Below are 55807 nucleotides of genomic sequence, written 5' to 3' on the forward strand. Positions count from 1 at the left end.
TCATGCGCTCATGCATGGCGATGATGTCATGCCACCTCTGCCCCGCTTCGCCGCCCCTGGCCGTAAAGGGCTCCACGATGCGTGCACCGCCATAGGTTGCCAACAGCTGGTACGGCTGCGGCGTCACGACACCACCTTTCTGCCCATCCCCGCCTGGCCGGGCAGGTCCGCCATCCTGCGCGAGGGGCCTGGGATCAATCAGCGTGAGCTGGAATGCATCGCTGAAGATCGAGAAATCTGACGGGCCCGGAAGCGGCGCCGGCACCACCGTCGCCGGCAGGGGCGCCGGCAGTTGTGCGGCCTGAGGCCGCAGCAACGCGGCCGGCCTTTCGACGAGGCTGCGCCGGCCCCGGCTGTCGGGGAGCGTCACCGAGGGATCGATCTCTGGCAATCCGTGTGGAGCTCCCGCCAGCGCCTGAAGCAGGAAGCTGGCGGTCTCGGCGCGGGCGAAGAAGTTCAGATGATGCACCGGCGGCAGATTCGAGGGAAAGTTTCCGCCCGCGCCGAAGCAGCCGATCCGGTCTCCGGGGACCGACCCGTCGGTGCGATCAATCAGCCATCCACCGGCGCTCGGCACGACGAGGTCATTGGCGCCGGCGAAGAACGTGTCGACGCCGACGTCGACCATTCGCTCGAGGATATTGCCGGACGGAGTGAAGTTCGAGACCAGCGCGGCGTAAGCCGCAGCAGGCGGCGCGGGGGGCCCCTGCAAATCGGCCACCATCTCGCCACCCGTGTCCATGGCCGCGATGCCCGGCAAGGCACCACCCGCGCGCTGCGCAAGCCAGACCAGCGCGTCGGCAACGAATCCGGCGCCGAAGGTGAACGGATTCTCGGGAAACAGTTCGAGCAGATTGGCCAGCCAGCCGACGGTGGCTTCCCACCGTGCCGGCGTTGCCAGCGGCGTGCCATCATTGGGCGAGGCGACCAGCGCGGCGCGGTTCAGCTTGAACCGGCTTGCCGTCGGACCGAGCGCGCTCGCGCGTTCCACCAGATTGCGCAGCACGAGACCGCCGCGCGAATAGGTGATGACGTCGAATTCGGTCTCCTGATCGGGCAAGCCGGCAAGCAGGTCTTTCGCATTCTCTTCCGGCGTCTTGCTGACGCTGAAATGATCGAACGCATATATTCGATCGCCATACGCCGCCTGCAGCGGCGTGAAGAATTGCGGTGTGGCGAGCTCTTTGAACGACGAGGTGGTGTGTGAGAACGTCCCATGAAGGAACAGCAGTGCGCGTCCAGCCTGACCGCCGGCCGGCGCACCCGGCCGCAACGTGCCCGACGCCAGCGAATTCTGGTCGAGAATGAACCATCCTTCGGAGAGACCCGCCCTCCTCCATAGCGCCGCCTCGACCGTGGCGGCGAGCGAGGGCAACAACGCATCGGCGATCTTGCCAGCCACTTTCAGGACGACCGCTTTGATGGCCGAGCTCACGATGCCGCGCCGCTCGGCCGCGATCGAGGCACCTCGCAGCGGGACGCGAAAGCGGAAGCTGGCCAACGCAGCCGATCGCCCTCTGCGCGCTCCGATTTCGATCTCGGGCGCATGGAACGTGAGCGCGCCGGAGGCGTGCCTGATCGCCAGCAGGTAGGATTCGTTCGCCGACGGGACCACCGACATGTCGACCATCGGCACGCCGGCCGCCCGACGCGTGGTCGTCGGGGCGAGCTCCATGGTGCGATCGATCGTCACCTGCGGCGCAATGAACTCGGCCGGGATCACCGGAACGGTGACCGCCGCTGTCGCAGCCGCGCGCCGGCCGCCTCGGCGGAGAGCCGCCGTGCCCTCGGAGACGACGGTCCATTCGCTGGCATTGTTCAGAGTAATCGATCGCGCCATGGAGACCTGCCTTTTCGGCAAATGCGGTCGGGGCGAACCGGCCTGGCGACAAGTGCCAGCCCGGGGCGAAAAAAATTGGTCAGCTCAATATGCTACCTTTAGTTTAGCGCGAGATGCGCGCTACGTAAAGGAGATGCGCGGTTTCGCCGCGTGAAGCCTGCCCTTGCCCTGTCACTTGCCCTGCCCCGAGCTACGCCGGCGCGCCGGCGGGGACGCGCTAGGCGCGCGCCAGCGTGCAGTTCAGCATCCATTGCACACCGAAGCGATCGGTGAGCTTGCCGTAATAGTCGCCCCAGGGCTGGATCCCGAGCGGCGTGGTGATCGTGCCGCCTTCGGCAGGGCGGGCGAACAGGTCCGTCGTTTCCTGCGCGTCGTCCATCATCAGGTGGTGCGCCGAGCCGCGCATCGGCTCCGCATCGTCGTTGTCGGATGCATAGAATTGGATACCTGGTCCTTCGAACCTTGCATGCAGGATCTTTCCCTGCATCGGTCCGGCTGCGCCGTGACGCATGACCTCGGTCACCTTGCCGAGGCCACAGGCGGCGTAGAAAGCGAGAGCCGCCTCGCAATGCGTCGTGAAGAAGAGATAGTTCGACATCTGCATCCGTGGGTCTCCTCTCAGGTCTCGGAACAGGCCTTGAGTGCAGCCGCGCGACACGCGGACGCGATCGCAGCGCTGACATCCTTGTCGGCGACGGCCCGTGCCATCGTGACACCGCCGGACAGGATCGAGAGCAACGCCCAGGCACGCGCGCGTCTGTCCTTGGGCGAGCGGCCCGGCAAACCGCCCGCAACGGCGTTCACGACGCCCTCGATCTCGGCCTCGAACACGGTCTTGATTGCAGCATCGGCGCGCTGCACCTCCGAGGTCAGGCTCTGCAAGGCGCAGCTCGAACCGAGCTCGCAGACCCGCTTTTGCCCGAGATAGAAATCGACGAATGCCGCGACCCATTTGGCGCCGTGCTCGGCACGCAGGCTTTCGACGCCTTGGCGCAGCTCCTGCAGGCCCGCCACCAGCGCGGCCTTGAATGCCTCACCCTTGGACGAGAAGTGCCCGTAGAACGCGCCGGAGGTGACCTCGGCCTCCTTGGCGAGGCCGTCGACACCGATGCCGCCATAGCCCTGGCGGCGAAAGCCGCGGCCGGCGGCCGCGACCATGCGCGCGCGAGCTTCTTCCTTGTGTCCGGACTTGTATCGCACCACCGCACCTCTAGATATAACGATCGCTATTTTAATATTGACGGCATCGCCCTCTCCGTGCGAATGCAGTCACGATCGTTATATAACGATCGCAATATTATTGCAAGCCGCGATCGCATCCGGCGCTCGCGACGCTCGTATCATGAAGGGAGATCCAATCATGCCGATCACCGTCGTTGCCACGGATGGCATCTTCAGTGCAGCCGCCGAGAAGACCATGTTCGCCGAGCTGACCGCCTCGTTTCTCAGGCATCACGATCTCGCGGGCAATGCGTTCATCACGCCGAACGTGATCGGCGAGATCAGCACCGTCCCGAAAGGCCGGTCCTTCGCCGGCGGGTCGTCAAACGACATCGTCGTGGTCGAATTGAAAGTCCCGTCTTTCGCGCTGGCGGCGCCTGCGCAAAAGGCGGGCTTCATCGAAGAGGCCACCGAGATCGTGTTCAACGCAGCGGAAGGCCGCCATCCGCGCGAGCGGATTTTCGTCAACATGGTCTATGCGGTAGACGGCCTGTGGGGCATCGGCGGCAGGGCCTACACCAATGCAGAACTCGGCGACGCCGTCAGCCGGGCCAGCGCTGCCTAGGGACAGCGATCAGAGACGGCTGCGCCGGCGCATGCAAGACGGCGCCGGCGCATCGTCTGTTCAGTAGCAGCATGTTCAGTAGCAGTATCTTGGATCGACCGGGACGTAGCGGCCGTCCGGGCGCTGCACGTAGCAGCCGCGCTGATAGGCGTAATAGCCGGACCGGCGACGCTCGCCTTCGGAGGCGATCGCAGCCCCCGTGCCGGCGCCGACGACGGCACCGATGGCGGCGCCGCGGCCACCGCCGATCGCTCCGCCCAGGATCGCTCCGCCCACGCCGCCAATGATGGCGCCACCGACAGCGTCCTGCGCCACCGCGTCATGGACCGGGACGGCCATCGCGACTGCGAAACACGCTGCAACTCCAAGACGTCGAAGCATCCCGAATCCTCCCATCTGATGCGCCAGTCATAGCGTTTGGGACGATCCCGGGCCAGAATAATCGCGCGAATCCGGCTCGCTTCCCGCCCTTTACGTCACGGGCCAGCCTGTCGCGACAACGGCCGATCCTGATCAGCCTCGGACTAAGGGTAGGCTTGCCCGCGGCTACGGCTCGACCCAGCGCTGCACGGCTTCCGCCGTGTCGGCAGGCGTCGTGTTGAAGCAGATCGCGGCCTGCGGCGCCAGGTGGTGGACGAGGTTGAGCACCTTCTCGAACAGCAGCAGCCGTTCCTTCGGCTCACGCAGGCCGGCACCGATGACGATGCAATCGAAGCGCTCATCGCGCAACGCGGCCGTTACGGCCGCCTCCGCGGCAACGTCGAGATCGATCAGGCAGCTCGTGACCTCGTAGCCGAGGCCGCGCAGGCGCAGCAGCTGCGCTTCGATATAGTTGCGGACGAGCGCCGGCGTGAGCTGCGGAAACGCTCTGTAATCCGCACTGCCGGGTTCGATGCCGATCGCGAGAACACGCTTGGCCATCGCAGGATTCCCTGAGCAGACCGTCTCCGGTGCTAACGGACGGCCGCCCGGCCGGTTCCCGGAGTGCGCGTGGCGACCGCGCGTTCGCGCGTACGGCGCTGATGTTGCGTCCTTTGACCGCAACCTTTCGCGCTGCACGTGTAAGCCATTTCACATGCACTGCGGCGAGGGCCTGCCACATTTGCCAAACCACGCCCAGAGCTCGCGCCCACCGGCGGTGGCACGCGGCTCACGCCTGATTTGCACAACCGACCGATAATTTAACAATTCGCGGGAGCGGGAGATGGTGTCATACGAGAATCTGAAGAGCGGGTATGAGAGGAACTGGGCCAATCTCCAGATCCGGCCCGCACGCCTTGGCGAGGCCAGCGCGACGGCACGCAAGGCCATCAACGGCAAGGCGACCTATCAGCAGGTCGAGCGGCTGTCCGGTGTGCCCTGGTATTTCGTCGCGCTCTGCCATTATCGCGAATCCAATTTCGATTTCGACACCTACCTCGGTAACGGCGAGACATTGAAGCGCGTGACGTGCCTCGTCCCGAAAGGCCGCGGCCCGTTCGCCTCGTTCGTCGACGGCGCCGTGGATGCGCTGCGGATCCAGCACTTCGTCGGAACGCAGGACTGGTGCATCGCGCGCACCCTGTACCGGCTCGAATGCTTCAACGGCCTCGGCTATCACGCCAAGGGCGTCAACTCGCCCTATCTCTACGGCGGCTCGACCCTGTACGGACCGACCGAGGCAAACGCCGGCAAGTTCGTCGCGGACCACGTCTTCGATCCGAACCATGTCGATTCCCAGCTCGGCACCGCCGTTATCCTGCATGCGATGATGTCGCAGGATTCCTCGATCGCGATCGACGACGGCCCGTCCATTGCCTCCCATTCCGAGCCCGACGAGGACGTGGCCTCGTCGGTCCTGCTCATGCAGCAGACGCTCAACAAGCTCGGCGCCAATCCGCCGCTCGACGAAGACGGCATCAGCGGACCGAAGACCAAGGCCGCGGTCTCGCAATTTCAGCAACAACACGCCCTCGCGGATACCGGCCTGCTCGACGGCACCACGATCGCCGCCATCACGCGCGCGGGAATGCAGCCGATCCGGACGGCGAATGTCGATCTTTTCCAGATCCTCAAGCGACTGGATGATATCTCACAGGTCGTGCAGTCAGGAGGCACAACACCTGCATTGGCAGGCGCGACGTCAGGCGGACAGTCGGTCGATCTGTCTCAAATCCTGAGCCGATTGGAAAATCTCGCACAGCTCATACAGTCGGGAGCAACGACGCCAACGCCGATAGCGACCCCATCGACAGGAACGGCACCCCTAGCGCAGACTATTCAGCTACCCCAGATCCTGAGCCAGCTGCAGAGCCTCACGCAGGCCTTGCAGTCGGGAGCGACAAATCCGGCGAACCCGACAACGGCGGCCAGCACGACAGTCAGCGTACTCGGGCAGCTCCTCTCTCTCATCACCAGGACAGTGCCGGGGACGGCGGCGGCAAATCCCGCTCCGGCCGATCAGCTCAAGCAGCTCGTCGACCTGCTGGGCACACTGCTCGGCAACAAGCCCGTGCTCGGCCAGGTCAACGGCGCGCTCGGCGAAACCATCGGCAAGCTGCTGGACGGCAAGAAGACGGCACTCGGCATCGGCGGCGCGCTCATCACCGCGCTGCTCTCTGCCGTGAGCGCGAGCCCAGGTGCCGGCGGTCTTGCCGGGCTGCTCGGGACGATCGCGTCCGCGGTGCCAGGGCTTGGCCAGTTCGCCCTCCCGATCTCGCTGGCGCTGACGGCCTGGGGTGTGCTTGGCAAGCTGGAGAAATGGGCCCAGGGCACCGCGCCGCCGCCCAAGCCGACGACCTAGATATTTTTAGACGCCTTGGGCGTGGAGCGCCGCGGCGCGGCGCTCCATCAGCGCGCGCTCTCGCCCGTTGGTCGCAAGATGCGCCGCGGCCTCGAACGCCTGCCGCGCCTCTGCGAGCCGTCCGAGCTTTTGCAGCAAATCACCCCGAACCGCCGACAGATGATGATAGGCCGACAGCGCCGGCGTGCCGGCGATCTTGTCGAGCACGTCGAGTCCGGCCTGCGGTCCTTCGGCCATGCCGACCGCGACCGCGCGATTGAGCTCGATGACCGGCGAGCGCACCAGAAGCGCCAGCTCGGCGTAAAGCTGCGCGATGCGCCGCCAGTCGGTGTCCACGGCTGTTCCCGCCGTGGCGTGACACGCCGCAATCGCGGCCTGAAGCGCGTAGAACCTTCCCGAGCCGCCGAGCTCGCGGGCACGTTCGAGCGCGCGCAGGCCGCGACGGATCTGCGAGCGATCCCAGAGCGTGCGATCCTGGTCCATCAGCAGGATGGGATCGCCGTTCGCGTCGGTCCGCGCGCCAGCCCGTGCCGCATTCAAATCCATCAGGGCGACGAGGCCGTGAACCTCGGGCTCGTCCGGGGCGAGGCCGGCGAGCACACGGCCCATGCGCAGCGCCTCGTCGCAGAGCTGCGGCCGCAGCCATTCCTCGCCGCGCGCCGCGAGGTAGCCCTCGTTGAAGATCAGATAGACGACCTCCAGCACCGAGGCGAGACGCTCCGACAGAGCCTCGCCGGCCGGCGTCTCGTAGGCGAGGCCGGACCCGGACAGTGTTCGCTTGGCGCGGACAATGCGCTGGGAGATGGTTGCTTCCGGAACGAGATAGGCGCGCGCGATCTCGGACGTGGTCAAGCCGCAGATCATCCGCAGCGCCAGTGCCGCGCGCGCCTCGCGCGACAGGATCGGATGACAGGCGGTGAAGACCAGCCGCAACAATTCATCGCCGATATCATCGTCGAGCGCAGCATCGAAATCGGGCACGATCTCCTGCTCCTGCAACATGTCGCGCGCCAGCATGTCGTGCTTGTCCGCAAGCATCCTGCCGCGACGCAGGACATCAAGCGCGCGGCGCCTCGCGGTGGTCATGAGCCAGGCGCCGGGATTCTCGGGCACGCCGATGATCGGCCAGGCTTCCAGCGCCGCAACCAGCGCATCCTGGGTCAGCTCTTCCGCAAGCGGCACGTCGCGCAGCATCCGCGCCAGCGTCGCGATCAGCCGTGGCTGCACGACGCGCCAGGTGGCGTGAATCGTGGCACGGATCTGATCGATGTCGGCGGCCGTCATCGCCGCCGACCGTAACGAGCGATGCTGTCCATCAGGCGTGCGCAGCTACCCCTGACCGCGCGTCGACCTCGCAGGCCCCATCCTCGCCCGGCGTGGCGAAGGCCCGCAACTCGCAGGTGCCGTCCCAGCCCGGCATGTGATCGAGGTGCAGCTGCATGAACTCCTTGGCCATGGCCAGGGCTTCCGCCTTGTCGCGCAACTCGAAAATGGCGTAGCCGCCGACCACTTCCTTGGCCTCGATGAAGGGACCGTCGATGACGCTGAGCTCGCCGTCGACGATCCGCACGCGCGCGCCGGTCGCAAGCGGCATCAAGCCGCCATTGTCGATCATCCGGCCGGCCTTGATCTCCCGCTCGGAAATCTTCTGCATGGCCTCCATCAGCGCCGGGGTCGGGCCGGTCATCGGCCGGCTGGAAGTGACGATGTACATGAAGCGCATGCAAAACTCCTGTTGAGGCGAGACGCGGCCGGCTCGGCCGCGCGATCAGCTCGCTATTGGGATGACGATCTGACCGGGGCCGGATCGACATGACCGCAGGAAAAATTGCGAGGGGAAAACCGGAACGGCGCCTATTGGCGCAGCATGATCAGGGGATCGGCCGTATCGGGAACCCGACGCCATTGTGCGTTGTCGTCGGCCTCGAACTGCCAGACGTCGCCCGATTTCGACATCAGGATGATCTGGCCGCGCTCGAGCCGCCATTGCGTCGGGTTAAATTGGGCGATCGCCGCATCGCATTTCGGCTTGAGGAAGACCTGGAAATTGTCCTGATCGGCTTCAGTGTTGGTCAGCGTCAATCCGCAGACCGGCTGGCCGTTGCTGCGCACCATGGCCCAGTCACCGATCATCTGGTCCATCGACTTGGCCATCGAGCGGGCGGCGGCGAGGTCCTGCAGGATGTAGACGCCCTCGCCCTGCCGCAGGCCTTCGAAGATGCCGGCCTCGACCTCGGTGAAGTCGATCACGGATTCACCGGTCGCATCCTGCAAGCGGACGATGTCGAACCCCTTGACGCTCCAGGCGACGATGTCCTTGGTGAACGGAAGCGCGGTCTTGCAGGCCGGCTCGAGCTCGAGCTTGAAACCCTGCGCCCCGGCGTCGCTCTTCATCGTGATGACACAGGTCTTGCTGCGTTCGGTGGTCGAGAGCTCCCATTGTCCGGGCATTTCCTTCTTCAGGGTCGTCGCATCCTGCGCACGCGCAGGGCCGATCGCGGCGGCACAGGCCGCAATCAGCAAAGCAACGGCCCGAAGAACTCTCATCAGCGCCCCTTGAACGGCGTTTCCGCAACCGGCGTCAGCGGCGCCTTGCCGGCGAACCAGGACTTGAGGTTGTCGACCACGAGCTGGTCCATGGCGTTGCGCGTCACCACGGAGGCCGAGCCGATATGCGGCAGCAGCACGACGTTCTGCATGGCCTTGAGCTCCTCCGGCACGCTGGGCTCGGCCGCGAACACGTCGAGGCCGGCGGCGAGGATGGTGCCGGACTTCAGCGCCTGGACCAAGGCCCGCTCGTCGACCACCGAGCCGCGCGCCACGTTGACCAGCACGCCGCGCGGGCCGAGCGCCTTGAACACCTCGGCATTGATCATCTTGTCGGTCGAGGCGCCGCCCGGCACGATCACCATCAGCGTGTCGACCGCCTTCGCCATCTCGATCAGGTCGGGGTAGTGCTTGTAGGAAACGTCCTTGGACGGACTGCGCGAGTGATAGACCACCGGCACCAGCGAGGCATCGAGCCGGCGCGCGATCGCCTGGCCGATCCGGCCCATGCCGACGATGCCGACCTTGCGGTCGCGCAGCGAGCCGACGCTGAGCGGATAGTTCTGGGTCTGCCAGAGGCCGGAGCGGACGTAGCGGTCCGCCTTGATGAACTCGCGCACCGTGGAGATCAGCAGGCCCATCGCGACGTCGGCGACCTCCTCGGTCAGCACATCAGGCGTGTTGGTGACGATGATGTTGTGCTCGGCGGCGTATTTGGCGTCGATGTGGTCGTAGCCGACGCCGAAGCTCGCCACCATCTCGATCCCGGGCAATTGCGACAGCGAATCCTTGTCGGCACGGACGGTGTGATAGGTCACCGCGACGCCGCGGATCTTTTCGCGGATCGCCGGCGTCAGCCGCTCGAGGTCGCCTCGCGTCTCGGCCTTGTGCACGACGAAATGATCGGAAAACCCGTTCTCTAGGATCGGCCGCACCGGCCCATAGATCAGAAGGTCGATCTTGTCGGACGAAATCGAACCGGTAGACATCAGTTTTCCTTTCCAAGCGCGCTCTCGTGCCAGCGCCGTAAAACGAGGTGGGAAACTAGCGCCAGCACCCCATAGATGACAATCCCGGCCAGCGACAACAAAAGCAGCGCTGCGAACATGCGGGGTATGTTCAATCGATAGCCGGATTCGGCGATTCTGTAGGCGAGACCTGAGCCGGCGCCCGCCGTTCCCGCCGCGATCTCGGCGACGACCGCGCCAATCAGCGACAGGCCGCCGGCGATGCGCAGGCCGCCCAGAATATAGGGCAGCGCCGCAGGCAGCTTCAGGAAGCGCAGGGTTTGCGGCGGCGAGGCGCCATAGAGCTGGAACAGGCCGGCGAGGTTGCGGTCGACCGAATTCAGCCCGAGCGTGGTGTTCGACAGCACCGGGAAAAAGGCAACGATGAAGGCGCAGACGACGACCGCGGTCTGCTGCTCCAGATAGATCAGGAGCAGCGGCGCGATCGCGATCACCGGCGTCACCTGCAGCACGACGGCATAGGGGAACAGCGAATATTCCACCCATTTCGACTGGTTGAACAGCAGCGCCAGCGCGATGCCGCCGATGCTCGCAGCGACAAAACCTTCCAGCGTCGTCAGCAGCGTGGTGGCGAGCGATTGTGACAGCACCGCCCAGTCCTTGATCAGCGTCAGGAAGATGACCGACGGCGCCGGCAGCACATAGGGCGGGATCTCCCGGATGCGCACCACGAGCTCCCAGGCGGCAAGGCAGGCCGCGAACACGACGACGGGCAGCACGAAGCGCACCGCGCTTTGCGCGCCGGACGGCTTTGCGATGACGGGGGCTTGCGCGTTCATAGCATCGACTGTCCCGAGTAGGACGGCGCCAGCGCGGCCGATACTTTCCGGCAATAATCCGAATAAGCCGCCGAGGTGCGAAACTCCTCACCGCGCGGCTCGACGGTCTCGATGCGGATGTCGGCCTGGATGCGGCCGGGCCGCGCCGTCATGACGACGACGCGCTGCGACAGATAGACGGATTCGAACACCGAATGGGTGACGAAGATGACGGTCTTGCCAAGGCTGCGCCACAGTGCGAGCAGATCGTTGTTGAGGCGGAAGCGCGTGATCTCATCGAGCGCCGCGAACGGCTCATCCATTAAAAGGATATCAGGATCGGTGACGAGCGCGCGCGCCAGCGACACCCGCATCTTCATGCCGCCGGACAATTCGCGTGGAAAAGCGTTGGCGAAATCGGCGAGACCGACGCTCGCCAGCGCCGCGTCGGCCCGCGCCCGCCCTTCGGCTTTCGGGATGCCGCCAAGCTTCAAGGGCAGCCGCACGTTTTCGCGCACACTGGTCCAGGGCATCAGGGTCGGCTCCTGGAACACGAAGCCGATACCATGGCCGATCTGCGCCGGGCCTTCATGACGCGACATCCGCACCGTGCCTGATGATGCCGCGCTGAGCCCCGCAATCAGCCTTAGCGCCGTCGACTTGCCGCAGCCGGAGGGCCCGAGCAGCGAGATGAACTCGCCCTTGCGCACCGCGAGGTCGAAGGGACCGAGCGCCATGACGCCATTGTCATAGGTCTTCGTCACGCCGCGCAGGCTAACGGCGAGCGCCGTCAGGCTGGCCTCGACCGTGGGCGTAGTTTTGGCGTCTGACATCAACGCTTGCGTTACGGCTTGGCGGGGCGCAGCTCGACACCGACGCCCTTGTTGACGAAGCGCAACGTGTAGGACTTGCGGAAGTCGAGATCGCCCTTCACGACGCCGGCCTTCACCATCTTGTTGAAGAAGGAGGTGTAGCGATCGTCGCTCATCGCGCCGATGCCGTTCTTCAAGGATTCGCCGGAATCGACGATGCCGTATTCCTTCATCTTGGCGACGGAATAGGCGAGCAGATCGTCGGTCATCTCCGGATTGAGCTTCTTGATCATGGCATTGCCGGCGGAATTGTCGCCGTAGATGTAATTGTACCAGCCGATCATGGAGGCATCGACGAAGCGCTGCACCAGGTCCGCCTTCTTCTCGACCAGGTCGCGGCGGGTCTCGATCAAGGTCGAATAGGTGTTGAATCCGGCATCGGCGAGCAGGATGACGTTGGGCTTGAAACCGGCGGCTTTCTCGACGGCGAAAGGCTCGGAGGTGACGTAGCCCTGCATCGCGCTCTTGGGGTTGGCGATGAAGGGCTGCGGATTGAAATTATAGGGCCGGACGTTCTTCTCGCTGAAGCCGTATTCGGACTTCAGCCACTGGAAGTAGCTGCCCATGCCCTCCTTGGAGACGAACAGCGTCAGCGGCTTGAGGTCCTCGATCTTGGTGACCTTCGCATCCGGCTGCGTCAGCATCACCTGCGGGTCTTTCTGGAAGACCGCGGCGATGGTCACCACGGGGACGTTGTTAGCGACCGCGTCGAACGACATCAGCGTGTTCGCGGCCATGAAGAAATCGATCTTGCCGGCGATCAGCAGCATCCGGTTGTTCTCGTTGGGCCCGCCCGGAACGATGGTGACGTCGAGCCCATATTTCTTGTAGGTGCCGTCGGCGACCGCCTGGAAGAAGCCGCCGTGCTCGGCCTCGGCGACCCAGTTGGTGCCGAAGCTGACCTTGTCCAGGGTTTCCGCGCGCGCCGGCAGGATCGACACGACCGTGGCCAGCAAGCCTGCCGTTAACGCTCGCCGCAGATGAGGAGGGCTCATGATGGGACTCCGTCGATCGTTTCTGGCCCAATCGCTTCTGGCTCATGCCAGACCAACGCGATAAAACCGCAAGACATTCGGGGACGCGAACCGGCCAGGCCCGCGTCCCCTCCATAACACCAAACTACGTGACAAATTCGGGCAAAGAAACCTTGATGACGCCTTCGCGCGACTGGACCGAGATCCGCTGGGCCGATGCGAACCCTGAGGACGTATCGCGCTGGATCGCGGTGCTGCCGCTGGCCGCGACCGAGCAGCACGGCCCGCATCTGCCGCTCGAGACCGACGTGCTGATTGCGGAGGCCTATCTTGCGCGGGTGCAGGAAGTGCTGCCCGCGACCATTCCGGCGACCTTCCTGCCTGTTGAGCCCATCGGCATCTCCACCGAGCATATCGACTATCCGGGCACGCAGACGCTGCCGACCGAGGTGGCGCTGAAGCGCTGGACCGCAATCGGCGGGGATATCGCGCGACGCGGCGTGAAGAAGCTCGTCATCATCACCAGCCATGGCGGCAACAGCGCGGCGATGCTGCTGGTGGCGCAGGATCTTCGCGCGCATCAGAAGCTGCTCGTGGTGACGACATCATGGTCGCGCCTGTCGGCTGCAGAAAAACTGTTCCCGGCCGATGAAGTGCGTCACGGCATCCATGGCGGCGCGGTCGAGACCTCGATCATGCTGGCGCGCTATCCCGATCAGGTGCGCGTGGATGCGATCGCGGATTTTCCTGCGAGCAGCATCGCGATCGAGAAACAATGTCGCTGGCTTTCGACGCAGCGGCCCGCGCCCTTTGCCTGGCAGGCCCAGGATCTCAACGCCAGCGGCGCCGTCGGCAATGCGACACTGGCCGTCCTCGAGAAGGGCGAGCAGCTCATCGACCAAGGCGCGCGCGCCTTTTGCGAGCTGCTGGCCGAGGTCGATAACTTCGACGTGAACAGGCTCGCCAAAGGCCCCCTTGGTTAGCTCGCATCTATCTGAAATCCTTCGGGAAAGAGCTGCATTCCCAGACCACCTGAGGCGCCTTCGAACCGGTTTCGGCAAGCCTCCGTCCAATTGAGCACGCGGACCACAACGGACCGCCTCAACCCGGATGGAGTTTCACATGTCGATCAAGACCAGGATTGCCGCCGTCGCTCTCGCCGCCCTCACCGTCACCGCTGGCGTCGCATCCACCACGTCGACCGCTCAGGCCAAGCCGCTCGGCTGGGGCTGGGGTGTCGGCGCCGGCATCGCCACCGCCGCCATCGTCGGCACCGCGGTCGCCGCCAGCAGCCAGCCCTATTACTACGGCTATCACCGCTGCGGCTGGGTCGCCCAGTACAACGCTTACGGCCAGTTCGTCGGCAACGTTCGTACTTGCTACTGATTTGAGGTTCTGAGGCCGATCTTACGTGGATCCCGCGTCCGACACGGGCGCCTCATCCACCCCGTGTCGTGCCCCGACCCCGCCCGGCTGTCCCCCCGGGCGGGGTCATTCGTTTTTTTGAGACCGGGAACTTGTTGCAGTCCCGTCACATAGCGGTGCGAACCATCTCCTGCGACATTCTGAATTAGTTGCTATTGCGAATTATTAGCAATAAGGTTCGCAGCGAGCGCAGGGGCTTGGCAAGACCTTGGGGCGAAACGCATCGAAACGAGCTGGTCTCGTCCGGTCGCGCAAACAGCCAAGACCCTGATGACAGGAGCACCGCGAATCGGCAGGGATGTCGGGCGCGGTTGGGGCACGGTCGCGTCTGGGGGCGTAGTTTTGACGTTGAGAGGTCACCGTTACAGGTATTTGCGGACGGCTGCGGCGCTTGCCTCGGGCGTGCTCGCGCTGCCGGGCGCGAGCTTTGCCGCCGATCTGCCGCTGAAGGCGCGCGCCGCGAAAACAATCTATGAGTGGACCGGCTTCTATGTCGGCGGCCATTTCGGCTATGGCGACGCGAGCTTCGGACCCGGCACCAATCCCATGCCTGAGCAGGGCGTCGTCCTGCCGCACAGCGCGACCGGGCTCACCGGCGGTTATCAGCTCGGTTACAACCGGCAACTTTCCAACCGCGTCGTGCTCGGCATCGAGGCGGATTCGACCTTCACGAGTCCATCTGACGGTCCGGCACTCGCACGTTCGCCGGCGCCGTTCCACACCACGATTGATTATGTCGGCACCGTGCGCGGCCGCATCGGTTATGCGTTCGACCGATTCATGCCCTATGTCACTGGCGGCTTGGCCTGGGGCCATACCCACATCAACGTCAATGACGGTGATGGCGTCACCGGATTATTTCCGGTCGGCCACTACCAGGCCGGATGGACTGCGGGCCTCGGTCTCGAATACGCCGTCAGCGGCAATTGGACCGCGAAGGCCGAATACGAATATGTCGACCTCTCCCGCAAGACTTACGATCTCAGCGGCTTTGGCCTCGGCGGCGTCAACGTCGATCCACGCATTCATCTGTTCAAGCTCGGCCTGAACTACCAGTTCGGCGACACGCCGTGGATACCGGCGGCCGGCGGCAAGGCCAAGCTGCCTGAATCCGACGACTGGAACGTCCACGCCCAGACCACCGTGCTGCCGCAAGGCTATGGGCCGATCCATTCGCCCTATGCGAGCCCGCAGAGCCTGCCCGGTCGCGGCCAGTTCCAGGCTACGTGGACGACGACGGCGTTTCTGGGCGCGCGACTCTGGGACGGCGGCGAGTTCTATTTCAACCCCGAGCTGGCGCAGGGCTTTGGCCTCAACGGCACGCTCGGGCTTGCCGGCTTCTCCAACGGCGAAGCGCAGAAGGCCGGCGCGGCCTTCCCGAAAATCCGGGCGCAGCGCTACTATCTCAAGCAGACATTTGGACTCGGCGGCGAGCAGGAGACGGTCGATGACAGTCCGAACCAGCTCGCGGGAAAACGCGACATTGATCGCGTCACGCTGGTCGTCGGTCGGTTCGCAGTCGGCGACTTCTTCGACGGCAATTCATACGCAAAAGACCCGCGTGCCGACTTCATGAACTGGGCGATGTGGGCGTCGGCCGCCTATGACTTCCCCGCCGACCTGCCCGGCTATACCCGCGGCGCCGTAGTCGAGCTCAACCGCAAGGACTGGGCGATCCGTGCCGGCCTATTCCAGGTGCCGGCCGCGCCCAACAGCGACGTGCTCACCTTCAAGACCGGCGGCACCGTCGTCGAGTTCGAGGAGCGTCATTCGATCTTCGAGCAGCCCGGCAAATTGCGCGTCGGCGTCTTCGCCAATAGCGGCAACACCGCGAACTATCAGCAGGTGGTGGACCTGGCCGCTGCCAATCCGGCCCTCGACATCAATGACATCGCCGCCGTGACCCAGCGTAATCGTCTCAAATACGGCTTCTACGTCAATCTCGAGCAGCAGATCGTCAAGGACGTCGGACTGTTCGCGCGGGCAAGCTGGAACGACGGCCAGAACCAGATCCTGAACTTCACCGATATCGACCGCAGCCTTTCGGGCGGCCTGTCGATCAAGGGCAGTCGCTGGGGGCGTCCGGACGATACGGTCGGCATCGGCGGCGCCATCAACGGCCTGTCGGCCGCGCATCGCGACTTCCTCGCCGCCGGCGGCACCGGTCTCCTGATCGGCGACGGCCAGCTCAACTATCGTACCGAACGCATCCTCGAGGCCTACTACGCCTATTCGGTGATCAAGGGCGTGACGCTGACCGCCGACTATCAGCTCATCGTCAACCCTGCCTACAACGCCGATCGCGGGCCGGTCTCGATCTTCTCGGGCCGCCTGCACGCCGAATTCTGAGGCTCCGGGAACACATGTCCGGCGGGCGGTGCGACAATTTGGTCGGAACCGGGCAAGGTGCGCATCGCGTTCATATATAACCGGCTTGGTCCGGCGTCCGCCGGGCTGATTTTCCCCTTCGCTCGCGCACAATGTTGTCTGTCGAACTCATCATCGTCGTCGTCCTGATCGTCATCAACGGCCTGCTGTCCATGTCGGAGCTCGCCGTGGTCTCATCGCGCCCGGCGCGGCTGTCGCTGCTGGCCGCCAAGGGCGTGCGCGGCGCCGAGCGCGCGCTGACACTGGCCGCCGATCCCGGAAAGTTTCTCTCGACGGTGCAGATCGGCATCACGCTGGTCGGCGTGCTGTCGGGCGCGTTCTCCGGCGCGACGCTCGGGCAACGGCTGACGCAATGGCTGGTCGAGCTCGGCCTGTCCTCGGGCATTGCCGACATCGTCGGCGTCGGCATCGTCGTCACCATCATCACCTATGCGACCCTGATCATCGGCGAGCTGGTGCCGAAGCAGGTGGCGCTGCGCAACCCTGAAAGCATCGCGGTGAAGGTCGCGCCCGCAATGCACGTGCTGGCGCGGGTCTCGCTGCCGCTCGTATTTCTGCTCGATCTCTCCGGCAAGCTGATCCTCACGCTGCTCGGCCGCGGCGGCAAAGCCGAGGAGAAGGTGTCGGAGGACGAGATTCATCATCTTGTCAACGAGGCCGAAAGCGCGGGCGTTCTGGAGTCGGGCGAAAAGGAGATGATCGCCGGCGTGATGCGGCTCGGCGACCGGCCGGTCGGCGCGATCATGACGCCGCGCACGGAGGTCGACGAAATCGACCTGAGCGATGACCAAGCCACGATCCAGACGCTGATCGCGAAGAGCCCGCACTCGCGCTTTCCGGTCTCCGACGGCGATCGCGACAAGCCGATCGGCGTGCTCCAGGCGAAGGACCTCCTGGTCGCGTATATGAACGAACGCACGCCGGATCTGCGGGCGCTTATCCGCGAAGCGCCAAGCATTCCCGCGTCAGCCGATGCCCGCGATGTGCTGGCAATCCTGAGGGCTGCGCCGGTTCATGTCGGTTTCGTCTATGACGAGTACGGCGCGTTCGAGGGCGTGGTAACGGCAGCCGATATTCTGGAGTCGATCGTCGGCGCCTTCCATTCCGAGGAAGGGCCTCCGGAGCCGGCTTACGTCAGGCGCGCGGACTCGTCGCTCCTCGTCGCAGGCTGGATGCCGGTCGACGAGTTCGGCGAGCTGCTGGGCATCGAGCTGCCGCCGCATCACCGCTACAACACCGTGGCCGGCCTCGTGCTGCAGCAATTCACTGTGCTGCCCAATGTCGGCGATGCCTTCGACTTTGCCGGCTGGCACATCGAGGTGGTCGATCTCGACGGCAGGCGGATCGACAAGATTTTGGCGAGCCGGCTGGGTGAGGTCGAGACGGGGTGAGCGAGCGCTCGTGCGACACCCTCACCCGAACCTTACCCCGATCCGCTTTTCCTTGCGCCACACCACCGTGCAGGCGAGATGCGCGCCATCGGCCTTGATCGATAGGGTGAAATGCTCGGGAATGCCGACCGGGCTGGTGACGTCGAGGGCTGCGCCGGTGGCGGAGAAATTGCGGACGGTGCAGTCGATCGCGCCGCCGCCGAACTCGATGGTTCCGGCTTTCAACACACGATGCCTGGCCTTGTTGCGTCGTTCTTCGTCCATTGGGCCAATTTACACCCGAAGCTGACACAGAGGTTAAAATGCAACCGGCGTGCGATGAATTTACGCCCCGCAGCAGGGTGCGGCGGTATCATGTGGTGGAGCGGAACCTCACAGCGCCGGCTGAAACGAATCTGCCCGCGCCATCCGCCAGGCGTCGCCGAACCGCGGATCTTCCGTCCCTTCGAGCAGCTCGCCCGGGCGCAGCGCCGGATAGAGCTGTGCGAAGGACTGCACACGGGTCGTCGAGGTCCGCTGGCTGAAATGAACCGGGCGCAGCTCCTGCGGATGGGTGAGACCGGCCGCCGCGATCAGCTCGGTCAGCGAGTGCAGCGTGGCGCGATGATAATTGTGCACGCGGTCGATCTTGAGCGGCACGTAGAGCGCACGTGCCCGCGTCGGGTCCTGGGTCGCGACTCCGGTCGGACAGCGGTCGGTGTGGCAGCTCAGCGACTGGATGCAGCCGAGCGAGAACATGAAGCCACGCGCGGAATTGCACCAGTCGGCGCCGATCGCCATCGCGCGCGCCAAGTCGAAGGCGGTGGCGATCTTGCCGGACGCGCCGATCTTGATGCGGTCGCGGGCATTGATCCCGACCAGCGCGTTATGGACGAAATTGACGCCCTCGCGCATCGGCATGCCCAGATGATCCATGAACTCCAGCGGCGCAGCACCGGTGCCGCCCTCGTTGCCGTCGACGACGATGAAATCGGGATAGATGCCGGTCTCCAGCATCGCCTTGCAGATCGCCAGAAACTCCCAGGGATGGCCGATGCAGAGCTTGAAGCCAGCCGGCTTGCCGCCGGAGAGCTTTCGCATCTCGGCGATGAACTGCATCATGCCAACAGGCGTCGAGAAGGCGCGATGCGAGGCTGGCGAGATGCAGTCCTCGCCCATGGTGACGCCGCGGATCTTGGAAATCTCCTCGGAGACCTTCGCCGCCGGCAGCACGCCGCCATGGCCGGGCTTGGCGCCCTGGCTGATCTTGAGCTCGACCATCTTGATCTGGTCCTGGCTCGCGACGCGCGCGAACGCCTCTGGATCGAAGCTGCCGTCGAGATGACGGCAGCCGAAATAGCCGGAGCCGATCTCCCAGATGATGTCGCCGCCCATCTCGGCGTGATAGGGGCTGAAGCCGCCTTCGCCGGTATCATGGGCGAAGCCGCCCTTCTTGGCGCCGGCATTGAGCGCGCGCACCGCATTGGGGCTGAGCGCGCCAAAGCTCATCGCCGAGATGTTGAACACTGAGGCCGAATAGGGTTTTGCGCAGTCCGGCCCGCCGATGGTGACACGAAACTTCTCCTCGGCGTGCGCCTTCGGCGACACCGAGTGATGCATCCACTCATAGCCTTCGCGATAGACATCCTCCTGGGTGCCGAACGGACGCTTGTCGAGCTGCATCTTGGCGCGCTGATAGACCAGCGCGCGAATGTCGCGCGAGAACGGCATGCCGTCCTTCTCGCTCTCGAAGAAATACTGCCGCATCTCCGGCCTGATCTCTTCGAGCAGGAAGCGGATATGCGCCGAGATCGGGTAGTTGCGCAGAACCGCATGGCCCTTCTGCATGAGATCGCGGACGCCGAGCAGCGTCAGGGCGCCGAAGATGCAGATCGGGATCAGCAGGATGTCGAAGATCTTGCGGTCCGCGATGCCGATGCCGATCAGCAATGCGGTGACGACCGCGCAGATCGTCAGGATGATGAAGCGCGGCGAGAATGGAAGCAGCAGGGTTTCCATCAGCCCTTCGGGCGAAGCTTGTGTCTTGTTCTCGTTGGCCACGACCACGTCCCTCTCGTCAGGATGACGGGGTATGATACGCCCGCGCCGGGTCTATGGATATGACGCGGACCGGTCCTGAGGCTACCGAATCCGCACGCTTCAGATCAATTCCTCCGGATGCGGGCTTTTGCACTGCAATAGATTCAATGACATGACAAATCAGTGACCAATTCAGTGGCCATGCAGCTGCGCCTCGTGCGGAATCACACCGTGGCGCGCAAGGCGCAGCTCCCCCACTTCTCGCATCGCAACACCGCTGCGAGATTTTGCCGCGCTTATAACAAGGCGCGCGCGGGCGACGCCAATGACAAGGTCGGGGGAGGATGGTGAGGGTGGTAGTGAGGGTGCGAGCCGAGATGCGAGCCACACTCTCCGCCGTCGTCCCGGGCAAGCGTCAGCGCAGACCCGGGACGGCGGTGTTGGAGGGTATCAGCGCTCGACGAACGCCTTCTCGATCACGAAGTGGCCGGGCTTGTTGCCGGAGCCTTCGACGAAATCGTGGCCCTCGAACATCACCTTGAGCTCTTCGAGCATCGCCGGGCTGCCGCACATCATGATGCGGTCGGTTGCGATGTCGAGCGGGCCCTGGCCGATGTCGTTGAACATCTGCTCGGAGCTGATGAGGTCGGTGATGCGGCCGCGATTGCGGAACGGCTCGCGGGTCACGGTCGGATAATAGATCAACTTGTCCGCGAGCAGCTCACCGAACAGCTCGTCCTCGCGCAAATTCGCGACGAGCTTCTCGCCGTAAGCGAGCTCGGAGACCTGGCGGCAGCCGTGCACCAGCACGATGCTCTCGAACTGGTCATAGACCTCGGGATCCTTGATCAGGCTGGCGAAGGGCGCAAGGCCGGTGCCGGTCGAGAGCAGCATCAGCCGCTTGCCGGGGATGAGGTTGTCGGTGATCAGCGTGCCGGTCGCCTTGCGGCCGACCAGAATGGTGTCGCCTTCCTTGATCTTCTGCAGGCGCGAGGTCAGCGGTCCGTCCTGCACCTTGATCGAGAAGAACTCGAGCTCTTCCTCGTGATTGGCACTGGCCATGCTGTAGGCGCGCAGCAGCGGACGGCCATCGACCTCGAGGCCGATCATCGCGAACTGGCCGCTCTGGAAGCGGAAGCCGGTATCGCGCGTGGCGCGGAAGCTGAACAGCGTGTCGGTCCAGTGCTGGACGGAAAGAACCTTCTCTCGGTAAAACGCGCTCATGATTTTCGATATTCCGAATAATTGCGGTTTTAGGGCAAAAGCGTTGCCCGGCCCTGAAAACGGGGCGGACACCATTGCCATGGTGGAGGATTTCGCCTGTGTGATTTACGCCATTGAAGCCAATAATCAACCTCGTTCCGGATGCAATTGATGCCGGTCAATGCGGCGTTCGCGGCGGAAACGGCCACACCATTAACGGATCTGCTGTCCGGGCGGCGCAGAGGGCAATTTCTTTTCCCTTTCGGGCGCAATTGCAGCACTTAATTTCCATCGCGCTCGCAAGAATTTCATTAAGAATAGCTCTGATTTTCACCCCGGCTTGGCGCCATTTCCCGCATTTTTGCGGCTTTTGGCGACTGGAACGATCTGGACATGACAAGCGGCGAGCGGATCTTCGTCCAAGCGATCAGGAGCTATGGCGCGCGTCATAGCATCGACGTCGATGTCCGCCCGGGCGGCTGGCTGATCGCCATGCGCCGTGGCGAGATGCGTCGCTTCGCCTTCGGCTACGACATCGGCCTCAACAGCGCGATCGCCCATCGCCTTGCCAACGACAAATCGGCGACTGCCGAGACGCTGTCGCTTGGATGCGTCCCCTGCATTCCGCATCACCTCTTCCTCAACCCGAAGCTGGGCAGCAACGTTGTTGATGCCGCCTGGCGAGAGGCCATGCTTGGGCTGCTTCACGACAATCCGCAAGGCGTGGTGGTGAAGCCCAACGAGGGGACGTCGGGACGATCGGTCTTCAAGGTGACGACAGAGACCGAACTCGACCACGCGGCCGGCGAGGTCTTTTCGATGAGCACAGGGCTCGTGCTCTCGCCTTATGTCGAGATCGAGGACGAGGTCCGTGTGATCCTGCTCGATGATGTCCCCCGCGTCGTCTACAGCAAGCAGCGTGGCTCGGATTGGCGGCACAATCTCGACGCCGGCGCAAAGCCCGTGCTGCTGGAAGGCGGCGAGGTCCGCGCGGCCTGCGTGAAGCTCGCGACCGATGCCGCAAGCGCGATCGGCATCACCTTTGCGTCAATTGACGTGGTGCGCGTGGATGGCGAATGGCGCGTGCTGGAAATCAATTCCGGCGTGATGATGGAAGCGCTGGCGAAGCTGCATCCGGAGCTGGTGCAGGCGACGTACGACGCGGCGCTGGATCGGGTGTTTGGGGAACACAAATAGCCGCGGACTCAATTCACCCTCCCCTGGAGGGACCTGGAGGGGGAGGGTAAAAGAGACCGCCATCAATTATTCGCGCTCGCGGAATCGTCCATCGCCTTGAAGGCTTCTTCCAGCTGCAGCGAGATCGGCACGTTCATCCGCTCGCCGGTCGGCATCCGCGCGATAAACCATTTGTTGTATAGCGGCACGAGATCGTGGTTGGAGCCGAGCTTGCGGAAGGTGCGGTCCACCACCGCTGACAATTGCGGCTCGCCCTTGCGGAACATGATGCCGTAGGGGTCGTACGACAGGAAGTCGCCGGTGACGCGGAACTTGTCCTGCGCCTTGTGGCGGACGATCAGGCCCGAGAGGAGAATGTCGTCGGTCGCGAAGGCGTCGGCCTTGCCGTCGACCAGCATCTGGTACGACTGCTCGTGATCGGCACCGACGACGATGTTCAGCCCCAGCGAGGATTTCTTGTCCGCGGCCTGGATCGCCTGCTCGTTGGTGGTGCCCTTCGTCACCACGATGGTCTTGCCCTTGAGATCAGTCAGCGACTGGACGCTGGACGCCTTCGGCACCATCAGCTTGGTGCCGGCGACGAACATCAGTGGCGAGAACGCCACCCGCTTGCCGCGCTCGGAATTGGCCGTGGTCGAGCCGCATTCCAGATCGATCTTGTTCTGGAGCACCGCGTCGATACGGTCGTCCGACGTGACCTTGACGTAGTCGATCTTCAGATTGGGATCGTCGACCTCGACGCCGATCTCCTCGACGATAGCCTCGCACAATTCGAGACTATATCCGATCGGGCGGCCCGACTGGTCGAGGAAGGAGAACGGCGGCGAGCTTTCGCGATAGCCGAGCCGCACGGCGTGCGCGTTCTTGATGGCGAGCAGCGTCGGGCTAAGCCCCTCGCTGCCGCCGGTCTGGGCGCAGGCGCCCGTAGCCAGCAGACATGCTGCCAGCAACAGGCTGCCCGAAATCGCCGTCAAAGGGCGCATGAAGCACTCCCGTCAGTGGCCGGCCATCGCAGGCACTTCGCCCGGCACCATGTCGCCGGGCACGACATCGCCAGCTCCGAGCTCGTGCTCGGGTCCGAGCTCGCCTTCCCACTTCGCCACGACCGAGGTCGCCAGCGTGTTGCCGATCACGTTGGTAGCGCTGCGGCCCATGTCGAGGAAAGTGTCGATGCCCATGATCATCAGCAGCCCCGCCTCGGGGATGTTGAACTGCGACAGCGTCGAGGCGATCACGACAAGGGAGGCGCGCGGCACGCCGGCGACGCCCTTCGAGGTGATCATCAGGGTCGCCAGCATCGCCAGCTGCGTGCCGAGCGGCATGTCGATGTGGTAGCTCTGCGCGATGAAGATGCTCGCGAAGGTGCAGTACATCATCGTGCCGTCGAGGTTGAAGGAATAGCCGAGCGGCAGCACGAAGCTCGAGATTCGCGACGAGGCGCCGAACTTGTTCAGTCCTTCCAGCGTCTTCGGATAGGCCGCTTCCGAGCTCGCGGTGGAGAACGCGATCATCAGCGGCTCGCGGATCAGCCTGAGCAGATGGCTGTAGCGCGGCCCGATCACGATGAAGCCGACCATCACCAGGATGCCCCAGAGGATGAAGAGCGAGAGATAGAAGCCGCCCATGAACACGATGAGCTTCCAGAGCACTAGCAGGCCGTTCTTGGCGACGGTCGCGGTGATCGCGGCCCAGACCGCGAACGGCGCGAACAGCATCACATAGCTCGTCACCTTCAGCATGATGTGGCCGAGATCGTCGATCAGCGCCAGGATCTGCTTGGAGCGCTCCGGCAGCGCACCCATCGCCACCGAGAAGAACACGGCGAAGATCACGATCTGGAGGATCTCGTTCTGTGCCATCGCGTCCGCGATCGAGGTCGGGATCAGATGGGTCAGGAATTTCTCGATCGAGAAGGCGGAGACCGGCAGGCCGGTCGACTGCGCCTTGTCAGGCAGCGTGCCGGGGAAGTTGGCGCCGGGCTGGAGCAGGTTGACCATGACGAGGCCGAGCATCAGCGACACGAAGGAAGCGCTGACGAACCAGCCCATGGTCTTGGCGAAGATGCGGCCGAGCTTGGAGCCCGAACCCATATGGGCGATGCCGCCGACCAGGGTCGCAAACACCAGCGGCGCGATGATCATCTTGATCAGGCGCAGGAAGATCACGGCGATCAGGTTGATGGACGACGCCCAATCTCCACGCGTATCCGGCAGGAAATTGTAAATCGCCGAGCCCATGATGATGCCCAGCACCATCGCCGCCAAAATGTATTGCGTAAACCTGTTCGACATCAATGACCCCCACTACACCGACCGCTTCATGATGTCGCAGATATGACAGCGACGCAACACGCTTTGCGTGCGCTCCCTTGAGCCGGATGTTCCCGTTGCGAAACCGAACGCGGCGATCTAGCCTTCATGCAGCGCACAACGAATGCGGCTTGCTCGTTTTGTTTGCGGCAACTGCATCAATAAACGTCAAGCAATGAGAGAGGGAACACCATGACCGGAAGCCGCAATCGCCAAATTCTTCTGGTGGAAAAGCCCAGCGGCAAGCTCGGCCCCGAGCATTTCAAGATGGTCGAGAGCGCATTGCCGGAACCGAAGGACGGCGAGGCGTTGCTACACGTGCGTTACATCTCGCTCGACGCCGCCAATCGCGCCTGGATGCACGGGGCGACGTATCGTTCGGCCGTCGAAGCGAACAGCGTGATGGCCGGCGGCGGCATTGCCGAGGTCGTCAGCTCGAAAGCGCCAGAGCTTGCTCCGGGCGACATCGTGTTCGGTGACACCGGCTGGCAGGAGTTTGCCGCAGTGCCCGCAAAGCATTTGGCGAAAATGCCGAAGCTGGAGCCGATGACGCATCTGCTCAGCGTGTTCGGCATCGCCGGCCTCACCGCCTATTTCGGCCTGCTCGAGGTCGGCAAGCCCAGGGAAGGCGAGACCGTCGTGGTCTCGGCGGCCGCGGGCTCGGTCGGCTCGATCGTCGGGCAGATCGCCAAGATCAAGGGATGCCGCGTCATCGGCATCGCCGGCGGCGCGGACAAATGCCACTGGCTGACCTCCGAGCTTGGCTTCGATGCGGCTGTCGACTACAAGGACGGCGCCGTGTTCAAGGCGCTGCGCGCGGCCGCACCAAAGGGCATCGACGTCTATTTCGACAATGTCGGCGGCGACATTCTGGAAGCCTGCATTCCGCAGATGAACAATTACGGCCGCATCGCCTGCTGCGGTGCGATCTCGCAGTATGACGGGACGCCGTCGGCACACGGCCCGCGCGGCGTGCCCGGCCTGATCGTGGTGAAGCGGCTCGTGATGCAGGGCTTCATCGTGATGGACTACATGAAGGAGAGCCAGCGCGCCCTTGCCGATCTCCAGACCTGGGTAAAATCCGGCAAGCTGAAGGTGCAGGAAGACGTCATCGATGGATTGCAGAACACGCCGAAGGCGCTGATCGGATTGCTCGCGGGTGAGAACCGCGGCAAGCGCATGGTCAGGCTGTAGAGACGTAGTTACGTCGCAATTCCACGCGTATTATCTACTTGCGGTAGTGGCCGAAGCGGCCAAGGATGGCGCGCGCGGCATCACCCGCGACGATTGTTTGCATCACTTTTAATAAAGCGTCGGCACTACCGACAGGGCAGGAATTCACCCCGATGTTCAACACATTGAAACATGTTTCGACGCGGAGGGCGTTGCTCGCCGCAGCACTCTTCGCAACTGCAACAAGCGCATTCGCGCAAGCGCCGACCGAGGCTCAGAAGAGCGCGATCCGCTCCGCATGCCGCTCGGATTTCATGGCGCATTGCGCGAGCGTCACGCCGGGCGGCGCCGAGGCGTATCAATGTCTGCAGAAGAACATGTCCGGCCTGTCCTCCGGGTGCCAAACCGCGGTTCGTGCGATCGAGCCTGCCGCGGTTCCGAAGGCCGAAGCTGCTCCTGCCGCGCCGAAGACCGAAGCTGCCCCCAAGGCAGAAGCGCCACCTGCCGCATCGAAGGCTGAGTCCGCACCCGCAGCAAAGCCGGCAGCCGCGGCGCCGAAGGCCGCCGCCGCCAAGCAGCCGAGCAGCGCGCAAATTGCTGCGGTCAAGAGCGCATGCCGCGCCGATTATCCCAAGGTTTGCGCCAGCGTGCCGCCGGGCGGCGCTCCCGCACTCGAATGCCTGGAGAAGAACAAGGCCGGGGTTTCGGCGGCTTGCGCGAAGGCCGTGACCGCTGCGACCGGTGGCGGCGGTGCAACAGCGACGGCCGCGCCCGCAGCTGCTGCCGCGCCGGCTTCCGGAGCCGCGCCGGCGGCCGCACCCGCCGCGATCGTATTGCGCCCACTGCGGCCGCGCGAAGAGCTGTTCATCGTCCGCTCCGCCTGCGGCGCCGACATCCGCACGCTCTGCGCCGGCGTCCAGCCCGGTGGCGGCCGCATCGTGCAATGCGTTGCTAGCAACGCGGCGTCGCTCTCGCCCGGCTGCAAGGATGTGCTTGCGCCGTTTGCTGCGCGATGAGCAGCGCGCAGCTCACGGCGCGCGTGAATTTTCGCGCCTCTTGCGACTAACCTTTTGCCGACGCCCGATTTCAATCGCGACAAGACCCGGAGAAAGACATGCGTGCATTCCTGCTCATCGCTTCCGCGCTGCTTGCCTTCGCAGCGACCATGACCTTCGAGCCGTCTGATGCCAACGCAGTGGTGTGCGCCCGCGGCGTCTACCGCGCCGGTTGCGCCGGACCGAATGGCGCCGTCGTGGTCCGCAGGCCGGTGGTCCGCTGTACCAGGGTGCTGGTGAACGGGGTCTACGTGAAGCGCTGCGTCTGACGCGCGGGTGGTCAACCCAATGCGGTTTGGCTATGGTTCGCAACTGACGGTTTCGGGCACGCGCAAGACGGTTGCCCGCGGCCGTGCTGCGGCGCACCTCGCCTTGTCGATAATTCCGCTGGCGTGGGAAGCCGGGGCCCATTAGTCTACCCTGAGATAGTAAGTATACTGTCAATTAGGGAGGCAGAATTTGCGGATCGCCGTGATTGGCGGGGGGCCCGGTGGGCTCTATTTCGCCTATCTCTGGAAGAAGCGCCACCCCGAGGATCAAGTCGACCTGTTCGAACAGAACCCGGCCGACGCGACCTGGGGTTTTGGCGTCGTGTTCTCCGACCAGGCCCTGGAGTTCCTGCGCGCCGACGACCCCGAGACGGTCGATGCGATCGCGCCGCATATGGAGAGCTGGGAGAACATCACGCTGAACCGCGGCGGCGATACCGTTGCTATTGACGGCGTCGGCTTCTCCTCGATCGGCCGGCTCGAGCTGCTGCAGTTCCTGCAAAAGCGCGCGCTCGATGCCGGCGTCACGGCGCGCTTCGACACCCAGATTCACACGATCGACCAGCTCAACGGCCATGATCTGATCGTCGCCTCCGACGGCTTGAATTCGCTGGTGCGCCGCGCCTACGAGGGCGATTTCGGCACCTCGCTGTCCTATTCCTCCAACAAGTTCGTCTGGTACGGCACCTCAAAGCGCTTCGACACGCTGTCGCAGACTTTCGTGAAGACCGACCGCGGCGCGTTCAATGCGCACCACTACCGCTATTCGCCGACCATGAGCACCTTCCTGGTCGAGTGCGATCACGCGACCTGGCAGGCCTATGGCTTCGCCTACAAGGACGTCGAGCAGTCCAAGGGCGTCTGCGAGGAGGTGTTTGCCGACACGCTCGGCGGCCACTGCCTGGTCTCCAACAAGTCGGTCTGGCGCAACTTTCCCTGGGTCTGGAACGAGCACTGGTCGTTCAAGAACATGGTGCTGATTGGCGATGCCCTGCACTCGGCGCATTTCTCGATCGGATCGGGCACGCGGCTCGCGATCGAGGACGCCATCGCGCTGGTCAAGGCGCTGGAATCGGATGCGCATCTGACGACCGCACTGCATCGCTACCAAGCCGCCCGCAAGCCTGTGGTGCAGAAGCTGATCAATGCCGCGCGCACCTCGGCCTTCTGGTACGAGCACTTTGCCCAGCACATGCAGCTTGGCCTGATGGACTTTGCCTATAGCTACATCACCCGCTCCGGCCGCATCGACGATTCGCGGCTGCGCGCGATGTCGCCGGCCTTCATGGCGCGCTACGAGGCCGAGAAGAACGGCGGAGACGCGGACCGCGAGGCTACGGCATGAGTAACGAGATTCGCGACCAGGTGCCCGCGGACGGCGCGGGCGCCCGTGAGATCGGCTTTGCCGTTCCGCAACTCTACAACGCCAGCCGCGTGCTGTTCGACAATCTCGCCAAAGGCCGCAGCGACAAGCTCGCGCTGATTGGCCCGGCGGGCACTCGGACCTATGCCGAGCTGTGTGCCGAGGCATGCCGCTGGGGCAACGGCTTTGCGTCGCTCGGCCTGAAGCGCGGCGACCGCGTGCTGCTGTTCCTCGACGACACGCCGGCCTATCCCGCCGCCTTCTTCGGCGCAGTGCGCGCGGGCTTCGTGCCACTCTTGATCAATACGCTGACGCCGCCGGACCTGCTGCAATTCTATCTTGCCGATTCCGGCGCGGCCGTTGCGGTAGCGGAGGCCGAGTTCTGCGGTCGCTTCAACGCGGAGGCATGCAAGGACACGAACCTGCGCACGCTGATCGTCGTGAACGGCGCGGTCGGAGAGCACGCCGCGCCTGCCGCACTCGCGGCAACAAGCTGGCTTGCACAACTCCAGACGAAGCTTGCGGAAGCCGATACGCATCGCAACGAGATGGCGTTCTGGATGTACTCCTCCGGCTCGACCGGCCGGCCCAAGGGGATCGTGCATCTCCAGCACGACATGGCCTATAGCGAGGCTGCCTTTGCGCAGAACGTGCTGAAGCTGGCGCCGGACGACATCTCCTTCTCCGTGCCGAAGATTTTCTTCGCCTATGGCTTTGGCAATTCCGTCACCTTCCCGTTCTCCGCGGGCGCGGCAACTTTGCTTCTGCCGGGCCAGCCGAAGCCGGCATCGATCTTTGCCGCGATCGAGCAGTACCAGCCGACGGTCTTCTTCGGCCTGCCCACGCTCTACACGTCGCTGACCAAGGCCGAGGGCGCGGACAAGACGAACTTCTCGTCGCTGCGCATGGCGCTCTCGGCAGCCGAGGTGCTCTCGGCCGAAGTCTTCAACGGCTGGAAGGCGCTCACGGGCCTCGAGATCGTCGAAGGTCTCGGCTCGACCGAGGTGCTGCACATCTATCTCTCCAACCGCCCCGAGCAGAAGAAGCTCGGCGCGGCGGGCTTGCGCGTTCCCGGCTACGAGGTCGCGCTGCGCGACAAGGACGGTCGCGACGTCGGTGACAACAAGGAAGGGATCTTGTGGGTCCGCGGCGATTCCAACACGCCGCTGTACTGGAACCGGCCGGACAAGTCCGCCGAGACCATCCGCGAGGAGGGATGGATCTACACCGGCGACCGTTTTGTTCGCGACAGCGACGGTTTTCACTTCTTCCGCGGCCGCGCCGATGATCTCATCAAGATCTCGGGCCAGTGGGTCTACCCGCTCGAGGTCGAGCTGTGCCTCGCCGACCATCCCGAGATTCGCGAATGCGCGGTGTTCGCGGCCGAACTGCCGGACCGGCGCATGACGCTCAAGGCGGTGGTGGTGATGAACAACCGCACCGCCGACCAGAGCGAGGCGACGCGGCGGCTGCAGGACTACGTCAAGGGCAAGCTGCTGCCCTACAAATATCCGCGCGAGGTGATCTTCATCGACGAGCTGCCGAAGACGGGCACGGGGAAGATCGACCGGCAGGCGTTGTTGCGGATGTGAGCCCTCGCTGTCATCGCCCGCGAAGGCGGGCGATCCAGTATCCCAGAGACGGTGCTTGAGCCGAGAAGCCGCGGCGTACTGGATTCCCCGCCTTCGCGGGGAATGACAGTTGAGATTGAGGCGACAGCGTCGCTACATGACAATGAAGTCAGTCACCCCGCCTTCCCCAAATGCTCCAGCGCATCCTCCGCCCGCAGCGGCACCCGCGAGGCCTCGTTGTTGAGGTCGACGAGCTGGACCAGCAGCCCCATCAGCGCCTTGCGATCGCCGGGCTTGAGCGGCTCCAACATGCGCGTCTGCGCACGTTCGACGGCGGGGATGATCTCGCGCAGGATCGCGGCGCCCGGCTTGGTCAAATAGAGCAGCTTGATCCGCTTGTCCTCCGGCGCCGGCTTGCGCTCGACAAAATCCTTGGCCTGGAGCCGTTCGATCACGCTGCCGAGCGTGGAGCGGTCGAAGGCGATCACCGCCGACAACCGCGTCGCGTCGATGCCAGGATGAGTGTGGATCGCGATCAGCGCCGCATATTGCACGGGCGTAAGGTCGAACGCCTTGCACTCCTCCATGAAGATCGAGACCGCGATCTGCTGCATGCGCCGGAACAGATAGCCCGGCGCGGCATAGACCGCGTCTATCGTAATCGGCGCGGCAGGCTTACTCGGCATCGGGCTGCTTCTCCGGTGCGGCGTTGGCGAAGGCGGGCAGCGCCTTGGCGGCGGCTTCGGCCTTGAGCAGGCGCGGATACGCCGCGACGTCAACGCCGAAGCGGCGCGCATTGGCAAGCTGCGGCACCAGGCAGAGATCGGCGAGCGTCGGCGTATCGCCAAAGCAGAACGGCCCTGGTTCACCCTTGATCAGCGTCTCGCAAGCCGACAGTCCCTCGCGATTGACCCAGGCGGCCCAATCCTGGACCTTCTCCTCGGGCAACCCAAGCTCGCGCAGCCGCGCCAGCACTTTCAGATTCTGAACCGGATGAGTGTCGCAGGCGATCGCCAGTGCGAACGCCCTCACCTTGGCGCGCTGCAACGCATCCTTCGGCAGCAATGGCGGGCTGGGGTGCGTTTCGTCGAGCCATTCGATGATCGCGACCGATTGGGTCAGCACTGCACCGGCATCATTCTCCAGGGTCGGCACCAGGCCCTGCGGATTGATGGCGAGATAGGCGGGCGCGCTTTGTTCGCCCTTGCGAAGGTGATGCGGCAAATGCTCGGCACCGAGGCCCTTCAGATTCAGCGCGATCCGCACGCGGTAGGCGGCGCTGGAGCGGAAATAGCCGTGCAGCTTCATCGGAACCCTCCCTGTCTGTCATTCCGGCTCGCGCAGCGAGAGCCCGGAATAACGACGACCTTGTAAGTCGTTCGTCAAGTTGACGCTACCCAGACTGTAAGTATACTGTCAAATAACAAAACGACGGGAGCCGCACCATGGAAGCCGTGACCAAGACGCCGGAACGCGAGGCGTTCTACAAGAGGATCGACGGCGAAAATCTCACCGCGCTGTGGACGGTGATGGGCGATTTGATCACGCCGGAGCCGAAGAGCGCCTGCCGGCCGCACCTCTGGAGGTTCGACGTCATCCGTGACTACATGACCGAAGCGGGCAAGCTGATCACCGCCAAGGAAGCCGAGCGGCGCGTGCTGGTGCTGGAGAACCCGGGCCTGCGCGGCCAGTCCAGGATCACGACATCGCTTTATGCCGGCGTGCAAATGGTGGTGCCCGGCGACGTGGCGCCCGCGCACCGGCACAGCCAGTCGGCACTGCGCTTCGTGCTCGAAGGCAAGGGCGCCCACACCGCCGTCGACGGCGAGCGCACCGCGATGGAGCCCGGCGATTTCATCATCACGCCGTCGATGACCTGGCACGATCATTCCAACGAGACGAGCGAGCCAATGTTCTGGCTCGACGGCCTCGATATTCCGCTGGTGCAGTTCTTCGATTGCTCCTTCGCGGAAGGCTCCAGGGAAGACCAGCAGAAGATCACAAAGCCGGCCGGCGACAGCTTTGCCCGCTACGGCCACAATCTCTTGCCGGTCGATGTGAAGCGGTCATCGAAGACCTCGCCGATCTTCAGCTACCCCTATGCCTACACCCGCGAGGCGCTGGAGAAAGCACGCACGAGCCAGGAATGGGACGCCTGCCATGGGCTAAAGCTTAGGTTCAGCAACCCCGAGACCGGCGATTTCGCCATGCCGACCATCGGGACCTTCATTCAGCTGCTGCCCAAGGGTTTCAAGACCGCACGCTACCGCGCGACGGATGCGACCGTGTTCTGCCCGATCGAAGGCCGGGGCCGCAGCCGCATTGGCGATGCGGTTTTCGAGTGGGGCCCGCGCGATCTGTTCGTGGTGCCGAGCTGGCAGTGGGTGACGCACGAGGCGGATGAGGATGCCGTGCTGTTCAGCTTCTCGGACCGGCCGGTGCAGCAAAAGCTGGATCTGTTTCGCGAGGACCGCGGGAACGCGTGAGGATCACGACTAACCACATCCGTCATTGCGAGCGCAGCGAAGCAATCCAGAATCTTTCCGCGGCAAGATTCTGGATTGCTTCGTCGCAAGTGCTCCTCGCAATGACGGCTGTGGCTACCGCCAGTGCAACAGCTTGATCTCCAGCCAATTGATCACCCTGCCCACCACAAGCCCGAACGCCGACAGGATCACCACGCCGGCGAGCAGCTGATCGGTCTGCATCAGATTGCCCGCCTGCAACACGAAGGCGCCGATGCCGTATTGCGCGCCGATCATCTCGGCGCTGACGACGAGCAACAGCGCCACTGAGGCCGTGATGCGGAAGCCGGCGAGGATCGCGGGCAGCGCGCCCGGCCAGACCACCCTGCGCACGATGGTGGGGAACGGCACGTTAAAACTCTGCGCCATGCGGATGAGATTGCGCGGCACCGCATCGACGCCGCTATAGACCGAGATCGCGGTCGAGAAGAACACCCCGAGCGCAATGGTCGCGATCTTCGGCTCTTCGCCGATGCCGAGCCAGAGGATCAGAAGCGGCAGCAGCGCGATCTTCGGAATCGGGAACAGCGCCGAGATGAAGGTGATGCCGACGCTGCGCGCCAGCCGCGACAGGCCGATGGCGAAGCCGACCGCAATGCCGGCCGCCGTCCCCAGCAGCCAGCCGACGCCGATGCGCAGCAGCGACGCCGAGAGATGCTGCCAGAGCGCGCCCGACAGCGCCAGCTCGTAAATCGCGCGCACGATGGCCGACGGTGCCGGCAGAAACAGCGGATTGACGAGGCCGGTGCTGCCTGCCGCCTGCCAGATCGCAATGACCAGCGCGAGCGCGATCCAGCCGCCGAAACGGCTGGAGGCCGGCACGAAGCCCGCGCCGCGAAAGCGGACGCGCCGCGTCGTATCGTTCTTGGCCGATATGTCCGTCGCGCGATCAAGCATGCTGGACCTCGCGCTCGGCATCGATCGCCTCGTTGCGGATCAGCGACCAGATCTGGTTCTGCAGCGCCAGCAGTTTTTCGCGCGCAGCGATTTCGCCGCGTTCGGCACGCGTCATCGGCACCGCCACGACCTCGCGGATGCGCCCCGGTCGCCGTGACAGCACCACGATGCGGTCGGCCAGCCGCGCGGCCTCTTCGAGATTGTGCGTGACATAGGCCGCGCCCATGCCGCCATCGGCGAGCAGGCGGACGAAATCCTCCATCAACAGCTCGCGCGTCTGCGAATCCAGCGCCGACAGCGGCTCGTCCATCAGCAGGATGGCAGGCCTCACCGCGAGCGCGCGCGAAATGCCGACGCGCTGGCGCATGCCACCGGAAAGCTGCTTCGGGTAGGTTTTGCGAAAATCGGTCAGTCCCGTGCGGCGCAGCGCATCCTCGACCAGCGCACGGCGCTGCGTGGCTGAGACCTGCGTGTGCAGCAGCGGGAATTCGACGTTCTCCTCGACCGTCGCCCAGGGCAGCAGCGCGAAATCCTGGAACACGAAGGTCAGCGGATTGAGACTGTCCGCCGGCGGCGCGCCGCGCAACTCGGGTGCGCCCGACGTCGGCTGCAGCAGCCCGCCAAGGATCGACAGCAGCGTGCTCTTGCCGCAACCCGAGGGACCGACGATCGCCACCACCTCGCCGGCGCCGACGGTGAAGGAGACGTCGTCGAGCACGGCGAGATCGCCGAAGCGGTGGGAGATGTGGTTGGCGATCAGGTCCATTCTGTCTCGTCTATCCTGTTCTCCGTCGTTCCGGGATGGTCCGAAGGACCAGACCCGGAACCTCGAGATTCTCAGGTGCGCAAGTGCGCACCGTAGTTCTCGCTTCGCGAGCCCCGGAATGACTACGGGTTAGTCCGCCTTCACAAAATCCTTGGCGATGATCGTATTGGCATCAAAGCCCTTGTCAGCAAAGCCCTGCTCCTGGAGCCATTTGATCTGGTTGTCGACGTTCTTGACGTCGAGCTTGCCGTCCGGATCGATATAGGCGCAGTTGCCGACCACCTGCTCGACCGGCAGGTTGGTGTATTTTGCGATGATCTCCAGCAGCAGCTTTGTCTTGTCGTTGATCGGGGCAACACCGTCCTTCATCGCGGCAAGGATGACGTCGTGATATTCGCGATCGGCCTTGGCGAGCACACCGAGAAATTTTGTCACCAGCACCTTGTTGGTCAGCGTCTTCGGCGAGGCGAACACCGCGCCCAATTGCCAGGGCGTCTCGTCGCCGACCCAGCCCAGGAATTTTGCACCGCCCTCGTCCATCAGCTTTCGCGCCGTCGAGATCGGCAGCAGCGCCGCATCGACGGTCTCGCCCTTCAGCGCGGCGGCTGCATTCGACAATGACTGCAGCGGCACGATCTTCACCTCAGCGAGCTTGAAGCCGTATTTGTCGGCGAGCAGGCCGAGCGAATAATGGAAGCTCGAGCCGACCTGGGTCACCGCGATGCGCTTGCCCGCGAGGTCCTTCGGCGTCTTCAGGCCGCTCGCATAGGCGTTGTTGCTGGCGAAATAGCCGATCAGGGGATAGCCGGCCTTTTCGCGGCTCATGCCGCCGATCACCTTCAGCACGCCCTTGCCGGCGAGATTGTAGAGGCCGGCGGTGAAAGCCGTGACGCCGAAATCGACGTCGCCCGAGGTCGTGGCGACCGCGATCGGCTGCGCCGCGTCGAAGAATTTCAGCTCGACGTCGAGGCCGGCTTCGCGGAAATAGCCCTTGTCCTGCGCGATGAAGACCGGCGCGGAGGACGACAGGCGGAGCACGCCGATCCTGGCCTTCAGTGCGTCTTCGGCCCGGACCGTGCCCATCGCCATCATCGCCAAAAGGCCAGCTGCCGCGAGCCGCGCAATCCCGATCATCCCGCTTCCTCCAATGGTTCTTCTTGCAGTCCGTTACAGGCCCTCGGGCACCGGCTGGTCCCGCCCGATGAAGGCGCCCTGTTGTTTCAACGTTTCCTGCAATAATTCAACCGGGATTTCTCGTGGAATCCGATTTCCGGACAGCGCCAGGGCGGCTGCGGAACCGGCCGCCTCCCCCATCACGAAGCAGGCCCCGGAAACCCGCGCCGCCGACTGCCCCTCATGGGTCATCGAGGCGCAGCGGCCGGCGACCAGGAGGTTATCGACGCCCTCGGGCAGCAGCATCCGATACGGCAGCTCGTTATAGCCGCGCGATTCCGGGATCGGCGGGAAGGTGAAGACGACGTCCCCGGGGACATGGGCCTCGATCGGCCAGCCATTGACGCCGATGGAATCCTCGAACGAGGCGCAGCCGAGCACGTCCTCGCCGCTGAGCTGGTAGCCGCCCTTGATGCGGCGGGTCTCGCGGATGCCGAGTTGCGGCGGCAGATCGACGATGTAGGATTTTTCAAACCCCGGCACAGTGCGCAGGAATTCAAAGGCTGCGAGCGCCTGCTTGCGGCCCTCGATCTCGCCGCGGGTGAGATCGTCGGGCTCGACGCCGTTGATGGCGTGGCCGTCCTCGCGCGCGATCTGGGTGAAATTCACCCGCCATTCGATGCCGGATTTTTGCGGCCGCACGATCGCACTCTTGCGTGGGAATTTGTGCGTGCCGGCGGCGGTGGCCTGTTCCATCAATTGCGGGATGGTCCGCCAGGCATCGCCGGCCTTTGCGGGGTCAATGCCGTTGAGACGAAGCATCATCGACGGGTACATCGGATGGCCGTGCTCATCGCCAATGTCGAACGGCGCGCCGGCCCAGACTGCGAGATCCCCGTCGCCGGAGCAATCGATGAAGATCTCTGAGCGCACCGCCTGCCGGCCCGCCTTGGTCTCGACCATCAGCGCGTCGATACGGCGGTCATCGCCCATCACAACACCCGCGCCGAGTGCGTGGAAGAGGATGTGGACCTTGTGGCTCACAAGCAGCTCGTCGGCTGCGATCTTGTAGGCCGCGGTGTCATAGGCCTGGGCAAACACCTTGCCGAGGATCAGATGTGGCGTGTTGAGGCCGTTCAGATGATCGATCCGCGCCAGCAGGTCAGACGCCATGCCCTGCACCAGCCGGTGGGCCTGGCCAAAGACATTGCCATGCAGACCGCAGAAATTGGTGACGCCTGCCGCGGTGCCCATGCCGCCGAGAAAGCCATAGCGCTCGATCAGCAGCGTCTTTCGTCCGGCGCGCGCTGCGGATGCCGCCGCCACAATGCCGGCCGGGCCGCCGCCGAGCACGACGACTTCGTATTCGCCGTAAAGCGGCACCTGGCGCGCTGGTTCTTCGATCGTCGTGGCCCGCATGGCGCGTCCTATCCCTGAAAATCTCTTGCTTGGCCCGACTATGAATTAACGCGAGACAGGCTACAATCCACCAATATACGCGATCAGCTTTCTCGAATCGAGAAAGGTCGACATGGATATCCTGGTAAACCTCCAAGCGTTCCTCGCCACGGCAGATGCAGCCGGATTCTCCGCGGCCGCCCGAAAACTCGGTGTCTCGACCTCTGTGGTGGCCAAGCGCGTCACGCAGCTGGAAGCGCGGATCGGCACGCCGCTGTTTCAGCGCTCGACCCGGCAAATGCGGCTGACCGACGCCGGTCAACGCTATGTGCATCGCGCGCGCGGCGTGGTCACCGACGCCACCGATTTGCTCTCGCGCATGGGCGAGAAGGGCCACGATCTCGTCGATCATCTCCGTATCAAGGCACCGACCTCGCTGACGGTGGCGCGGCTTGCGGACGCGTTCAGCGCTTTCCAGACCCAGAACCCGCGATTAAAGCTCGAGATCGTGCTGATCGATCGTCCGGTCGATCCCGTCACCGAAGGCTTTGACATCGCGATCGGCGCCTTTCCGCATTCCTTCGGCGGTGTCGTCGACGAGCCGCTGTGCGCGCTGAAGCGGCTGCTCTGCGCCTCACCGGCCTATTTGAAGAAGCACGGCACGCCAAGGCATCCGCGCGACCTCGTCGAGCATCGCTGCCTCAGCTTCCTGCCGACCGGTCCGGAATGGATCTTTGACGGACCGCGCGGCCGCGTCAGCATCCAGGTCAGCCCGCTGCTTTCGTCCAACGAAGGACATGTGCTGGCGCGCAGCGCGATCGCCAGGAACGGCATCACGCTGATATCGCACTATCTCGTCGCGGATGCCTTGCGCGACGGCACGCTCAAGCCCGTGCTGCGCGATTTTCCAATTCCCGAGCTGTGGGTGAAGGCCGCGATCCCCGAGCGGCGGCGCAATGCGGCGGCAGTGCAGGCGCTGCTGGCGCTCCTCAAGACGTCACTCGCTACGTCGCTGTGAGGCTGGCCGCGCAACCGTCACGTCTTCCCGCCGCCCCAGTTCGCCGCCCGCTTCTCGGCGAACGAAGCCAGCCCCTCCGCCGCCTCCGGGCTCTGGCGCTTGAGCGAATGCAGTTGCACGAGCCGCGCGTACGCCGCATCGTCCACGGCCATTCCGCCGAACGAGCTCTCCAGCGCCAGCCGCTTGGTCTCGGCCACGGCCTCCGGTCCGTTGGCGAGCAGCTGCTCGACCACCTTGGCGCCGGCGGTTTCGAGATCGGCGAGCGGCACGACGTCATGGACGAGGCCGATGCGGCGGGCGTCTTCGGCGCCAAAGCGTTCGCCGGTCAACGCGTAACGGCGGACTTGCCGTACACTCATGGCATCGCAGAGCTGGGGGATGATGATCGCGGCGGTCAGACCCCAGCGCACCTCCGTGATGGAGAACAGGGCGTTGTCGGCGGCGATCACGACATCGCAGGCCGAAATCACGCCGGTGCCGCCACCAAAGCAGCCGCCCTGCACCAACGCGACGGTCGGGATCGGCAGCGTGTTGAGCCGCTGCACGGCCTCGAACGTCGCCCGGGACGCCGCCTCGTTCGCATCAGGCGATTGCGGCCGCACGCCGTTGATCCATTTGAGGTCGGCGCCGGCCTGAAAGTGCTTGCCGTTGCCCCGGAGCACGACAACACGGAGGTTGGGCTTTTTGCCGAGATCGTCCATGGACCCGAGCACGCCGGCGATCAGGGCGCCGTCATAGGCGTTGTTGACCTCCGGGCGATTGAGCGTGACGGTCGCAACCCCGCGCTCGTCGAGGGTCCACAGGACAGGGCTGGCAGTCATCGGCGATCCTCCGGTCTTATTGGTTGCCGCGCACTATGGACGAGGCTGTAGACCCCGATCCATATCTTTCCGGCGTGGGGCGGCCGCGCCCATCGCATGGCGGCTTGTGTCATGCTGGCGTTGGGCGACATCAAGGATCAGGACGGGACATCTATGCGCATCTGCATTTTCGGCGCGGGCGCCGTCGGAAGCCATCTCGCGGTCAGGCTCGCGCGCGCCGGCCACGAGGTCTCATGCGTAATGCGCGGCGCGCATCTCGAGGCGGTGCGCGCCAATGGCCTGAAGTTGCGCGTCGGCGATTCCGAGGTCTCGGCCAAGGTGAACGCCTCGGGCGATCCGGCCCAGCTCGGCCCGCAGGATGTGGTGATCTCGACGCTCAAGGCCACGGCGCTGACCGGACTGGTCTCCAGCATCAAGCCGCTGCTCCAGGACGACACCGCCATCGTATTCGCCCAGAACGGCATTCCCTGGTGGTACGGTATCGGCCTGCCGCCGCGACACCCGACGCCGCCGGACATTTCCTTCCTCGATCCAGGTGGACGTCTGTGCGCCTGCATCCCGAAGGAGCGGATCATCGGTGGGGTGGTGTTCTCCTCCAACGAGGTGACCGCGCCCGGCGTCGTGCAGAACCTGACGCCGGACCGCAACCGCCTCCTGATCGGCGAATGCGACGACCGCAATTGCGAACGCATCACGAAACTCCGCGGCGTCTTCAATGACGCCCGGCTGGAATCGCCGCCGGTGGCCGAAATCCGCGAGGCGATCTGGTCAAAGCTGCTGACCAACATGTCGCTGTCGGTGCTGTGCCTGCTGACCGGACAGACCGCGCGCGGCGTGCGCGACGACCCCGCCTTCGCCGAGGTCATTCCGCGCATGCTGAACGAGGCGAACGACATCGCGCAGCACTTCATCCCCGAGGTCAAGCGCGTCACACGCAGCGGCCCCGCCCCCAATCACAAGCCATCGCTGCTGCAGGATTACGAGCTCGGCCGCGCCATGGAGATCGACGTGTTGGTGAAGGCGCCCGCCGCCTTCGCGCGCACCGCGGGCCTGTCGACCCCGACGCTCGACCTGATCGCTGCACTCGCAATCCAGAAGGCGCGCGACAAGGGGCTTTATTCGGCCTGAGCCTCAGGCGAGTTGGTCAATCCAGGCCGTGAGCGTGTCGAGCACTTCTGTGAGCGCCCCATCGTTGGTGCGGCCGGACTTCTTCAGCACCGCGAAGGAGTGGTCGCCGCCTTCGACCTCATGCAGCGTCGCCTTCGCGCCGAGCGCCGCAACGACGGGCCTGAGAAGGCCGAGATCGGCGAGCCCGTCGCGCGTGCCTTGCAGGAACAGCATAGGAATCTCAACCTGGGCGAGGTGCTCGGCCCGTTCTGTCGAGGGCTTCTTGTCGGCATGCAGAGGAAAGCCGAGGAAGGCGAGCCCTTTCACGGCGGGCAACGGCCTCTTCGCTTGCGCCTGCGACGTCATGCGTCCGCCGAACGATTTTCCGCCGGCGACGAGCGTCACGCCTGGGCACAGCCGCGCCGCCTCCTCGACCGCCGCGCGGATGGTGGCGTGCGCGACCGCAGGCTGGTCGGGACGGCCCTGCTTGTTTTCCATGTAGGGAAAATTGAAGCGGAACGTCGCGGTGCCACGGTCCGCGAGCCCCGCCGCGACCTTCTCCATGAAGGAATGCCGCATGTCGGCGCCCGCGCCGTGTGCCAGGACGTAACAGGCGCACGCATTGGCTGGCTGCATCAATGTCGCCGAGACCGTCCCGATCCGTTCGATGTCGAGCTTGAGCTCTGTCGCCTTGGCCGTCATGATGCGTTCACCCCTCGATCTGCATCTAGCGGCGTGCGGCGCCCGCCGGCCAGAGATAGTTCAGGACGTGATTGAGCGTCGTCATGATCTCGCGGTATCCGGCCTCGCTGCTCAGCGAGCCGAATTTCTCCTCCAGCGCAAGCTTGGCAAAACCGTGGACGGTTGACCAGGCCGCCGCGGCCGCGGTCTTCGCCTCTTTCGGCGTCCCGCCGACGAGTTCGGCGATGATGGCCTCGAACTCGCGGCCAGCCGCCCTGCTCGCCTGCCTGAGGCGCGAATCGTCCGCGACAAGGCGTTTGTTGGCAAACATCATCTGGAAACGACCGGGATGCCTCAGCGCGAATTCAACATAGGCGAGGCCCTGGGCCTGGAGTTTTTCGCGCGCGCCCTGCTTGCGAGACGCAGCATCCCGCAGCGCGCCGGCAAGCGCGTCATAGCCGCGGATCGCCACCTCCGTCAGCAGGCCCTGCGCATTGCCGAAATGATGTGACGGTGCGGCTGGAGACACGCCGGCGCGGCGGGCGGCCTCGCGAAGCGTAAAGCCTTCGGCGCCGTGCTCGGCAAGAATGGCCTCGCTCGCCGCAATCAGGGCCTCCTGAAGCTCACCATGATGATAGCCGGCCTCAAGCTTCGGAACCCTGGGGCTCGGCTTGGCGCGCGCGGGCGCATTCGGTTTTGTCATGCCTAACTTGACACTGTTCAGATTGCGGGCTATCCATCTTAACACTGTTTAGACGGAGCGGTCGGGAGTTCGAAATGACCGAAATGCAGCATAGCACCGCAACCTCGCGCGTAAAGCGGCGTCATCTGGTCGGCGGTGCCGCACTCGGCATGCTGGCGAGTGCCATCGGCGGCCTTGCCGGCGGCATGGCGCTTGGCCAGGGCGCGACGCCGCCGCAGCAGAAGCCGAGCGGCAGGCGCCGCTTCGTCGAAAAGACCATCATCGTGACCGGCGGCACCTCGGGCATCGGCCGCGCCGCTGCGTTGATGTTCGCCGCCGAAGGCGGCAGGGTCGTGTTCTGCGGACGCAATGTCGAACGCGGGGCCCGGGTCGAGGAGGAGATCAAGGCGGGCGGTGGCAATGCGTCGTTCGTCCGGGCCGACGTCCGCAAAGAGGCCGAGGTCAAGGCCCTGGTCGACAAGACGATCGATCTTCATGGCCGCCTCGACGTCGCTTTCAACAATGCGGGCATCTCCATCGAAAAGCCCCTGCATCAGTACAGCGCTGCCGAGTTCGATGACGTGATCAATACCGACCTGCGCGGCGTTTTCCTGTCCATGAAGTACCAGATTCCGCACATGCTGCAGAACGGCGGATCGATCGTGGTCACCTCGTCGTCCAACGCCATCGCCACGACGGCGAACCGCTCCGCCTATTCCGCGGCCAAGCGCGGGCTTGTCGGCATGGTGCAGGCCGCTGCACTCGAATATGCCCAATACGGCATCCGCATCAACACCCTGATCCCCGGCACCACGGATACCCCGTTCATCCGCCGGCTCGCCGGCATGGAAAATCTTCCCGATGCTGCCTGGCACGTGGCCATCGCGCAATGGGCCAAAACCCATGTTCCGGGAATGCAGCGCGTGGCGAGCGCGGAGGAGGTCGCGGCGTTCGCACTCATGCTCGCCTCGGACGATCATCCCTACGCGACCGGCGGCCAATTCATCATCGACGGCGGCAAAACCGCGCAGGCAGGATAGGCCAACGGCCGGCGCAGCCTCAAGACACAATCATGGGCGGCCGCCGCTGGCGTAGCAACGCGGCGGGCTTGCGCCCGCCGCTGGCCTTGTGGCACGGCTGGGCGGGCGCATCGCCATCAACGACCGAGGCCGCCATGTCCTACCGCTCCTCCTGGATGACCGAAGAGCTCGACGTCTTCCGCGACCAGTTCCGGAAATATCTCGCCAAGGATCTGGCGCCGCATGCCGGGAAATGGCGCGAGCAGAAGATGGTCGATCGCTTCGCCTGGCGCAGCCTTGGTGAAATGGGCGCGCTGCTGGCGAGCGTCCCGGAGGAATATGGCGGCCTGGGCGCGACCTTCGCCTATGACGCAGCCGTGCTGGACGACCTCGAAAGCACCGTGCCGGAGCTGACCACCGGCGTCTCCGTGCACAGCGCCATCGTCGCTCATTACATCCTCAACTACGGCTCGGAGGAGCAGAAGAAGCGCTGGCTGCCGAAGATGGCCTCGGGCGAGATGGTCGGCGCCGTCGCCATGACCGAGCCCGGCACCGGCTCGGACCTGCAGGCCGTCAAGACCACAGCGAAGAAGCAGGGAAATTCCTACGTCATCAACGGCCAGAAGACTTTCATCACCAACGGCCAGGCCGCAGATCTCGTCATCGTGGTCGCGCGCACCGGCGAGCTAGGTGCCAAGGGCATTTCGCTGATCGTGGTCGAGACCGCGGGCGCCGACGGCTACAAGCGCGGGCGTAACCTCGACAAGATCGGCCTGCACGCTTCCGACACGTCGGAACTGTTCTTCGACAATGTCACGGTGCCGCCGGAGAACCTGCTCGGCAACGAAGAGGGCCAGGGTTTTGCCCAGCTGATGCAGCAGCTGCCGCAGGAGCGCCTGGCGCTCGCGGTCGGCGCCGTCGCCTCGATGGAGCGCGCGGTCAAGCTCACCACCGAATACACCAAGGAACGGAAGGCGTTCGGCAAGGCGCTGATGGATTTCCAGAACACCGCCTTCACGCTGGCCGAGCGCAAGACCGAAGCCATGATCGCCCGCGTCTTCGTCGACTGGTGCATCGAGCGCCTGGTCGCCGGGGATCTCGACACCGTCACCGCGTCGATGGCGAAATACTGGTGCTCGGACAAGCAGGTCCAGACCGCCGACGAATGCCTCCAGCTGTTCGGCGGCTATGGCTACATGCAGGAATACCCGATCTCGCGCATCTTCATCGATTCCCGCGTCCAGAAGATCTATGGCGGCACCAACGAGATCATGAAGCTGCTGATTGCAAGGTCGCTGTAGTCGGCTATTTCGTCGATGGCCTCTTGTAGCGTTTCGCATAGTCCGGCGTGGAGATGCCCGGCTTGAGATCTCCGCAATTCCGAGGCTCGCCGGCCATCAGCTTCAGCGGTACGACACCGGCCCAGAGGTCCAAGGCATGGTCTTCCTCGGGATCGACCACGCCGTGATTTCGGATCTTCGCCGATGCCTCGGAAATCGGAAAACGGAGGAAGACCGTTGCAGCCAGCTCCTTTTTCTTCGGCGGGCGAACGATATGACCCGGCATAATGTCTTCGACGAAGGCTGCGACCAGGCGTTCCTTTTCGTCGGGATCTACGATCTTCTCGGCCGTGCCGAAGATCATGACAGAGCGATAATCCATGCTCATTCCGAATCCGGACCTGCCGGCCACGACTGAATCGACCAGCGTGACGGTGATGCAGGCCGGCGCGCCATCCGCCAAGGCGGTGAGAAGCTGGTTGTTCGGACTGCCGTGAACATACACATGCTCGCCGACACGGATGATCGCCGTCGGAATGACGCGCGGCCCGCCCTCCGTGGCGACGCCGATGTGGCACACCAACGCTTCATCAAGGATGTCGTAGATAACCTGGCGATCATAGGCTGCGCGCTCGGGGCGCCGGCGTACGCGAGTCTTCTCCGTGGGGGCGATGGTCGTCACGACATATCTCCTACGCGGGCTGATGGGCCATCATGGGCTTGCTGTGCGTGAGGTGATCGCCCTCGTAATCGTTTCGCTCGTCGACGCGCTTTCCGGCGATATAGGCCTGGATTCGGTCATGGAGCGATACGGGCACCTTGACGCCCTCTTTTGCCGTTCGCTCGCGCGCCTCGTACCTGCGATCGGAGGGAAGTCTCGCCCCGTCCTGCTCCAGCATCCGCGAGAACAGCATCTCTGAATGCTTGAGCTGCGCGATACGGTCGCCGTTTTCGACACATCGGACCGGGTCGATGGCGATGATCAATTCACCGCCGCAGGGAGCGCCGGTGTTCGCCTTGTCGCGCTCGCCGGCCTCGAAGCTGAGGACGTCGCCGACCAGCGGCCCGGCCAGCAGCTCGACCATCATAGCGATGTTCGAGCCCTTGAAGCCGCCGAACGGCAGTTGCGCGCCGGCGAGTGCCTGAGCCGGATCGGTCGTGGGCCTGCCGTCAGGACCGATGGCCCACCCCTCCGGAAGCATTTTGCCGTCGCGCAGTCGAAGCTGGATTTCTCCTCTCGCGGAGGCGCTCGACGCCTGGTCGAAGACTACGGGCGGCTTATCATGGCGCGGCCAGGCGAATGCCATCGGATTGGTTCCGAACAGCGGCTTCGTTCCGCCCGCGGGCGCCACGTAGGGGCTTGCCGCGACAAACGCGAAGCCGACCAGTCCGCGGTCGGCCAGCCGCTCGACCTCCGGCCATAGCGCAGCGACATTGAGCGCATTCGTCACCGCAAGCACGGCAATGCCGTGCTCCTTCGCCTTGTCCGCCAAAGGCTGGTCACCGCGTTCAAGCGCCAGCGGGGAGAAGGAGTATTTCGCATCGACCTTGATCACGCTCGGCGTCAGCTCGACAAGAGAAGGCTCTGCCTCTCCGGACGCCTGCCCCGACAACAGGCCGTTCATGTAGAACGGCAGCCTGAACAGGCCGTGGTGACGGCACTCATCCCGCTCCGCCGCAGTGACGGTATTGGCGATGGCCTGGGCGTGGATCTCATTGAATCCCTGCGACAGCAAAGCCGCCTTGGCCGAGCGATGGACGTCGCCGAGCGACATCTGAACGAAATTTTGCATGGAGCCTGCTCCTTGTGTGGCGGCCGGAGAGCAACCCGGCGACAAAGTTCAATATCCACAAATTTGCATGATATGCAAATTCATTCGCAAGGCAATTTGCGTCCAAAGGACGGGCGGCAGGCCGGCAAGGCTCAGGAGGACTCGATCAAGGCGACTTGGCTGGCGGCAGGTGGATGACGTCGGACGGTGTCACCACCATGAGCATCTTGGCCGGCTTCTTGCCGACATTCCTGCCCATATGAGGCTTATCGCCGAGCAGATGGACGCAATCGCCTGCATCCAGTGTCAGCCGGTCGGACCCGATCTGGAATTCGATCCGGCCCTCGAGGATATAGAGGACTTCCTCGCCTTCGTGCGAGAGGAGCTTGACGTCAATCTCCGACGTAACCGGAAACTCGAGCAGAAAGGCGTTGAGCTTGGGTTCAGTCAGATCGCCAGAGAGCCAGTGGTAATCGTAACCATTTGCTGACATTTGCTCTGAATCGTTGCGGTCCTTCTTCCTCGACACCGAATAATGCTTCGGGACGTAGGCCTCGTTGGTGTCCTCGAAGAGGTCCCGCAGAGGAACGTTCAAACGGGTCGCGATCGAGATGAGATTCGCGATGGAGGTCGCGGTCTCACCTCTTTCGATTCGAGAAAGATAGGCGGCCGACAGATTGGTGTCGGCCCCCAATTGCTGCAACGTGAGTTTACGAAGTTGGCGCGCCTCTCGAATTCGAAGTCCGAGCTGACGCGCGACAAATCGCGCCTGATCCAACACGCGCTCCCTAGCCTCTTGGAACGTCTCAAGGTTGGCTCTAGAGGCAATTTGCCGGACATGCAAGATTAGAGAGGCGTCTACGGATCTTCGGCCACAGGCAGTTGTCGCCTGTTATTTGCGAACCAGCGGGCACTCGCTCTGCTCAAGGCTCGGGAACGCCTGATCCGCGGGAATTGTCGCCAGAATCTTGTAGTAGTCCCAGGGTGCCTTGGATTCCGACGGCTGCTTGACCTCGACGAGATACATATCGTGCAGCATCAGCCCGTCCTCCCTGACCTTCCCATTCCGCGAAAAGATGTCGTCAACGGGAAGCTCCTTCATCTTGGTCATCACAGCCTGTCCTTCGTCGGTCTGCGCCGCCTCGACCGCTCGCAGATAATGCCGCACCGCCGAGTACACGCCGGCTTGAGTCATGGTCGGCATGGCGTTCCGCTTTGCGAAGAACTTTTTGGACCACGCCCGCGTCTCCTCGTTGCGGTCCCAGTAAAACGCCGTCACGAATTTGAGGCCCTTGGCGGCCGCCAGGCCAAGCGAATGGACGTCGGTGATGAACACGATCGGCGCGACAAGCGATTGGTCGGCGATGCCGAATTCGGCGGCCTGCTTGATGCCGGTCGCCATATCCGCGCCCGCGCTCGCCAGAGCGACGACTTTTGCCTTCGACGATTGCGCCTGTAGCAAATACGAGCTCATGTCTGAGGTATTGAGCGGATGCCGGACTTCGCCCAGGACCTGCCCTTTGCCTTCCGAGACGGCCTTGCGGATATCGGCGGCAAATGCCTGTCCGAAGGCATAATCCACCGTGACCAGGAACCAACTGCTGTAGCCCGATTTCACGAGCGCCTTCGCCAGTCCGTATCCGTTCGAGTAGCTGGTATAGACCCATTGGGCTGATGTCGCCGAGCAGGACTTGCTAGTGAAATCCGACGAAGCCGCCGCGATCAGGGTGACCTTGTCACGATCCCTGGCCAGCGATTGAACCGCGAAGCCCACGGACGAATTGGAGAAATCGGCGATCACGTCGACGCCGGCGCGATCGAACCATTCGCGCGCCTTCGCAAGCCCGATATCCGCCTTGTTCTGGTGATCGGCAGACAGCAGCTCGATTTTCTTGCCAAGGACGGTTCCGCCGAATTCGTCGATGGCCATCTGTGCAGCCACGACGGATCCCTGCCCGGAAAGGTCGGCGTAAGGCCCCGACTGGTCGTTTAAAATGCCGATCGTGACGACATCGTCGGATATGCCGGGCCCGGCAAACGCCGGAAGGGCCGACAGGACCAGCGCCAGCCCTCCGAGGGCCGCGCCGCGTGCGAAATTCGTTCTGAACATGGATCAATCCCTTTCTATCCCACTGGACAGCATCTTCTTACTGCAAATTTGCACTATATGCATAATTGCACAAAGGACATTTTTTGAGCGGCATGTCCAAAGATATGGCGCTGGGCAGGATTTGACGGTCCGGGGGCACCCCGCATCAGCGGCTCGCGCAGATCCCCCGCGCAAATTTCACGGGCACGGACCCAGTGCGGCCGAACGGCTGTCGGCGGCAGGCGCCGCGCCTTTGCAATTCTATCGCGAGCAGGTTTAGGCGCCGCTGACCCGCGCCCTCACCGGCTGCGCCAATCCCGCGGCCGGCATCCAAAGCGCTGCTTGAAGCGCGGGGCGAAGTGGGAGAGATCGGAAAACCCCCAATCGAAGGCGATCGTGCCGATCTCGCGGCCGGCAAGCGCCGGATCCTTCAGCTCGGCCGCAGCGCCATCAAGGCGGCGAGCCATCACATAGTCCGAAAACGTCGTGCCGGAGCGCTCGAACAGCTTGTGGACATAGCGCTCGCTGATGCCGACCGCGCCCGCGACCGCCGCGACCGTCAACCCAGGCTCGCGCAGCCGCTCGTGAATGGCCCGGCGTAGCGCCAGTACGGTGGCATCCGCGAAGTCTGCGGCTTCCGCCGTCTGCGCCCGCGAACGTCGCGACAGGCTGAGCGCAACGAGGTCGAGCAGCACGTCGAACAGCCGAACGCTGTCCTCCTCCGCCATCCGCAATGCGCCGGCATTCAGGGAGCGCGCGGTCTCGATGATGAGATGACCGACATGGGGATCGTCGGAGACGCGCTCGGCCCTGAAATCGAACGAGGCCGGCAGCCGGTCGCGCAAGGCACGCGACGGCACCCAGAACGAAGCGACCTCCAGCGTCGGACCGCGATCGTGCAACAGCGTCACCTCGCGGTCACTGTCGACGATACCGACCTGGCCCCGCGACAGGCTGACCTCGCGGCCGTCCTGAAGCATGCGGCAGCGCCCGGCGAGCTTGAAGTTGAGATAGAAGCAGCTCTCGCGCGAGGCTGCGATGTCGGCACGTGAACGATTCACGGTGTGCTCGGGAAACACCACCCGGTTGATCGCGCCGGCGCCGAGCCCGATCGTCTCCACCTTGGCCGGGAAGCGTGACGTCGTCGCCGATTCCGGCGTCAGGTTCATGAAGGCCTGGCAGATCGCCTCGCGGTAATAGGAAAACTGCTCGTCCAGCCGCGTCTCCGCGGTGTTCCAGATGACGTGCCGCGGCCGGCTTGTAGGATCGACCTGCTGCATCGGTTCACTCCGAGACCAATCCGGTTCACTTCCAGCCAAGCGGAAATTGGCCCGCCGGTTCACGCTTCGCACAACAAGAATTGTCTCCCGCGCCTCGCGAGCGCCGCAAAGGACCCAATTCATGTTGATCTAACCACATCCTGCGGAGGAGCCACAACATGTCGTCCTACGTTCTCGTCCACGGCGCCTGGCATACCGGTGCCGAGCTCGAGCCTGTCGCGGCCCCGATCCGCGCCGCCGGCCTTCAGGTCTACCTGCCGACCATCAAGGGCAACCGCCCGGGTGACGCCAAGACGACGGGGCTTAAGGAAGCGATCCAGTCGATCGCCGACTATCTCGCCGAGAACAATCTGAAGGATGTCATCTTGCTCGGCCATTCCTATGGCGGCATGATCATTACCGGCGTCGCCGATCTCGCGCCCGAGCGCATCCGCCGCCTGGTCTACTGGAACGCCTTCGTGCCCAACAATGGCGAGTCGCTCAACGACATGGTGCCGCCGCACTATATCGGCCTGTTCGACGCGATCGCGGCCGAACGCGGCGACGGCTCGGTGGTGCTGCCGTTCCCGATCTGGCGCGAAGCCTTCATCAACGATGCGGATCTCGAGACGGCGCAGCGCGCCTACGACGTGCTCAATCCGCATCCGCTGAAGACCTTCAGCGACAAGATTGCGCTCAAGACCAACCCGGCCGAGATGCCGCTGGCCAAATCGTACATCAACTGCACCGAGGACACCGCGCTGCCGCACAGCTATGGCTGGCATCCGCGGCTCTCGGAGAAGCTCGGCCTGTTCCGCCTGGTGCAGGTGGCGGGAAGCCATGAACTGTGCTTCTCCGATCCAGCACGCCTTGCCAAGGCGATCATGGAAGCAGGACGCGACTGACGCGCGCCAGTCCAAGGCAAGACGACTTTTGGCGATTGCTGCATCGCAGGCTTCGGCGGCACAGCCCTTGCTCGGTCTACCAACGATTTTCAGATTGGTGGGAGCAAGCCTGCTTGTCACGCCTCGCTCCCCGCCATACGCTGCCCGTCATCGGCAGCCGCCATCTGATCTCGTTTGCATCGGGAGAATTGCGAATGGTTTACGTCTCTCGACGGAAACTGCTTCAGCTTGCGGCCGTTGCCCCATCGACACTTCCCCTGGCCTGGTCGTCGGCTGCATCGGCCGCGAGCGGAAAGAAAGTCCTGACTGCGGTGATGCAATCGGACCTTCGCATCACCGACCCCGGCTTCACGACGGCCATCATCACCCGCGACCATGGCTACATGGTCTACGATACGCTGCTCGGCATCGATTCCAGCTTCAAGGTCCAGCCGCAGATGGCCGACTGGACGGTGTCCGCGGACAGGCTGACCTACACCTTCACCCTGCGCGACGGCCTGAAGTGGCATGACGGCGCGCCGGTGACGGCGGAGGATTGCGTCGCCTCGCTGAAGCGCTGGGGCACGAGCGTCGACGGCATGGCGCGCAAGCTGGTGGACTTCACCGCGGGCATCGAAGCCGCGGACGGCAAGACGATCGTCCTCAAGCTGAAGGAGCCCTATGGCCTCGTGCTGGAGACGATCGCCAAGCCGTCGGCCGTTGTCGCCTTCATGATGCCGAAGCGGTTGGCGGAGACCCCGATCACCAAGCAGATTCCGGAGCAGATCGGCTCCGGCCCATTCAAGTTCGTCGCGAGCGAATTCCAGCCCGGCGTGAAAGCCGTTTACGAAAAGAACACCGACTATGTGCCGCGCAAGGAGCCGGCGGAATGGACATCGGGCGGCAAGGTGGTGAAGGTCGACCGCGTCGAGTGGCTGACGATGCCGGACGCACAGACCGCGCTCAACGCGCTGCAATCAGGCGATGTCGATTTCGTTGAAACGCCGCCGTTCGACATGCTGCCCGCGCTCGAATCCAATCCGGACATCAACGTGTCGATCCTGAACAAGTTCGGATTCCAGTCTTTCGGCCGGATGAACTTCCTGCATCCGCCGTTCGACAATGTGAAGATCCGCCGCGCCGCGATGCTTGCGATCAACCAGAAGGACGTGCTCGACGCGCAGATCGGCAATCCCAAATACTACAAATTCTGCGGCGCATTCTTCATCTGCGACACGCCGCTCGCCAGCGACGCCGGCGGCGAGACCCTGGTCAAGGGCAACGGCATGGCGGACGCCAAGAAGGCGTTGGCCGAGGCCGGTTATGACGGCACGCCCGTGGTGATCCTGGCGCCGACCGACCAGATCCTGCTGAAAGCGCAGCCAGTCGTGGTCGCACAGCTCCTGCGCGAGGCCGGCTTCAAGGTCGATCTTCAGGCGATGGACTGGCAGACCGTGGTCACCCGTCGCGCCAACCAGAAGTCGCCGAAGGAAGGCGGCTGGAACATGTTCTTCACCTACCAGGGCGCGGCCGACTCCTTGAACCCGCTGGTCAACGTCCCAATGGGCGGCAAGGGCACGAGTGGCGGCTGGTACGGCTGGTCCGAGGACCCCAAGCTCGAGGAGCTGCGCGACGCCTTTGCCCGCGCCACCTCACCGGAAGAGCAAAAGAAGATCGCCTTCGAAATACAGAAGGAGGCCTACGATCAGGTGATCTACGTTCCGCTTGGCCAGTTCCAGGCGCCGAGTGCATGGCGCAAATCGCTCACCGGCGTGATCGACGGCCCGGCGACGCCGATGTTCTGGAATGTGGACAAGAACGAGTAGTTTCCTCTCCCCGTTCTCACGGGAAGAGGCAAAGCCCTAATTCGGATGCCACCAGCGGCCGCCGATGACGACGCCTTCGGAGACGATCTTGCGATCGCCGATCAGGTGCTCGCCGACCACGTCCTCATAGTCGAACTGGCCTTGCTTGACCGAGATCAGCGTGGCGTCACCGACGCTGCCCGGCTTGAGGCTGCCGAGCTCGGGCCGCCGCAGCGCCATTGCGGCGTTCTCCGTCGACGCCGCAATCACGTCCGACAGTGACATGCCCATGCAGAGGAACTTCGACATCGTCGTCACCTGATCGAAGGCCGGCCCGTCGATGCAGAGCTGATGGATGTCGGATGAGATGGTGTCCGGATAGAAGCCGTTGGCGAGCATGGCGCGCGCGGTCTTGAACGCAAACGAGCCCTTGCCGTGGCCGATATCGAACAAGACGCCGCGCTCGCGCGCGTCCAGCACCGCCTTCTTCACCGTGCCTTGCGCGGTCGCCGGCGTGTTCGGGAACGGGCGGAACGCATGCGTCAGCACGTCGCCGGGACGCAGGCGGGCCAGCACCTCTTCATAGGTCGGGGGCGGATGATCGATATGCGCCATCAAAGGCATGCCGACCTCGTTGGCGACCTGGAGCGCGATGTCGAGCGGCACGGTCCCCGATGTGCCCGAGGAGTGCAGTCCGACGCGCACCTTGATGCCGACGATGAGATCGCGGTTGGCATCCGCGACCTTGGCCGCATCGATCGGATTCATCAGCCGCAATTCCTCACTCTCCCCGACCATGATCCGGTGCGAGAAGCCGAAAATGCCGGCATGGGAGACGTGGAGATAAGCGAGGATGCGGACCTGGCTCGGCTCGATCACATGCTTGCGGAAGCCCGCGAAATTACCGGGGCCGGCGCTGCCGGTGTCGACCGAGGTGGTGACGCCGGAGGCGCGGCAGAATTCCTCGGCATCGATGCCGAGCGAAGTGCCGCCCCAATAAACGTGGGTGTGGAGATCGATCAGGCCCGGCGTCACGATGAGCTGCGAGACGTCGCGGACCTCAGTCGCCGGATCCGCCTTGAGCCCGCTGCCGACGGCGGCGACCTTGCCACCCGAAAATGCGACATCCGTCACGGCATCGAGCTTCTGGGACGGGTCGACCACACGGCCGCCGCGCAGGATCAAGTCGAAAGGCATTGTCGTCTCCGGATGGGCAGTGAGGCGTGGCGGGACGTGCCGGGCCAGGCCAGGAAGGAAGCCGTTCGCTTCTAGCAATTTTTGCGCCGACGAGCCCAGCAAACCGCGACGATAGCCCATGCAAAACGCACCGTCTCGGGACCTCTTGCGGACTGCCGCTCCGACGGTTCACCGGCGAAGAACGTCAGGAGCTAAACAGCGTTTCAAGACATCGTCGATCTGGTCTGAACCGAGGAAGCTTGAGATTAGAAAGTTCATTGTTCCAACAAGCCTTGTTCCAACGCATCGGTTTGCCAGCAGCCACAAAGGCACGATCGAATGGTGATCTGGTGCATCGATCAAGCCATGCGTGAACTTCCATGACGGCTCCAAGCGACCATCTCTCGGTTATCTCAGGCAGCTCGCAAGGAGAATTTCGATGGAGCCACAGACCATTCAGCGGACAACGCCGAGCGCACCTTCCGATAGGATCGGGCACCGGAAGGCAAAAGCGAACGGGCTCGATCTTCACTATCTCATCGCGGGCGAAGGGCCCGCTATTCTTCTGCTACATGGGTTCCCGCAGCATTCGCTGATGTGGCGGCGGGTGCTGGCGACGCTTGCGTCCGACCATAAGGTCATCGCGCCGGACCTTCGCGGCACCGGAGGAACGACCATCACGCCTGCAGGTTACGACAAGCGGACCATGGCCGCCGACGTGCAGCAGCTTCTAAGTCAGCTCGACCTCCAGCATATCGATGTCGTCGGCTACGACCATGGCGCCGGGGTCGCCTACCAACTCGCGGCACGCTATCCGGGTCTCGTGCAGCGGCTTTGCGTCATCGAATATGCGCTGCCAGGTTTCGGCTATGAGCAGGAAATGGCGCCGAGGCCGGATCGAAACGCGGGCAGCGCCTGGCAGCTTGGCTTCTTCACGATTCCCGAGGTGGCCGAGCACTTCATCCGAGGCCGCGAGCGGGACCTGCTGACATGGTTTTTCTGGCACGCTGCCTGCAACCCGTCCGCGGTAACTCCGGAAGACTTTGAGGAGTATGTGCGCCAGATCTCGAAGCCTGGGGCATTGCGTGCGGGCATCAACTACTACGCTGCCGTCTGGCAGGACATGGAGGACCACAAGGAAGCCTCGCGCACAAGGTTAAACATCCCCATTCTCGCGCTGGGCGGCGAGTGCAGCTATGGTGAGCATGTCTTCGACGCCTGGGAACCGCTTGCCCACGATGTGCGAGGCGGCCTCATAAGGGACGCTGGCCACTGGCCTGCGGACGAAAATCCGGCAGAGGTCGCTCGTCTTCTTCTGGATTTTTTCCAGCGTAGGGACGAACCGCCGAATCCAGAGCGAGCCCCTGGTTCGCGCCACTAAACACACGAGGAACGCGATGCGTTATGACATCGTCATCATCGGCGGCGGATCAGCAGGCTGCGTCCTTGCCAACCGGCTCAGCGAAGCTTCGGCGCGCACCGTCCTGCTTCTCGAAGCGGGCGACGCGCCGCGCGCGACCGATTATCCGCCCGCGCTGGCCGATGCGGACAGGCTGGGCGGCGGCGCAGATTACGACTGGGGCTACCGCAGCGAGCCCGGCCGTCTCGGTTGCACGATCGCCGCCCAGGCAGCACGAGTTCTCGGAGGCGGATCGGCGATCAATGCCGCGGTCGCAAAGCGGGCGCTGCCCGCGGACTTCGCCAGATGGCGGAAGCATGGTCTCCGAGACTGGGACTTCGCACAGGTCCTTGAATGCTATCGGGCGCTGGAGAATACGCCGACCGGCGCAGATGAATGGCATGGACGCTGCGGCCCATTTCCGATCCGTCAGCCCTCGCCCGCGGACGTCGCAACACCGCTCCGCGCTTTCGTCGAGGCCGGCAGGGAGGCAGGCTTCCACGCCATCGACGACTTCAACGGACCAGTGCAGCATGGCGTCGGCATCGATCCGATGAACGTCGTCGATGGCGTCCGCCAGAATACGGGCATCGTCTATCTGCCAGATAACGTGCGATCCCGCGCCAACTTGACGATACGCGGCGGCGTGATGGCTGATCGCATCGAGTTTGATGGCTCGCGTGCAACCCGCCTCCGCCTCGCTGGCGGAGAAGCGGTCGAAGCCGATGTCTTCATTCTCTGCGCGGGCGTGTATGGCAGTCCGGCCATTCTCATGCGCTCCGGCATCGGCCCAGCGGGCGACCTCGAGAGACTTGGAATCGATGTGGTCGCGGACCTTCCTGTCGGGAGGAGGCTGCTCGACCATCCCTTTTACTACAATCGATATGCCCTGAAAGCCGAGGCTGGGAAGATGCATCCTGCCCGCGCCGCGACCATTTGGACGCGGTCCGCTGAGGCTGCTGACGGCGCGCTTGATCTCCAGGTCACGGCGTCAAACTTTGAGGGCCCCGAGAGTCCGACGAGTCGCGGGCTTACTCTCGCTGTGGCCGTGACGGAACCGAAATCGGCCGGCACCCTCATGCTGAGAAGCCGCGACCCGCTCACGCCGCCGGTCATCGATTACAATCTCCTGGCTGATCCGAGCGACCGTCGCCGCATTGTCGAAGGATTTGGATTAGCCCGAAGAATCGCTGGCTCAGCGCCGCTTGCCGAATTGATCGACCACGAACTTGTTCCTGGTGCCGAGATCATCGACGGTGCCGCAGCGTTACAGGCGATTGAGCGGGAGCTCGACACCTTTCATCATGGCTGCGGCACAGTTCCGATGGGGGGCAATCGCGATCCAAATGCTGTGGTCGACGGCGCAGGCCGCCTGCGTCACGTTGAGAGGCTCGGAGTGATCGATGCATCGATCCTCCCGGAGATTCCTTCGACGCCCACCAATCTCACGGTCATCATGCTGGCCGAACGTCTCGCGGCTGCCGCCGGCGATCTACTCCGATAGTGACGCGCCTTTGCCAGTCCGATGCCTCATTCAGTCGCTCGAAGCTCTCGCTCTGGGGGTTGAGGCTCGGCATCAACAAGCGACAAAATGGCGATCCCGGGAAGACTCGAACTTCCGACCTACGGTTTAGGAAACCGTCGCTCTATCCGGCTGAGCTACGGGACCGCGGAACCCGCTCGGCGGGTTCGGCCCCCTCATAGCAGAGCAGGATGCAGTTCGCCAGCCGCAAGGCGGGACCGGCAATCTGGCGCTCGGCTCATCGTAAACCTGCGCTTGGCGGCTGTACAATCGGCTCCAAGCCCAAACTCTGGTTAGGAGCCGCCATCATGATCGAGGGCATCAGCGCCATCACTCTCGCCATCCACGACATGCACCGTGCTGTGCAGTTCTACCGCTCGCTCGGATTCGAGATCCTGCACGGCGGTGAGGCTGCACCATTCACGAGCTTTCGCGCCGGCACGGGGTATCTCAATCTGACTGTGCAGCCGGACAAGCGCTGGTCCTGGTGGGGGCGTGTCATCTTCTACGTCGCCGACGTCGACGCGCTCTACGAGCGAGCGCTGGCAGCGGGATGGCAGCCGAGCACCACGCCACGCGATGCCGAATGGGGCGAGCGCTACTTTCATCTCACTGACCTCGATGGTCACGAGCTCAGTTTTGCC

Annotated in this window: 55 protein-coding genes and 1 tRNA gene (2 of these 56 only partly in view); 23 read left to right on the forward strand and 33 right to left on the reverse strand. The window is 64.1% G+C overall.

What is annotated here, in order from left to right; all coding sequences use genetic code 11:
* The 3 genes from ABID58_RS29555 to ABID58_RS29565 all read right to left on the reverse strand — a co-directional run.
* A protein-coding gene (locus tag ABID58_RS29555) for a DUF7379 domain-containing protein (RefSeq protein WP_354036358.1) crosses the window boundary here: on the reverse strand, positions 1 to 1840 show its 5' portion. Its footprint begins 1640 nt before the window's first position; the window shows 1840 of its 3480 coding nt (coding positions 1-1840); it begins with the start codon at positions 1838 to 1840; its stop codon lies off the left edge, out of view.
* 217 nt (positions 1841 to 2057) lie between these two features.
* Complete coding sequence (locus tag ABID58_RS29560) at positions 2058 to 2444, reverse strand: VOC family protein (RefSeq protein ID WP_354036360.1); 387 nt, start codon at positions 2442 to 2444, stop codon at positions 2058 to 2060.
* 14 nt (positions 2445 to 2458) lie between these two features.
* A complete protein-coding gene (locus tag ABID58_RS29565; protein ID WP_354036362.1) occupies positions 2459 to 3040 on the reverse strand; it encodes a TetR/AcrR family transcriptional regulator in 582 nt (193 codons plus the stop codon).
* 160 nt (positions 3041 to 3200) lie between these two features.
* On the opposite strand from ABID58_RS29565, the gene ABID58_RS29570 reads away from it, so the two are divergent.
* Positions 3201 to 3626, forward strand: coding sequence for a Tautomerase enzyme (locus ABID58_RS29570; RefSeq protein ID WP_354036364.1), 426 nt, complete (start codon positions 3201 to 3203; stop codon positions 3624 to 3626).
* A gap of 75 nt (positions 3627 to 3701) precedes the next feature.
* Here ABID58_RS29570 and ABID58_RS29575 read toward each other — a convergent pair whose 3' ends face one another.
* Positions 3702 to 4007 carry a YMGG-like glycine zipper-containing protein gene (locus ABID58_RS29575; protein ID WP_354036365.1) on the reverse strand — a complete coding sequence of 102 codons (306 nt, stop codon included), beginning with the start codon at positions 4005 to 4007 and terminating at the stop codon, positions 3702 to 3704.
* Between the two features lie 165 nt (positions 4008 to 4172).
* Positions 4173 to 4547, reverse strand: a complete 375-nt coding sequence (locus ABID58_RS29580) for a hypothetical protein (protein ID WP_354036367.1) — start codon at positions 4545 to 4547, stop codon at positions 4173 to 4175.
* 283 nt (positions 4548 to 4830) lie between these two features.
* On the opposite strand from ABID58_RS29580, the gene ABID58_RS29585 reads away from it, so the two are divergent.
* On the forward strand, positions 4831 to 6408 hold the full coding sequence (locus ABID58_RS29585) for a peptidoglycan-binding protein (protein ID WP_354036368.1): 1578 nt from the start codon (positions 4831 to 4833) through the stop codon (positions 6406 to 6408).
* A gap of 6 nt (positions 6409 to 6414) precedes the next feature.
* On the opposite strand, the gene ABID58_RS29590 is transcribed toward ABID58_RS29585, so the two are convergent.
* The 7 genes from ABID58_RS29590 to ABID58_RS29620 form a co-directional block, all read right to left on the reverse strand.
* Positions 6415 to 7692: an RNA polymerase sigma factor gene (locus tag ABID58_RS29590; protein WP_354036370.1), complete on the reverse strand. Its 1278-nt coding sequence runs from the start codon at positions 7690 to 7692 to the stop codon at positions 6415 to 6417.
* 31 nt (positions 7693 to 7723) lie between these two features.
* Positions 7724 to 8131 (reverse strand): YciI family protein, encoded by a 408-nt coding sequence (locus tag ABID58_RS29595; protein ID WP_354036372.1) that lies wholly within the window; start codon positions 8129 to 8131, stop codon positions 7724 to 7726.
* 131 nt (positions 8132 to 8262) lie between these two features.
* Positions 8263 to 8955 carry an AprI/Inh family metalloprotease inhibitor gene (locus ABID58_RS29600; protein ID WP_354036374.1) on the reverse strand — a complete coding sequence of 231 codons (693 nt, stop codon included), beginning with the start codon at positions 8953 to 8955 and terminating at the stop codon, positions 8263 to 8265.
* Positions 8955 to 9944, reverse strand: coding sequence for a 2-hydroxyacid dehydrogenase (locus tag ABID58_RS29605; RefSeq protein WP_354036375.1), 990 nt, complete (start codon positions 9942 to 9944; stop codon positions 8955 to 8957). Before ABID58_RS29605 ends, ABID58_RS29600 begins: the two co-directional genes overlap by 1 nt.
* On the reverse strand, positions 9944 to 10762 hold the full coding sequence (locus tag ABID58_RS29610; RefSeq protein ID WP_354036376.1) for an ABC transporter permease: 819 nt from the start codon (positions 10760 to 10762) through the stop codon (positions 9944 to 9946). Before ABID58_RS29610 ends, ABID58_RS29605 begins: the two co-directional genes overlap by 1 nt.
* A complete protein-coding gene (locus ABID58_RS29615) occupies positions 10759 to 11574 on the reverse strand; it encodes an ABC transporter ATP-binding protein (protein WP_148751864.1) in 816 nt (271 codons plus the stop codon). The genes ABID58_RS29610 and ABID58_RS29615 overlap by 4 nt, the downstream gene beginning before the upstream one ends.
* An 11-nt stretch (positions 11575 to 11585) precedes the next feature.
* Complete coding sequence (locus ABID58_RS29620; RefSeq protein WP_354036377.1) at positions 11586 to 12608, reverse strand: ABC transporter substrate-binding protein; 1023 nt, start codon at positions 12606 to 12608, stop codon at positions 11586 to 11588.
* A 155-nt stretch (positions 12609 to 12763) separates the two neighbouring features.
* Between ABID58_RS29620 and ABID58_RS29625 the strand changes: the two genes are divergently transcribed.
* The 4 genes from ABID58_RS29625 to ABID58_RS29640 all read left to right on the forward strand — a co-directional run bounded on the left by ABID58_RS29625 (position 12764) and on the right by ABID58_RS29640 (position 17791).
* On the forward strand, positions 12764 to 13570 hold the full coding sequence (locus tag ABID58_RS29625) for a creatininase family protein (RefSeq protein ID WP_354036378.1): 807 nt from the start codon (positions 12764 to 12766) through the stop codon (positions 13568 to 13570).
* Positions 13571 to 13709: 139 nt separating this feature from the next.
* On the forward strand, positions 13710 to 13973 hold the full coding sequence (locus tag ABID58_RS29630) for a hypothetical protein (RefSeq protein WP_354036379.1): 264 nt from the start codon (positions 13710 to 13712) through the stop codon (positions 13971 to 13973).
* A 411-nt stretch (positions 13974 to 14384) separates the two neighbouring features.
* On the forward strand, positions 14385 to 16361 hold the full coding sequence (locus ABID58_RS29635; RefSeq protein WP_354036380.1) for a carbohydrate porin: 1977 nt from the start codon (positions 14385 to 14387) through the stop codon (positions 16359 to 16361).
* 131 nt (positions 16362 to 16492) lie between these two features.
* The gene (locus ABID58_RS29640; RefSeq protein ID WP_354036381.1) at positions 16493 to 17791 is read left to right on the forward strand and encodes a hemolysin family protein; all 1299 of its coding nucleotides are present in this window, start codon (positions 16493 to 16495) and stop codon (positions 17789 to 17791) included.
* Positions 17792 to 17812: 21 nt separating this feature from the next.
* Here ABID58_RS29640 and ABID58_RS29645 read toward each other — a convergent pair whose 3' ends face one another.
* From ABID58_RS29645 to ABID58_RS29655, 3 genes are all read right to left on the reverse strand, one after another.
* Entirely contained in the window at positions 17813 to 18055 is a 243-nt protein-coding gene (locus ABID58_RS29645; RefSeq protein WP_148751870.1) for a PilZ domain-containing protein, read from the reverse strand.
* A gap of 108 nt (positions 18056 to 18163) precedes the next feature.
* Positions 18164 to 19789 carry an FMN-binding glutamate synthase family protein gene (locus tag ABID58_RS29650; RefSeq protein WP_354036429.1) on the reverse strand — a complete coding sequence of 542 codons (1626 nt, stop codon included), beginning with the start codon at positions 19787 to 19789 and terminating at the stop codon, positions 18164 to 18166.
* 471 nt (positions 19790 to 20260) lie between these two features.
* Positions 20261 to 21034 carry a ferredoxin--NADP reductase gene (locus tag ABID58_RS29655; RefSeq protein ID WP_354036382.1) on the reverse strand — a complete coding sequence of 258 codons (774 nt, stop codon included), beginning with the start codon at positions 21032 to 21034 and terminating at the stop codon, positions 20261 to 20263.
* Between ABID58_RS29655 and ABID58_RS29660 the strand changes: the two genes are divergently transcribed.
* Together ABID58_RS29660 and ABID58_RS29665 are read left to right on the forward strand one after the other, a co-directional pair.
* Positions 21033 to 21185, forward strand: coding sequence for a hypothetical protein (locus ABID58_RS29660; RefSeq protein WP_354036383.1), 153 nt, complete (start codon positions 21033 to 21035; stop codon positions 21183 to 21185). The two genes, ABID58_RS29655 and ABID58_RS29660, sit on opposite strands and share 2 nt — an antisense overlap.
* 221 nt (positions 21186 to 21406) lie before the next feature.
* Entirely contained in the window at positions 21407 to 22210 is an 804-nt protein-coding gene (locus tag ABID58_RS29665) for an ATP-grasp domain-containing protein (RefSeq protein WP_354036384.1), read from the forward strand.
* A gap of 62 nt (positions 22211 to 22272) precedes the next feature.
* Here the strand turns inward: ABID58_RS29665 and ABID58_RS29670 are convergent, their stop codons facing one another.
* Together ABID58_RS29670 and ABID58_RS29675 are read right to left on the reverse strand one after the other, a co-directional pair.
* Positions 22273 to 23193: an amino acid ABC transporter substrate-binding protein gene (locus ABID58_RS29670; protein WP_354036385.1), complete on the reverse strand. Its 921-nt coding sequence runs from the start codon at positions 23191 to 23193 to the stop codon at positions 22273 to 22275.
* Positions 23194 to 23205: 12 nt separating this feature from the next.
* Entirely contained in the window at positions 23206 to 24501 is a 1296-nt protein-coding gene (locus ABID58_RS29675; RefSeq protein ID WP_148751874.1) for a dicarboxylate/amino acid:cation symporter, read from the reverse strand.
* 210 nt (positions 24502 to 24711) lie between these two features.
* On the opposite strand from ABID58_RS29675, the gene ABID58_RS29680 reads away from it, so the two are divergent.
* The 5 genes from ABID58_RS29680 (at position 24712) to ABID58_RS29700 (ending at position 29971) form a co-directional block, all read left to right on the forward strand.
* The gene (locus ABID58_RS29680) at positions 24712 to 25713 is read left to right on the forward strand and encodes an NADP-dependent oxidoreductase (RefSeq protein ID WP_354036386.1); all 1002 of its coding nucleotides are present in this window, start codon (positions 24712 to 24714) and stop codon (positions 25711 to 25713) included.
* Between the two features lie 152 nt (positions 25714 to 25865).
* Positions 25866 to 26708, forward strand: coding sequence for a cysteine rich repeat-containing protein (locus ABID58_RS29685; RefSeq protein WP_148751876.1), 843 nt, complete (start codon positions 25866 to 25868; stop codon positions 26706 to 26708).
* 98 nt (positions 26709 to 26806) lie between these two features.
* Complete coding sequence (locus tag ABID58_RS29690; protein ID WP_148751877.1) at positions 26807 to 27016, forward strand: hypothetical protein; 210 nt, start codon at positions 26807 to 26809, stop codon at positions 27014 to 27016.
* A 190-nt stretch (positions 27017 to 27206) separates the two neighbouring features.
* Positions 27207 to 28361 carry an FAD-dependent monooxygenase gene (locus tag ABID58_RS29695; protein ID WP_187434918.1) on the forward strand — a complete coding sequence of 385 codons (1155 nt, stop codon included), beginning with the start codon at positions 27207 to 27209 and terminating at the stop codon, positions 28359 to 28361.
* The gene (locus tag ABID58_RS29700; protein ID WP_354036387.1) at positions 28358 to 29971 is read left to right on the forward strand and encodes a benzoate-CoA ligase family protein; all 1614 of its coding nucleotides are present in this window, start codon (positions 28358 to 28360) and stop codon (positions 29969 to 29971) included. Before ABID58_RS29695 ends, ABID58_RS29700 begins: the two co-directional genes overlap by 4 nt.
* Before the next feature lie 152 nt (positions 29972 to 30123).
* Here the strand turns inward: ABID58_RS29700 and ABID58_RS29705 are convergent, their stop codons facing one another.
* Positions 30124 to 30636 (reverse strand): MarR family winged helix-turn-helix transcriptional regulator, encoded by a 513-nt coding sequence (locus tag ABID58_RS29705; protein WP_354036388.1) that lies wholly within the window; start codon positions 30634 to 30636, stop codon positions 30124 to 30126.
* The gene (maiA, locus tag ABID58_RS29710) at positions 30626 to 31258 is read right to left on the reverse strand and encodes a maleylacetoacetate isomerase (RefSeq protein ID WP_148751880.1); all 633 of its coding nucleotides are present in this window, start codon (positions 31256 to 31258) and stop codon (positions 30626 to 30628) included. The genes ABID58_RS29705 and maiA overlap by 11 nt, the downstream gene beginning before the upstream one ends.
* Before the next feature lie 137 nt (positions 31259 to 31395).
* Between maiA and gtdA the strand changes: the two genes are divergently transcribed.
* The gene (gene gtdA, locus ABID58_RS29715) at positions 31396 to 32436 is read left to right on the forward strand and encodes a gentisate 1,2-dioxygenase (RefSeq protein ID WP_354036389.1); all 1041 of its coding nucleotides are present in this window, start codon (positions 31396 to 31398) and stop codon (positions 32434 to 32436) included.
* Between the two features lie 114 nt (positions 32437 to 32550).
* Here gtdA and ABID58_RS29720 read toward each other — a convergent pair whose 3' ends face one another.
* From ABID58_RS29720 to ABID58_RS29735, 4 genes are all read right to left on the reverse strand, one after another.
* A complete protein-coding gene (locus ABID58_RS29720; RefSeq protein WP_354036390.1) occupies positions 32551 to 33372 on the reverse strand; it encodes an ABC transporter permease in 822 nt (273 codons plus the stop codon).
* Positions 33365 to 34138: an ABC transporter ATP-binding protein gene (locus ABID58_RS29725; RefSeq protein ID WP_354036392.1), complete on the reverse strand. Its 774-nt coding sequence runs from the start codon at positions 34136 to 34138 to the stop codon at positions 33365 to 33367. Before ABID58_RS29725 ends, ABID58_RS29720 begins: the two co-directional genes overlap by 8 nt.
* A gap of 129 nt (positions 34139 to 34267) precedes the next feature.
* The gene (locus ABID58_RS29730) at positions 34268 to 35272 is read right to left on the reverse strand and encodes an ABC transporter substrate-binding protein (RefSeq protein WP_354036393.1); all 1005 of its coding nucleotides are present in this window, start codon (positions 35270 to 35272) and stop codon (positions 34268 to 34270) included.
* 33 nt (positions 35273 to 35305) lie between these two features.
* On the reverse strand, positions 35306 to 36670 hold the full coding sequence (locus tag ABID58_RS29735) for an FAD-dependent oxidoreductase (protein ID WP_354036395.1): 1365 nt from the start codon (positions 36668 to 36670) through the stop codon (positions 35306 to 35308).
* Between the two features lie 112 nt (positions 36671 to 36782).
* Here ABID58_RS29735 and ABID58_RS29740 point away from each other — a divergent pair, with 112 nt between their 5' ends.
* On the forward strand, positions 36783 to 37667 hold the full coding sequence (locus tag ABID58_RS29740) for a LysR family transcriptional regulator (RefSeq protein ID WP_354036396.1): 885 nt from the start codon (positions 36783 to 36785) through the stop codon (positions 37665 to 37667).
* A 17-nt stretch (positions 37668 to 37684) separates the two neighbouring features.
* On the opposite strand, the gene ABID58_RS29745 is transcribed toward ABID58_RS29740, so the two are convergent.
* The gene (locus ABID58_RS29745; protein WP_354036397.1) at positions 37685 to 38488 is read right to left on the reverse strand and encodes an enoyl-CoA hydratase-related protein; all 804 of its coding nucleotides are present in this window, start codon (positions 38486 to 38488) and stop codon (positions 37685 to 37687) included.
* Between the two features lie 153 nt (positions 38489 to 38641).
* Here ABID58_RS29745 and ABID58_RS29750 point away from each other — a divergent pair, with 153 nt between their 5' ends.
* Complete coding sequence (locus ABID58_RS29750; protein WP_354036431.1) at positions 38642 to 39616, forward strand: ketopantoate reductase family protein; 975 nt, start codon at positions 38642 to 38644, stop codon at positions 39614 to 39616.
* Positions 39617 to 39619: 3 nt separating this feature from the next.
* Here the strand turns inward: ABID58_RS29750 and ABID58_RS29755 are convergent, their stop codons facing one another.
* Both ABID58_RS29755 and ABID58_RS29760 read right to left on the reverse strand, forming a co-directional pair.
* The gene (locus tag ABID58_RS29755; RefSeq protein WP_354036399.1) at positions 39620 to 40297 is read right to left on the reverse strand and encodes an alpha/beta hydrolase family protein; all 678 of its coding nucleotides are present in this window, start codon (positions 40295 to 40297) and stop codon (positions 39620 to 39622) included.
* Positions 40298 to 40322: 25 nt separating this feature from the next.
* On the reverse strand, positions 40323 to 40979 hold the full coding sequence (locus tag ABID58_RS29760) for a TetR/AcrR family transcriptional regulator (protein ID WP_354036400.1): 657 nt from the start codon (positions 40977 to 40979) through the stop codon (positions 40323 to 40325).
* Between the two features lie 74 nt (positions 40980 to 41053).
* Here ABID58_RS29760 and ABID58_RS29765 point away from each other — a divergent pair, with 74 nt between their 5' ends.
* Both ABID58_RS29765 and ABID58_RS29770 read left to right on the forward strand, forming a co-directional pair.
* Positions 41054 to 41998, forward strand: a complete 945-nt coding sequence (locus ABID58_RS29765) for an SDR family NAD(P)-dependent oxidoreductase (protein ID WP_354036401.1) — start codon at positions 41054 to 41056, stop codon at positions 41996 to 41998.
* A gap of 134 nt (positions 41999 to 42132) precedes the next feature.
* Positions 42133 to 43278: an acyl-CoA dehydrogenase family protein gene (locus ABID58_RS29770; RefSeq protein ID WP_354036433.1), complete on the forward strand. Its 1146-nt coding sequence runs from the start codon at positions 42133 to 42135 to the stop codon at positions 43276 to 43278.
* Between the two features lie 4 nt (positions 43279 to 43282).
* Here the strand turns inward: ABID58_RS29770 and ABID58_RS29775 are convergent, their stop codons facing one another.
* The 5 genes from ABID58_RS29775 to ABID58_RS29795 all read right to left on the reverse strand — a co-directional run bounded on the left by ABID58_RS29775 (position 43283) and on the right by ABID58_RS29795 (position 48398).
* The gene (locus ABID58_RS29775; protein WP_354036402.1) at positions 43283 to 43939 is read right to left on the reverse strand and encodes a pyridoxamine 5'-phosphate oxidase family protein; all 657 of its coding nucleotides are present in this window, start codon (positions 43937 to 43939) and stop codon (positions 43283 to 43285) included.
* A gap of 10 nt (positions 43940 to 43949) precedes the next feature.
* Positions 43950 to 45050 (reverse strand): Ldh family oxidoreductase, encoded by a 1101-nt coding sequence (locus tag ABID58_RS29780; RefSeq protein WP_210250916.1) that lies wholly within the window; start codon positions 45048 to 45050, stop codon positions 43950 to 43952.
* Positions 45051 to 45195: 145 nt separating this feature from the next.
* Positions 45196 to 45807, reverse strand: a complete 612-nt coding sequence (locus ABID58_RS29785; RefSeq protein WP_187434921.1) for a helix-turn-helix domain-containing protein — start codon at positions 45805 to 45807, stop codon at positions 45196 to 45198.
* A gap of 114 nt (positions 45808 to 45921) precedes the next feature.
* Positions 45922 to 47139, reverse strand: a complete 1218-nt coding sequence (locus ABID58_RS29790) for an ABC transporter substrate-binding protein (RefSeq protein WP_354036403.1) — start codon at positions 47137 to 47139, stop codon at positions 45922 to 45924.
* A 278-nt stretch (positions 47140 to 47417) separates the two neighbouring features.
* Positions 47418 to 48398 carry a helix-turn-helix domain-containing protein gene (locus tag ABID58_RS29795; RefSeq protein WP_354036404.1) on the reverse strand — a complete coding sequence of 327 codons (981 nt, stop codon included), beginning with the start codon at positions 48396 to 48398 and terminating at the stop codon, positions 47418 to 47420.
* A gap of 158 nt (positions 48399 to 48556) precedes the next feature.
* Here ABID58_RS29795 and ABID58_RS29800 point away from each other — a divergent pair, with 158 nt between their 5' ends.
* Positions 48557 to 49282: an alpha/beta hydrolase gene (locus ABID58_RS29800; RefSeq protein WP_354036405.1), complete on the forward strand. Its 726-nt coding sequence runs from the start codon at positions 48557 to 48559 to the stop codon at positions 49280 to 49282.
* A 194-nt stretch (positions 49283 to 49476) separates the two neighbouring features.
* A complete protein-coding gene (locus tag ABID58_RS29805) occupies positions 49477 to 51087 on the forward strand; it encodes an ABC transporter substrate-binding protein (protein WP_354036406.1) in 1611 nt (536 codons plus the stop codon).
* Positions 51088 to 51123: 36 nt separating this feature from the next.
* Here ABID58_RS29805 and ABID58_RS29810 read toward each other — a convergent pair whose 3' ends face one another.
* Complete coding sequence (locus ABID58_RS29810) at positions 51124 to 52263, reverse strand: amidohydrolase/deacetylase family metallohydrolase (RefSeq protein WP_148751899.1); 1140 nt, start codon at positions 52261 to 52263, stop codon at positions 51124 to 51126.
* A gap of 418 nt (positions 52264 to 52681) precedes the next feature.
* Between ABID58_RS29810 and ABID58_RS29815 the strand changes: the two genes are divergently transcribed.
* Together ABID58_RS29815 and ABID58_RS29820 are read left to right on the forward strand one after the other, a co-directional pair.
* Positions 52682 to 53623, forward strand: a complete 942-nt coding sequence (locus ABID58_RS29815) for an alpha/beta fold hydrolase (protein ID WP_354036407.1) — start codon at positions 52682 to 52684, stop codon at positions 53621 to 53623.
* Positions 53624 to 53639: 16 nt separating this feature from the next.
* Entirely contained in the window at positions 53640 to 55145 is a 1506-nt protein-coding gene (locus ABID58_RS29820; protein ID WP_354036408.1) for a GMC family oxidoreductase, read from the forward strand.
* Between the two features lie 88 nt (positions 55146 to 55233).
* Here the strand turns inward: ABID58_RS29820 and ABID58_RS29825 are convergent.
* A tRNA-Arg gene (locus ABID58_RS29825) sits at positions 55234 to 55310 on the reverse strand.
* 161 nt (positions 55311 to 55471) lie between these two features.
* Between ABID58_RS29825 and ABID58_RS29830 the strand changes: the two genes are divergently transcribed.
* Positions 55472 to 55807 carry the 5' portion of a VOC family protein gene (locus ABID58_RS29830; RefSeq protein WP_354036409.1) on the forward strand. It continues 15 nt past the right edge of the window, so only the first 336 of its 351 coding nucleotides appear in the window; its start codon is at positions 55472 to 55474; its stop codon lies off the right edge, out of view.

This window comes from Bradyrhizobium sp. S3.2.6 (assembly GCF_040546885.1).
Taxonomy (GTDB): Bacteria; Pseudomonadota; Alphaproteobacteria; order Rhizobiales; family Xanthobacteraceae; genus Bradyrhizobium; species Bradyrhizobium cytisi.

Coding starts and splice junctions, on each gene's coding strand:
- gtdA (WP_354036389.1), top strand. CDS start 31,396: ATGGAAGCCGTGACCAAGACGCCGGAACGCGAGGCGTTCTACAAGAGG.
- ABID58_RS29770 (WP_354036433.1), top strand. CDS start 42,133: ATGTCCTACCGCTCCTCCTGGATGACCGAAGAGCTCGACGTCTTCCGC.
- ABID58_RS29800 (WP_354036405.1), top strand. CDS start 48,557: ATGTCGTCCTACGTTCTCGTCCACGGCGCCTGGCATACCGGTGCCGAG.
- ABID58_RS29760 (WP_354036400.1), bottom strand. CDS start 40,979: ATGACAAAACCGAATGCGCCCGCGCGCGCCAAGCCGAGCCCCAGGGTT.
- ABID58_RS29780 (WP_210250916.1), bottom strand. CDS start 45,050: ATGCAAAATTTCGTTCAGATGTCGCTCGGCGACGTCCATCGCTCGGCC.
- ABID58_RS29730 (WP_354036393.1), bottom strand. CDS start 35,272: ATGATCGGGATTGCGCGGCTCGCGGCAGCTGGCCTTTTGGCGATGATG.
- ABID58_RS29735 (WP_354036395.1), bottom strand. CDS start 36,670: ATGCGGGCCACGACGATCGAAGAACCAGCGCGCCAGGTGCCGCTTTAC.
- ABID58_RS29605 (WP_354036375.1), bottom strand. CDS start 9,944: ATGTCTACCGGTTCGATTTCGTCCGACAAGATCGACCTTCTGATCTAT.
- ABID58_RS29815 (WP_354036407.1), top strand. CDS start 52,682: ATGGAGCCACAGACCATTCAGCGGACAACGCCGAGCGCACCTTCCGAT.
- ABID58_RS29630 (WP_354036379.1), top strand. CDS start 13,710: ATGTCGATCAAGACCAGGATTGCCGCCGTCGCTCTCGCCGCCCTCACC.
- ABID58_RS29660 (WP_354036383.1), top strand. CDS start 21,033: ATGATTTTCGATATTCCGAATAATTGCGGTTTTAGGGCAAAAGCGTTG.
- ABID58_RS29745 (WP_354036397.1), bottom strand. CDS start 38,488: ATGACTGCCAGCCCTGTCCTGTGGACCCTCGACGAGCGCGGGGTTGCG.
- ABID58_RS29665 (WP_354036384.1), top strand. CDS start 21,407: ATGACAAGCGGCGAGCGGATCTTCGTCCAAGCGATCAGGAGCTATGGC.
- ABID58_RS29560 (WP_354036360.1), bottom strand. CDS start 2,444: ATGCAGATGTCGAACTATCTCTTCTTCACGACGCATTGCGAGGCGGCT.
- ABID58_RS29750 (WP_354036431.1), top strand. CDS start 38,642: ATGCGCATCTGCATTTTCGGCGCGGGCGCCGTCGGAAGCCATCTCGCG.
- ABID58_RS29705 (WP_354036388.1), bottom strand. CDS start 30,636: ATGCCGAGTAAGCCTGCCGCGCCGATTACGATAGACGCGGTCTATGCC.
- ABID58_RS29805 (WP_354036406.1), top strand. CDS start 49,477: ATGGTTTACGTCTCTCGACGGAAACTGCTTCAGCTTGCGGCCGTTGCC.
- ABID58_RS29600 (WP_354036374.1), bottom strand. CDS start 8,955: ATGAGAGTTCTTCGGGCCGTTGCTTTGCTGATTGCGGCCTGTGCCGCC.
- ABID58_RS29570 (WP_354036364.1), top strand. CDS start 3,201: ATGCCGATCACCGTCGTTGCCACGGATGGCATCTTCAGTGCAGCCGCC.
- ABID58_RS29700 (WP_354036387.1), top strand. CDS start 28,358: ATGAGTAACGAGATTCGCGACCAGGTGCCCGCGGACGGCGCGGGCGCC.
- ABID58_RS29590 (WP_354036370.1), bottom strand. CDS start 7,692: ATGACGGCCGCCGACATCGATCAGATCCGTGCCACGATTCACGCCACC.
- ABID58_RS29725 (WP_354036392.1), bottom strand. CDS start 34,138: ATGGACCTGATCGCCAACCACATCTCCCACCGCTTCGGCGATCTCGCC.
- ABID58_RS29810 (WP_148751899.1), bottom strand. CDS start 52,263: ATGCCTTTCGACTTGATCCTGCGCGGCGGCCGTGTGGTCGACCCGTCC.
- ABID58_RS29625 (WP_354036378.1), top strand. CDS start 12,764: ATGACGCCTTCGCGCGACTGGACCGAGATCCGCTGGGCCGATGCGAAC.
- ABID58_RS29575 (WP_354036365.1), bottom strand. CDS start 4,007: ATGCTTCGACGTCTTGGAGTTGCAGCGTGTTTCGCAGTCGCGATGGCC.
- ABID58_RS29680 (WP_354036386.1), top strand. CDS start 24,712: ATGACCGGAAGCCGCAATCGCCAAATTCTTCTGGTGGAAAAGCCCAGC.
- ABID58_RS29610 (WP_354036376.1), bottom strand. CDS start 10,762: ATGAACGCGCAAGCCCCCGTCATCGCAAAGCCGTCCGGCGCGCAAAGC.
- ABID58_RS29755 (WP_354036399.1), bottom strand. CDS start 40,297: ATGACGGCCAAGGCGACAGAGCTCAAGCTCGACATCGAACGGATCGGG.
- ABID58_RS29690 (WP_148751877.1), top strand. CDS start 26,807: ATGCGTGCATTCCTGCTCATCGCTTCCGCGCTGCTTGCCTTCGCAGCG.
- ABID58_RS29765 (WP_354036401.1), top strand. CDS start 41,054: ATGACCGAAATGCAGCATAGCACCGCAACCTCGCGCGTAAAGCGGCGT.
- ABID58_RS29670 (WP_354036385.1), bottom strand. CDS start 23,193: ATGCGCCCTTTGACGGCGATTTCGGGCAGCCTGTTGCTGGCAGCATGT.
- ABID58_RS29720 (WP_354036390.1), bottom strand. CDS start 33,372: ATGCTTGATCGCGCGACGGACATATCGGCCAAGAACGATACGACGCGG.
- ABID58_RS29655 (WP_354036382.1), bottom strand. CDS start 21,034: ATGAGCGCGTTTTACCGAGAGAAGGTTCTTTCCGTCCAGCACTGGACC.
- ABID58_RS29795 (WP_354036404.1), bottom strand. CDS start 48,398: ATGCAGCAGGTCGATCCTACAAGCCGGCCGCGGCACGTCATCTGGAAC.
- ABID58_RS29650 (WP_354036429.1), bottom strand. CDS start 19,789: ATGGAAACCCTGCTGCTTCCATTCTCGCCGCGCTTCATCATCCTGACG.
- ABID58_RS29790 (WP_354036403.1), bottom strand. CDS start 47,139: ATGTTCAGAACGAATTTCGCACGCGGCGCGGCCCTCGGAGGGCTGGCG.
- maiA (WP_148751880.1), bottom strand. CDS start 31,258: ATGAAGCTGCACGGCTATTTCCGCTCCAGCGCCGCCTACCGCGTGCGG.
- ABID58_RS29580 (WP_354036367.1), bottom strand. CDS start 4,547: ATGGCCAAGCGTGTTCTCGCGATCGGCATCGAACCCGGCAGTGCGGAT.
- ABID58_RS29645 (WP_148751870.1), bottom strand. CDS start 18,055: ATGGACGAAGAACGACGCAACAAGGCCAGGCATCGTGTGTTGAAAGCC.
- ABID58_RS29615 (WP_148751864.1), bottom strand. CDS start 11,574: ATGTCAGACGCCAAAACTACGCCCACGGTCGAGGCCAGCCTGACGGCG.
- ABID58_RS29685 (WP_148751876.1), top strand. CDS start 25,866: ATGTTCAACACATTGAAACATGTTTCGACGCGGAGGGCGTTGCTCGCC.
- ABID58_RS29675 (WP_148751874.1), bottom strand. CDS start 24,501: ATGTCGAACAGGTTTACGCAATACATTTTGGCGGCGATGGTGCTGGGC.
- ABID58_RS29595 (WP_354036372.1), bottom strand. CDS start 8,131: ATGCGCTTCATGTACATCGTCACTTCCAGCCGGCCGATGACCGGCCCG.
- ABID58_RS29585 (WP_354036368.1), top strand. CDS start 4,831: ATGGTGTCATACGAGAATCTGAAGAGCGGGTATGAGAGGAACTGGGCC.
- ABID58_RS29820 (WP_354036408.1), top strand. CDS start 53,640: ATGCGTTATGACATCGTCATCATCGGCGGCGGATCAGCAGGCTGCGTC.
- ABID58_RS29620 (WP_354036377.1), bottom strand. CDS start 12,608: ATGAGCCCTCCTCATCTGCGGCGAGCGTTAACGGCAGGCTTGCTGGCC.
- ABID58_RS29740 (WP_354036396.1), top strand. CDS start 36,783: ATGGATATCCTGGTAAACCTCCAAGCGTTCCTCGCCACGGCAGATGCA.
- ABID58_RS29640 (WP_354036381.1), top strand. CDS start 16,493: ATGTTGTCTGTCGAACTCATCATCGTCGTCGTCCTGATCGTCATCAAC.